Raw genomic sequence first — 57671 nt, 5'->3', positions numbered from 1 at the left:
GGTGTCGGAGCGGTGAGCCGCCGAGCGAGCGCAGCGAGTGAGAAGGCGAACGCGACCGTCCAGTGCGGAGCGGTGAGCCGCCGAGCGAGCGCAGCGAGTGAGAAGGCGAACGCGACCGTCCAGTGCGGAGCGGTGAGCCGCCGAGCGAGCGCAGCGAGTGAGAAGGCGGATGCGACTGTGGGCGGGGAGCGATGAGCAGTACGGCGGTGCCGGTCACGCGGGGGTTCCGGCGGCTCGATTCCGGGCAGCTCCTGCTCATTTCGGTGGCGGGCCTGGTGGCTGTGGCCGGGGTGGCGCACACCGCGGTGGCGGGGCTGGTGCAGCCGGAGGTCGCGATCGGGTTCGGGGCGCTGATCGCCGCCGGGGAGCTGGCCAGGCTCACGATGCCGGGCAACCGGGAGGTGGCGCCCATCGGCGCCGCGGCCGCGCTGGGCTACACGCTCCTGCTCGACGTGGGCGTCACCCCGGCGGGCCATCCGGCGCTGCAGGTGGTGGCGGTGCTGACGGTCGGGATGGCCGCGGGGACCCTGCCCCATCTGGCGGTCGGGCGCCCTCCGCAGCTCGACGCGATGTCCCGGCGGCTGGTGACCGGGTCCCTGCTGGCCTTCGCCTACCGGCCGCTGGCCGGTTCGCTGCACGCGGCGACGGAGGGCTCCGGGGAGGCCGAGGGGAGCTGGACGCCCGCGCTGGTCGTGATGGTCCTGCTGACCCTGGCGACGCTGCTGGTGGACGTGGTGCTGGCGGCGGTGCTCCGGGCCGAGCAGGTGCGCGCCGCGTTCGGCGTGGCCGTCCACGACGAGCTGCGGATGGCCGCTCCGCTGGGCGTGGCCGTGGCGGCCTCCGGTGTCCTGCTCGCGCTGGCCTCGCACAGCATGGACATGGCGGCGCTGCTGGTCTTCGCGGCCCCGCTGCTGGTCACGCAGGTGGCGTTCCGCAAGTACGCCGGGATCCGGGCCACCTACCTGCAGACGGTCCGGGCGCTCTCCCAGGCCACCGAGGTCGCCGGGTACGTCGAGCCCGGTCACTCGCGCCGGGTGAGCCGCCTGTCGGTGGCGGCGGGCCGGGAGCTGGGGATGGCCGAGCCCGAGCTGCTGGAGCTGGAGTACGCCGCGCTCATGCACGACATCGGGCAGCTCTCGCTGCGCGATCCGATCCCCGGCGGCGCGACCGTGCACGTCGGCGGCGAGCAGGCGCGGCGCATCGCCGAGCTGGGCGCCGAGGTGATCCGGCAGACGGGGGTGCTGGAGCGCGTCGCGGAGATCGTCCGCCGCCAGTGCGACCCCTGTGCCGAGATGCCGCCTCTGGCGAGCCGGATCATCAAGGTCGCCAACGCCTATGACGACCTGGTCGGCGGTTCGACCGACCGGGACCGGGCCGGGGCCGCCATGGAGCGGCTCCGGCTCGGCTCGGGCGGGGAGTACGATCCCGCGGTCGTCGACGCGGTGGCTCTGGTCGTCGGCCGGCTGGGGCATCGCTGAGCGCCGGGCCGGGGGCCGCCGGATCGCGTGTCGTTGTGGGTTTCCTACAGATCGCCTCGCCGCGATCGGTGGTTTCGGGCGAAGGGCTCGGCCGAGATCCCGGTCGTAGGGTGGAGCGGTCGAAAGGGGTCCACCAGGTGTTCGAGTCCGTTCTGGTCGCAAACCGCGGCGAAATCGCCCGGCGAATCATCCGCACGGTCCAGCGCATGGGGCTGCGCGCCGTGGCGGTGTACTCCGAGGCCGACGCCGATCTTCCGTTCGTGAAGGAGGCGGACGAGGCGATCCTGTTGGGTCCCGCCAATCCGGCGCAGAGCTATCTCGACGCGGAGAAGGTCCTCGAGGCCGCCCGCGTGTCGGGGGCGCAGGCGGTCCACCCCGGTTACGGCTTCTTCTCGGAGAACGCGGCGTTCGCCCGCGCGGTGATCGAGGCCGGGCTCGTCTGGGTCGGTCCCTCCCCCGAGGCGATCGAGCGGATGGGTGACAAGATCAACGCCCGGAACCTGATGGAGGAGGCGGGCGTGCCGGTCGCGGCGGGCACGCGGGAGCCGGTCACCGATCTGGAGAAGGCGGTGGCCGCCGCGGCCGAGATCGGTTACCCGGTGATGGTGAAGACCGCCGGGGGCGGCGGCGGCATCGGCATGGGGGTCGCCCATGACGAGGCCGGGCTGGTCAAGGCGTTCGAGACGGCCGCGCGGGCCGCGGCGAGGTTCGGCGGCGGAGGGGACGCGGCCGGGCGGGAGGGTCCGGCGATCCTGCTCGAGCGCTACATCGGGCGGGCCCGCCACGTCGAGGTGCAGATCCTCGGCCTGGCGGACGGCACGGTCGTCGCGCTGGGCGAGCGGGACTGCTCGGTGCAGCGCCGCCACCAGAAGGTCGTGGAGGAGTCGCCGTCGCCGGGCATCACTCCGGAGCTGCGCGAGCGCATGCTGGCGGCGGCCGTACGGGCGGGTGAGGCCGTGGGCTATCTCGGGGCCGGGACCGTGGAGTGCCTGGTCGACGCGGACGAGCAGGACTTCGTCTTCCTGGAGATGAACACCAGGCTGCAGGTGGAGCACCCGGTGACCGAGCTGGTCACCGGCGTGGACCTGGTGGAGCAGCAGCTGCGGATCGCGGCGGGGGAGCGGACCGAGGTGCCGTCGGCCGTGCGCGGCCACGCGATCGAGTTCCGGGTCTACGCCGAGGACCCCAAGCGGTTCTTCCCGGGGCCGGGGAGGATCGTCGAGTGGGAGGAGCCGTCGGGGGAGGGTGTCCGGGTCGACTCCGGCTATGCCGGGGGGAACACGGTGACGCCGTTCTACGACCCGCTCATGGCCAAGTTGTGCGTGTACGGCGAGACCCGGGCCGAGGCGCTGGAGCGCGCCCGGGAGGCCGTGGCGGGTTTCCGGGTAGAGGGACCGAAGAACAACCTGCCGTTCTGCGCGGAGCTGCTGGAGCGTGCCGAGTTCGTCGACGGCGACTACGACACGGGACTGGTGGCCCGGATGCGGGCCTGACCGGGCGGCGGGACGGCGAGTGTGACGTGCGGCCGGCGGGAGATCCGCGCGGGCGTGACCAGTGGCAGGCGATGAGTGATGGGAGTTCCCGGTGGCTGAAGTACGCGCGGAGATGGTGGCGAACGTCTGGAAGGTGCTCGTCTCGGAGGGCGACACCGTTGAGGACGGCGACACCCTGGTCATCCTGGAGTCCATGAAGATGGAGATCCCGGTGATCGCCGAGGACGACGGCGTGGTGGCCCAGTTGAAGGTCGCCGAGGGCGACGTCATCCAGGAGGGCGACCTCATCGCCGTCATCGAGTGATCGCGGGTCGTCGCCGCGCCGGCGGAGGCCGGGCCCGTCCCGGTCCTCGCCGGAGGAGGGTCAGCGGGTGAGTCTGGCGAGGAAGCGGTCGCGGTCGACGACGACGCGTTCGATCGTGCCGGTGGCGACGGTGGTGTGCCGGTCGCCGGCGGTGAAGGCGAAGACGAGGCGGCGGCCGTCGACCTCGGTGAGCTCGGTGGAGATCTCGACGTGGGCGCCGATCGGGCTGGCCGCGAGGTGCTCCAGGGCGACCCTGGTTCCCACGGTGGTCTCGCCGGGGCCGAGGGCGCCGGCGATCGCCTGGACGGTGGCCTGCTCGGCGAGGGCCAGCAGACGGGGCGTGCCCAGGACGGGGACGTCCCCGCTGCCGATCTTCATCGCGGTGTCCTCTTTCTCGACCATGACGAGGAGTCGGGCGCGCAGACCGGGAGCGAGCGTCATGCATGTCAGCATAAGGTCTTTCCGTGACCTCCTACTGTGACCACCGGGACCACCCGGAGGCCCATTGCGAGCGCCGGGACCGCCCGGAGGCCCCCGACCACGGTGGCCGCTCCGCGGCCTACTGCGACCACTGCGGCCGTCCGGCGGAGGAGGGCGGGCACGCGGCCTGCCTGGCCGCCAGGGCGATGGAGCCGCCGCGCTACTGCGTCCGCTGCCGCCGCCGGATGGTGGTCCAGGTGACGCCGCTCGGCTGGTCCGCCCGCTGTGTGGAGCACGGCACTCTGGGCGGCTGACGGCGTCGGCGGGAACGGCGGAGCCGGGGAGGCGGAGGAGGATCGCACGGTGGCGTTGAGCGGGGGCGGTTTCCCATCGGAGTGGGCAAGCTATATAAAAGCGTCCAAAGTTTCAGATTTTGTGTCATGCTGCCGCTCGTCCCTGGAGTGCGGATCGGGCGGCATACAGAGTTTCGTTACTCCGCCGTGATGTCGCTGCGACACGGATCCGCTTTGTTGGAGAACCCTGGGGTGGGAGTGGAGAGGGTTACGGGGGAGTAGTCATGGTGGCCCAAGGCACGATGCTGGCTGGGCGGTATCGCTTGGATACCCGCATCGGCGCAGGCGGCATGGGCGAGGTCTGGCGCGGTGAGGACACCGTGCTGGCCCGCACCGTCGCCGTCAAGGTGCTGCTCCCGGGCCGCACCGAGGACCCCGGCTTCCTGGTGCGTTTCCAGGGCGAGGCCAGGGCGATGGCGACGATCAACCACCCGGGGGTCGTGGACGTCTACGACTACGGGGCTCACGAGGTGCCCGGCGCGGGGGCGACCGTCTACCTCGTGATGAAGTTCGTGGACGGCGAGCCGCTGGACCGGCTGCTCGCGCGGCTGGGGAACATCGCCCCCGGCGCCGCGATGGAGCTCATCGCCCAGGCGGCCTCGGCCCTGCAGGCCGTGCACGACCAGGGCATCGTCCACCGGGACGTCAAGCCCGGCAACCTGATGGTCCGGCCCGACGGCACGCTCGTGCTCACCGACTTCGGCATCGCCAGGTCCGACGCGGCCAGCCGGCTGACCGACGCGGGGATGGTGCTCGGCACCGCCGCCTACTGCGCTCCCGAGCAGGCCGAGGGCGCGCCGGTCACCCCGGCGGTGGACGTCTACGCCCTGGGCGTGGTCGCCTACGAGTGCCTGGCGGGCCAGCGGCCCTTCGACGGCGACAGTCCTGTCACGATCGCGCTCAAGCACATCCGCGAGGCCCCGCCGCCGCTTCCCGCGTCGATCCCGCCCGGGGTCCGGGCGCTGGTGGAGCGGGCGCTGTCCAAGGACCCGGCCCGCCGTTTCCCCTCCGCCGCCGCGATGAGCACCGCCGCACGGCAGGCGGTGCTCGCCCCGGAGACGGGCGCGGTCCCGCCGGTCCAGGCCGGGCACGAGACCGGCCGGCCGGGCCCGCAGCAGACCGGGTGGCAGGCGGCCGCGCAGCAGACCGGGTGGCACGACGCCCACGGGCCGCAGAGCGACCCCCGGGCAGCGGCCCAGCCGACCGGCTGGCAGGACGCCTCGCCGGTGACCGGTCTCCAGGCCGCCGCGCAGCCGACGGCCGGGTGGCAGGGCGGCACGCCGACGGAGCCGCCGTCGGCCGCCGAGCCCCAGCCCCGCGGCCGGGGCCGCCGCGCGCAGCGGCAGAAGCGCCGGGGCGGCGTGCTGGTCGCCTCCGTCGGGGCGCTCGCGGTCTGCGTCGGCCTCACCACGGTGGCGCTCAACGCGATGGCGACCTCCAGCGACGATCCCGTCCGCAAGGAGAACATGGGCAAGGCCGTCACCTCGCCCGCCGTGACGGAGCCCGCCGAGCCCTCGACGAGCCCCTCCCCGCGGAAGACCCCCCGGCGGACGGCCACGGCGCGTCCTGCGGAGAGCCGGCCGACGAGCCGGCCCACCCCGACGCCGACGCCGACCCCCACCCCGACGCCCACTCCCACTCCGACCCCCACCCCGACCCCCACCCCGACGCCGTCGGTGGTGAGGAAGAAGGTGCCGGACGTCATGGGGATGATGCCGGAGGCGGCGGTGGAAACGCTGAAGAAGGCGGGTCTGAAGGCGAAGCTCTCCTACGACGCCGCGACCGACCCCGACGCGTGCACGAAGGTGGTCGAGCAGCGGCCCGGCGCGGGGACCATGCGCGACGTCAAGCTGCCGGTGGAGCTCACCCTGGTCAACGTCTCGTGTCCGCCGACCCCCACCCCGTCGGCCACGCCGAAGGCCACGCCCAAGCCCACCTCCTGACGCGGCGCCCGGCCGCACCGGCTCCGGCGGGACCGGAGCCGGTGGCCGAGGGTCAGATGCCGGTGGTGGCGCGGGGGTAGGCGACGGCCGGGTCGGTGGCGACGTTCACCATGTACGGCACGCCGGAGTCGAACGCGCGGCGCAGCGCCGGGCCGATCTCCGACGGGTCGGTGACCAGCTCGCCGCCGCCGCCGAGGGCGGTCACCACCTGGTCGTAGCGGCACTGCGGCTGCAGCTCGGCGGCGACGTCGTAGCCGTAGAGCATCTGCATGGGGTGCTTCTCCAGCCCCCACATGCCGTTGTTGCCGCAGATCATCACCACCGGCAGGCGGTGCCGTACCAGGGTGTCCACGTCCATCAGCGAGAACCCGGCCGCGCCGTCGCCGAGCAGCAGCACCACCTGGGAGGAGGGGCGGGCCAGCCGGGCGGCGATGGCGTAGCCCAGCCCGGTGCCCAGGCAGCCGTAGGGGCCCGGGTCGAGCCAGTTGCCGGGGCGGCGGGGCTCGACGTACTTGCCCGCGTAGGAGACGAAGTCGCCGCCGTCACCGATCACCACGGCGTCGTCGGCGAGGATCCTCCCGAGCTCGCCGTAGATCCGCATCGGGTGGATCGGGTCGGAGCCGGCGGCGAGCAGCTCGGCGTCGCCTGCGATGGCGGCGGCCGCGGCCTCGGCGAGCTTCGCCAGCCACGGCGCGTACGTCTTGGGGGAGACGCCCGCCTCGGCGCAGGCCGCGGTGAGCCCCCAGAAGACCAGCGAGAGGTCGCCGGCGGCGGCCCCGGCGGGCTGGGTGTGCGTGGCGAGCTGCGAGGGCGCGTCGACCAGGTGCACGACCTTCGCCGGCTGCGCCGGCGCGCCGTCCTCACTGCCGCTGCGCCCGCCCGGGGGACGACCCCCGGAACCCCCGAAGAGGCCGTAGCCGAGCCGGAAGTCCAGCGGGGTGCCGGCCACGATCACCAGGTCGGCCTGGGCGAACGCGGCCCCCCTGGCCCGGTTGACCAGCAGTTCGTGCCCGGCGGGCAGGATGCCCCGGCCCTGGCCGTTGGGGATGACCGGCAGGCGGTACTCCTCGGCGAAGCTCCGGGCGACCTCCTCGGCCCGGTCCATCCACACGTCGGAGCCGAGGACCAGCACCGGCCGCTCGGCCTCGGCGAGCAGCCGGGCGATGTGGGCCAGCGCGTCGGCGTCGGGCTCCAGCGGCGAGGGGGTCATCGTCTCGGCCGCGTGCGGGGTCGCCGGGGCGAACAGGTGGTCCATGTGGAAGTCGAGGAAGACCGGGCCGCGGTGCGGGGCGATGGCGGTCCGGAAGGCCATCTCGACGTCCTGGCCGATGGAGTCGGCGCCCGAGCCGGTGAAGGCCAGCTTGGTGATCGGCTCGAACAGCGGCGGGTGGTCCATCTCCTGCAGCGCGCCGGAGCCCCAGCGCGACTGCGGGGCCCGGCCTCCCATGACGACGACGGGGGAGCCGTTGAAGTGCGCCGTGGCCACCCCGCTGACCCCGTTGGTGATGCCGGGACCGGCGGTGAGCACGGCCAGGCCGGGCCTGCGGGTCAACCGGGCGGTCGCCTCGGCGGCGAATACGGCGCTCTGCTCGTGCCGTACGTCGAGGATCCGCACGTCCTCGTGGACGGCTCCGTCGTAGAGGGGGAAGACGTGTCCGCCGGAGAGGGTGAACATCGTGTCGATGCCGTAGGCCTTGGAGACGGCGACGGCGATGTCGCCCGCGTGCTTCGGAGACTCCATGCGCGAAACCTACCAGTCAGTCACTTAGCCGGACAGGGGAGTTGCCGGGGGATCCGTGGGCCTATCCCTCCCCTGATTCCCCCTCGTCACACGCGCGCACGATAACGCCGCCGTACGGTCCGTGACCGCTCTACGGCAGATCCTTGACCGAACCGCCGGAGCCGCCGCCCTTGACGGGAGCGGCGGGAAGGACGTTGATGGACAACGAATCCAATTCGGTTTCCCGGGAGGGACTGCCATGCCGATCCCGCGCTCGATCCTCACCAAGGGGGACCTCCCCGACCTGGACCTCGCCGTCGTGGCCGGGAAGTGGCCCGCCGACATCTCCGGGCACGTCCTGATCAGCACGTCGGACCAGCGCAGCAACCCGGTCCACGCCTTCTTCGGTGACGGCGTACTCGTCCGGCTGGCCCTCGAACCCGGCACCGACGGCGCCCCCGGCGGCCGTTTCGCCTGGCGGCCCCGCGTGATCGACACCCCGTCCGTACGGCTCCGCCGCAGGCGCCCCGACCTGTTCCGGTCCGGCCCGGTCGGCACCTCCTCGCCCTTCGGCTCCGTCAACGCCGCCAACACCGCCCCGCTGCCCTGGGGCGACCGGCTCTTCGCCACCTGGGACGCCGGACGGCCCGTCGAGGTCGACCCGATCACCCTCGCCTTCCTCGGGGAGGTCGGCCACCGCGACGACTGGGCCCCCGTCCTGGACGCCCCGGCCCTTCCCTCGATCCTGACCACCGCCCACCCCGTGGTCGACCCCGATCGCGGCTGCCTGTGGTCGGTGACGCGCGACCCGCTCACCGGCGTGCTCTCGGTCGTCCGCTACGACGGCGACGGCCGGCACGTGCGGCGCTGGCCCGTCGAGGGGGCGGAGTTCCCGCAGGCCACCCACACCATCACGCAGACCCGCCACTGGCTGGTGCTCGCCGACACCGCCTACAAGGTCGACCTCGACGAGGTCCTCGGCGCGGGCGACCGCACGGTGGCCAACAACCCCGGCGGGCCGCTGGTGCTCGTCCGCAAGGACGCCCTGGACGACGCCCCGCCCGGCACGCCGGTGCGCGGCGCCGTCTTCCGGATCGCCCCCGAGGTCAACCACTTCTACGCCGCCTACGACGACTCCGCGGGGATCCGCGTCGTCATGGAGCACACCCCCGGCGTCGACATCGGCATGTACCTGCGCGAGGACGACACCGACGTGTACGGCCACCCGATCGACCCGGCCCTGCGCGGCATGTACTGCCACGCCATGTCCCCGGCCCTCACCACCGTCCTGGAGTTCGACCCCGTCGCCGGGAGCGTCACCGACGTCGCCCGCCTGTACGATCCGGAGCGCTACTGGCAGGCCGAGCTGTCGGCCCTCGACTGGTCCCTGGAGGGGCAGCTCGCCCCGACCCGGCACCACCTGGTCTTCCAGGGCTTCCAGCCCGAGGCGGTCAACGGGCGCGCGCTGCGCAACTACGGCTCGCGGGTGGACCGGTCGCTGCTCCCCGCCGGGCAGACCCCGGCCGTGCTCGCCTCCCTGGAACGCGACTCGCTCAAACCGCTCTCGGAGTGGGCCTGGGCGCTGGACGACTACCCGACCTCGCCCGTGTTCGTGCCCAGGAGCCCCGGCGGGCCCGGCCGCAGCCGCTACGCGGGGGCCGAGCCCGGCGGGCACGACGGTTACGTCGCCGTGGTCGTGCACAACGACGACCGCTTCCGGGTCGAGGTCTTCGACGCCGCCGCCGTCTCGCGCGGCCCGGTGGCCACGCTGGCCCCGGCTCCCGGAACGGTCGTCCCTTTCATGATCCATTCGGCCTGGATGCCGGCGGCCCGGCCCGCCGACCCCTCGATCGAACGGCTCCGCTTCGCCGACGACCTCGACGACCGGCTCGCCCAGCTCGATCCCGGCCTCCAGGCCGTCGCCCGCGAGGTCGCCGCCGAGCAGGGGGCCTGAGCCGGGCGGATCAGAGCGTCTGGGACAGGGCCTTGATCGGCATCTTCAGGTCGGCCAGCAGCTCCAGGTCCTTGTCCGCGGTGCGGCCGAGGGTGGTCAGGTAGTTGCCCACGATGATGGCGTTGATCCCGCCGAGCATGCCGTCACGCGTGCCCAGGTCGCCCAGGGTCAGCTCGCGGCCCCCGGCGTAGCGCAGGATCGTGCGGGGCAGCGCCAGCCGGAACGCGGCGATCGTCTTGAGCGCCTCGGCGCCCTCCAGCAGCGGGAGCGACTCGAACGGCGTGCCGGGGCGCGGATTGAGGAAGTTGAGCGGGACCTCGTCGGGCGCCAGCTCGCCGAGCTGCCCGGCGAACTCCGCCCGCTGCTCCAGGGTCTCGCCCATGCCGACGATGCCTCCGCAGCACAGCTCCATCCCGGCCTCGCGGACCATCAGGCAGGTGTCCCAGCGCTCCTCCCAGGTGTGGGTGGTGACGACCGCGCCGAAGTGGGACCGCGCGGTCTCCAGGTTGTGGTTGTAGCGGTGCACGCCCATCTCGGCCAGCTCGTCCACCTGGGCCTGGGTGAGCATGCCCAGCGAGCAGGCGACGTTGATGTCCACCGCCTCGCGGATCGCCTTGACGCCCTGGCGGACCTGGTCCATGAGCCGCCGGTCGGGACCGCGCACGGCGGCCACGATGCAGAACTCCGTCGCGCCGGTCGCGGCGGTCTCCTCTGCCGCCCGTACGAGAGAGGGGATGTCCAGCCAGGCCGCGCGGACCGGGGAGGTGAACTGGCCGGACTGGGAGCAGAAGTGGCAGTCCTCCGGGCAGCCGCCGGTCTTGAGGGAGACGATCCCCTCGACCTCCACTTCGGGGCCGCACCACTTCATCCGCACTTCGTGGGCGAGGGCCAGCAGGTCGGGCAGGCGCTCGTCGGGCAGGCGCAGGCACTCCAGCGCCTGCGCGGCGTCCAGTCCGCGGCCTTCGGTCAGGACCTGGACCCGGGCGATCTCGAGGATGTCGCTCAACTGATGGCTCCACATCGTAGGGATCGGCTACGGCGCAAGCTTAGATAGCCCGGGTGCGGCCGGGAAGCCGGTGGAGCGGACCCGGGGCGGGGAGGGCGGCCCGGCGGAGGGGCCGGATCAGGGGGAGATCGCGAAACCGGCGCGGAAGGCGGCGGGGTCGAACCGGCCGCCGAGCGCCGCGCCCAGCCCGGCGCGGGCCGTGCGGACGAAGGACTCCCGGTCCAGCGCGCCGGCCCCCTCCGGCAGCGCGCCCGCCAGCGGCCGGGCGGCCAGCATCTCCAGGTCCGCCACGTTGGACCGCTCGGCCAGGCCGGGTTCGGCCGGCCACGAGCCGATCACCACTCCCGCCAGGTCCAGCCCCCGGCCGGCCATCGCCTCCAGCGTCAGCGCGGTGTGGTTGAGCGTGCCCAGCGCGGCCCTGGCGACCACGAGGACCGGTGCCCCGAGCGTCCGGGCGAGGTCGGCGATCGTGGTCCCCTCCTCGTCGAAGCGGACGAGCAGGCCGCCCGCGCCCTCCACGAGCACCAGCCGGTGCGACGCGGCGAGGTCCCTGATCGTCTCGACGGTCTCGGCCGCGGAGACCGGGGGCAGGTCCGCCAAACGCGCGGCGGCTGCCGGGGCCAGCGGGTCGGGGAAGCGGGCGAGCTCGAAGGTGGTGGTGACCCCGGAGAGCCGGATGACGTCGTCCACGTCACCGGGTTCGCCCTCCGCGACCCCGGTCTGCGCGGGTTTGACCACCGCCACCGACGCCCCCCGCTCCCACGCGAGCGCCGCCACCGCGGCCGTGACGATCGTCTTCCCCACTCCGGTGTCGGTCCCGGTCACCACGAGAATGCTCACCCGCCACACCCTACGGTGTACGGCGGGCCGGGGCGGGTCCCGGATTTCCCCGGCGGGAGTGTGTTCCCGGGACGTTGTGCGGCGCGAGGTGCGGGCACCTCGCGCCGCGACCTTGCGGTTGATCGGGTGATCGATGCCGAAAAAAGGCTGTTTAGGGAAGTTGCGAAAAGCCGTGTCGCCGCGGTGGGCAGCCGGGCGAGTGATTTTTTGGAGATGTCGTATTGTTCGCACAGAAAGCATGAAAATGGGATCATCTCCTGCTGTAGTGGACACTGAGGTGTTCGTCGCCCTGAGGGTGCCCCACCGGCCGGTGGCCTCCCGGCTGCGGCGGGCCGCCCTGCCGCTCGTCATCGCCGGAGCGCTGCTGACCGCTCCGGCGGCCGTGACCGTCCCGGCCGCCGCGGCGGCCGTCCCCGCACCCCGGCCGTCCGGCCCGTCGCTGGAGCAGCGGCCGTTCCCGCCCACCGACGTCCGGCTGTTCACTCCTGAGGTGTATCCGGCCTCCGGGCCGATGGTCCCCGCGGCGGGGCCGGCACCCGGCCAGCTCGAACTGTCCCTGCGGCTGTCGTCGACCTTGGGGCGCCGCTGCCCCGCACGCGTCGGGGAGGGATCGTTGCTGTTCTCCGTCGATCCGGGGCTCCGCCGTACGGTCCCGGACCCCAACCTGAGGGCCGCCGCCGTGGCGCTGCTGTGCACCTTCGGTGAGCCCGCCGTCGCGGTCCTGCGCGGCACCGCGTTCACCGGCGTCCGCTACGCCGCCCTCCCGCCCGCGTCGATCGCGCAGGTCGCTCCTCCGGGGCCCGGTGAGACGGCGCCGAACATCGTGGTCAACTCGAGGTACCGGAACGAGGACTTCCGGCTGCTCGCCCCGGTCCTGTTCCACGAGACGCTGCACCAGGACACGAACCCCAGCAACAAGGAAGAGCTGATCGCCGGCGCACTGGACTCGCTGGTGTACGCCCAGCAGCTCCTGACCGCGCCGGAGCAGGCGATCTCGGGCACCGAGCTGGCCAGGCGGCAGAACACCAAGCTGATGGCGCGGGTCAACAGCGGTCCGGGCGCCCGGCTGGGACTGTTCACCGCCAACGGCCCCAACGTCTACCCCGGGGGCACCCCGCTGTCCTCCTTCGCCGCGGCTTTCCCCTCCGGCGGCCCGGCGACCACGCCGGGCAACACCGCCCTGCGCCGGACGCTGCGGCTGATCGCCGCCCCCGGCGCGACACCGCCGCCCGGCGCGAACTTCGACGACGCCACCCTGCAGTTCATCGACGCCAACCAGGGACTGAGCCCGGCGGAGGTGCTGCACACCGCACAGAACCTGCGGCTCGACACCGCTCCCCTCAGGACGCGCTGAGCCGCCGGGCGGCGGTCCCGGCGGCCGGAGCACCCACGCGGGGCGCGGAGACGGTCCGCGCCCCGCCCGTGAATCCCAGGACCTGCCAGGTCACGGGGCCGGAAGCGGTCGGAGCGGACGACGAACCGATGTTTTCCGGCCGCAGACGGATGGTGTCCTGCCCTCAGGACCGGCGGTGCGACAGAGTGCTTGACGACTGAGGGGCAACGAGTGGATACTGACGGTGTCATGTCCTCTGGGGCATGGAAGTGGCGCCGGGAACCCCCCGATGGAATCGGGAGCCCGGCGTTCGCGTTTTCTCCCCTCATTCTTCCGCTGTCTCCAGCAACGTGACCCGCTCTTCGAACAGGGGCCACCATCGGTGATCCCCATCCAGCCATCCGGTCACGATGCCTGCTACAACGTCGGCCGTCCATAGCGCGGCGTCCGCGCTGGCCCGTTCCCAACTGACTGACATATCGGCAGAGATGCATCCACGCCGTCGCAGAACCGTGAGGATCGCTCTGTCGCCTGCGTCCTGCTCGCGACGTGACTCGAGGACCACGGCATCGACATGGCGTGCGGACAGTTCCGGCAACAATCTGATCAGACAGTGCCGCCTGGCGCGTTCTGAACGGCCCGCGCTGCCGTACAGGTTGATGGCGACCACTGACGCGCAGTCCAGAGAGGCCACCGTCTGAGCGATGAGTGACTTGCGCGGGGGCCGTTCCGTTCTCCAGTGGACGGTGGGCGCCTTGCCGTACCGAAGGGTGTCCATCAACGATCTGACGTGATCGAGCTGCTCCATCGGTATGAGAACCGCGGCAAGCGTGTAGACGCAGTCGTCGTCCTGGCGGATGCGACAGCTTTCATCAACGAAAGCGAAGAGCATCCGCTCAACTTACATTACTTAACGCATCCATTTCTTTACTGTCTGATATGGGTGGGAGCGTCAGTGGAGGATGGGGCGGGCATCAGGTGGCTCACCGAAGCGACTTCTCCACGGGCGGGCGGAGGCGGCCCACCTGGCGCAGCCGACCCTTAACGGTGCCGTCGCTTCGGAGAAGCCCGTCCTGCCATCCCGCAGGGCTCCGCCTCGGGTTCTTGGAGGGAGGCGGAGCCCTTGTGTCAGGGGCGGCGCAGGCGGGTGACGAACTTGTAGCGGTCGCCGCGGTAGAGGGACTGGGCCCACTCGACCGGGTTGCCGTCGGCGTCGAAGGCGTGCCGGGTCAGCAGCAGCATGGGCAGGCCGACGTCGACGCTCAGCACCTGGGCGTCGTACGGCGTCGCGAGCACGGTCTCGATGACCTCCTCGGCGTCCGTCAGCCGCACGTTGTAGGCGTTGTGCAGCGTCTCGTACAGCGACGAGTGCACCTCCAGCTCGCGGCGGAGCCGGGGGAAGCGGCGGGCCGACAGATGGGTGGTGTCGATCGACATCGGCTCGCCGTTGGCCAGGCGGAGCCGGTGGATGCGGAGCACGCGGCCGCCGGGGTTGATGGCCAGGCGGCGGGCCAGGGGCTCGTCGGCGGTCACGTAGCTGATGTCGAGGATCTTGGTGTCCGGCTCCAGCCCGACGGTGCGCAGGTCGCCAGTGTAGGAGGTGAGCTGGAGGACCTGGGCGACCTTGGGCTGGGCGACGAACGTGCCCTTGCCCTGGATGCGGACCAGGCGGCCCTCGACCACGAGCTCGGAGAGCGCCTGGCGCACGGTGGTCCGCGACGTCTCGAAGCGGACCGCGAGGGTCCGCTCCGGGGGCAGCGCACTGCCCGGGGAGAGGCTCTTGGTGAGCGCCAGCAGGCTCCGCTTGACGTCGTAGTATTTCGGGATCCGGGGAGAGTCGTCCGTGGTCATGGGAGCTCCTCGCCCGCAGGGGAGACCACCGGGGACACCCCGGAGAACACGGCGGGACACGCCGTGCCGCGTTCGCCCGCCTCGCCGGACCCGTTCACGCACCCGCCCGCATCGCCGCGCTCGCTCACATACTCACCTTCATTTCGGCCACGGCGGTGAGCGCACCCCGGATCACCGCGAGATCATCGGAACTCAGATTGGCCCGTGCGGTCAACCGCAGGCAAGAGCGGCCGACCGGCACCGAAGGCGGCCGGAAGCATCCGGCGCGCACCCCGTGCTCCGTGCAGATGGCGGCGGCCCGGAGTGCGGTCTCGGGACGGCCGAGAACGATGGGGACGACCGCACCTGCCGGCTCGCCGGTCTCCAGGCCGAGTCCGCGGGCCATGGCGGCCAGCTCCTCCGCTCTGGTCCGCACGAGTTCGGGCAGTTCGGGCTGAGTCCGAAGGATATCCAGCGCGGCGAGTGCCGCGGCCACGCTTCCCGGCGCCAGGCCGGTGTCGAAGATGAACGAGCGGCCCGTGTCCACCAGGGTTTCGATCACTTCGGGGGCGCCGAGCACGGCTCCGCCCTGGGCACCGAGGGACTTCGACAGTGTGACCGTTCTCACAATCGCCCGTTCACCGGCCAGACCCGCCCCGTACACCGCGCCCCGCCCCTCGGGGCCGATCACACCGAGCGCGTGCGCCTCGTCGACGACCAGCAGCGCGCCCTGCCGTACGGCCGCCGCGTGCAGCTCCCCGACCGGCGCCAGGTCCCCGTCGACGGAGAAGACCGCGTCGGTGACGACGATCGCGTGCTCCTCCTCCCGGTCGGCGAGGGCCTTCTCGACGGCCGTCACGTCCTTGTGCGGGGTGACCACCACGCGGGAGCGCGAGAGCCGGCAGGCGTCCACGATCGAGGCGTGGTTGCCCGCCTCGGAGACCACGAGCGTGCCGGGGCCGGCCAGGGCCGCGACGGCCGCCAGGTTGGCCAGGTAGCCGGAGGAGAACACCAGGGCGCCCTCGGCCCCGGTGAAGCCGCACAGCGCCGCCTCCAGCCGGGCGTGCAGCGCGGTGGAGCCGGTGACCAGGCGGGAGCCGGTGGAGCCGGTGCCCCAGGCGAGGGTCGCCGCCACCGCGGCCTGGGCCACCCGCGCGTCCCTGGCCAGGCCGAGATAGTCGTTGGAAGCCAGGTCGACCAGGCCGTCGTCGTCGGGTGTGCGGGCGCGCAGCGTGCGCCGCAGCCCCGCGGCCTCCCGGGCGGCCGTCGCCGTGCGGAATCGTGCCAGCGGATCCGGAGTCTGCTCCATGGGGGGCATTTTCGCAGTCAGGCGCGCCCGATTCGCGTTCGGGCCAGCAAAGAACGCATGATGCACGGGTGCCGACTCTAAGCGACCTGGCGGTCCGTCACACCGCGCTCGACGATGCGGATCTCGAATGGATGCACTCGCTGGTCTCCGACTGGCAGCTCCTGGCCGACCTGTCGTTCGCCGACCTCATCCTGTGGATCCCGCTCCGCGAGGGCTCGGGATGGATCGCGATCGCGCAGATGCGGCCCACCACCGGTCCCACGGTCTACCACGACGACGTGGTGGGGACGATCATCGCCAAGGGCGAGCGGGAGCTCATCGACACCGCCTGGAACGAGCGCCGGATCTGCCGGGAGGGCGATCCCGACTGGTCCAGCGGGGTCCCGGTCCGCGAGGAGACCATCCCGGTACGGCGGGCCGACCTCGGCGGGGAGGCCGGAGAGGCCGTGCAGCGCTATCTGGGGGTGATCCAGCGCTCGACGAACCTGTCCTCGGCGCGCACGCCGTCCCGGCTGGAGCTCACCTACCTGCAGAGTGCCTCCGACCTGGCCCAGATGGTGGCCGAGGGGCGCTTCCCGTTCTCGGGCGCCGAGCCGATCCTGGTCCGCTCGCCCCGCGTGGGCGACGGGCTGCTCCGGCTCGACCGGATGGGCCGGGTGACCTACGCCTCGCCGAACGCCCTGTCGGCCTACCGGCGCCTGGGTCTCACCGCCGATCTGGTCGGGGCGGAGCTGGGCCGCACGACGGCCCAGCTCTGCTACTCCGACGAGCCCATCAACGAGAACCTGATGATCGTGGCGAGCGGCAGGGAGCCCCGGGAGACCGAGGTGGAGTCGGGCGGCACGGTGGTGCAGCTGCGGGCGATCCCGCTGGTCGTCGGGGGCGGCCGGATCGGCGCGCTGGTGCTCATCCGGGACGTGACCGAGCTGCGGCGGCGCGAGCGCGAGCTGATGACCAAGGACGCCACCATCCGGGAGATCCACCACCGGGTGAAGAACAACCTGCAGACCGTGGCCGCGCTGCTGCGGCTGCAGGCGAGGCGGTTGCAGGTGCCGGAGGGGCGCGAGGCGCTGGAGGAGGCGGTGCGCAGGGTCGGGTCGATCGCGATCGTGCACGAGACGCTGTCCCACACGCCCGAGGAGCAGGTGGACTTCGACGACATCGCCGACCGCGTGATCGCGATGGCGAGCGAGGTGTCGGCTCCGGAGGCGCAGGTGGTGCCGCGCCGCGTCGGGACGTTCGGGGTGCTCCGGTCGGAGATCGCGACCCCGCTGGCGATGGTCCTCACCGAACTGCTGCAGAACGCGGTCCAGCACGGCCTGGCGCACCGGCCCGGCCGGCTTCAGGTGATCGTCTCGCGGGGGGCCGACCGGCTGGACGTGGTCGTCTCCGACGACGGGACCGGGCTGCCCGAGGGGTTCGACCTGGAGTCGTCCACCAGCCTCGGCCTGCAGATCGTCCGCACGCTGGTGGTGGGCGAGCTCTCCGGGCGCCTGACCATAGAGCCCCGGGAGGGCGGGGGCACGGAGGTCACCCTGGTCATCCCCCTCCCCGCGCTCTGACGGCGGGGAGGGCGGGCGCCGGGGGCGTCAGACGGCGGCGCGGGCGCGGGTGCGGGCCGCGCGGCGCTTGAAGGCGCGGCGCTCGTCCTCGCTGAGGCCGCCCCAGACACCGGCGTCCTGCCCGGACTCCAGGGCCCACTTCAGGCAGGACTCGCTCACGGTGCACGTACGGCAGACCTGCTTGGCCTCTTCGATCTGCATCAGGGCCGGCCCGGTGTTGCCGATCGGGAAGAACAGCTCGGGGTCCACGTCACGGCAGGCAGCTCTGTGGCGCCAGTCCATGCGTCCACTCCTTCGTGTGAGGAGCCCTTGCGGTGGCTCCGTCGGCTCACTTTGTGAAGACTTTCACTAACAAGCGCGAATATCGACCCGGACCGGGTTCGGTCCGGGCGCCTTCGCCGTGATCGCCGGTGGCCTGGGAGCGATGGTGGCCGCTCAAAGGTCCTACGTTCCGACGTCAATGTTGAGATTGTCAGCCCAGTTCAGCGCACGCAAGAGGTTTGGAAGAACGTTTTGCGGGTTAGGCGTGTCGGATGCGTCACACCATGACGGGATGTAACGCCCTAGACCAGAACTTGTAATGCATTGGGGATAGACCGGAACGTCACCCGCTCGACCTCTCCCAGGTAGTCCCCGTCGAGCTGGAAGGCCACCGGCCGCTCGGCGGCGAGCGTGAACTCCTTCTCGTCGTGCAGTTGCACGAGGTGCCGTCCGGTGGGCAGGGTCTCGCGCGTGCCGATGATCTGGGGCATGAGGTGGAGCATCGCCGGCAGGCCGAGCCGCTGCAGGCCCAGCAGGTCGAGGCCGGTCTCGAAGCTCGCCCACGGGGTCGGGCAGACCGGGCGGGGGCCAACGTAGGTCCAGGGCGAGGTGTTGGAGACGACCGCCATGAAGATCCCGCCGGCGGAAGGGATCCCGGGCCCTTCCAGGTTCATCGCGGCGTGGCGCTTGTCGGTCGAGAGGTAGTGGCGCAGCGCGGTGTTCACATAGCGGGCCGGCGTGGCCCTGAGACCGGTGCCGCGCATGCCCTCGACCGCCCGGATGACCTCGGCGTCGTATCCCAGGCCGCTGCAGAAGGTGAAGTAGCGGCTCTCGCCGTCCCACTCCGCCTGGCCGAGCCCCACGGTACGGCGCCGCCCGGCGCCCACCGCCTCCAGCACCATGCCGGTGGCCTCGACCGGGTCGTTCGGCAGGCCGAGCGCCCGGGCGAAGACGTTCGCGCTCCCGCCGGGGATGACCAGCAGCGCCGGCCGCTCGGCCGCGACCTCGCCGTCCTCCGCCTCCAGCAGGCCGTTCGCGGTCTCGTTGATCGTGCCGTCGCCGCCGAGCACCGCGACGACGTCGAAGCCCTGGGCGTGCGCCGTCCGGGAGAGATGGGCCGCGTGCCCCCGGTACCCGGTCTCCTCGACGGTGAGCTCCATGGTCGCGCCCAGTGCCCTGATGAGCACGTCCCGCGTCCGATGGTTGGTCGTCGTCGCCTTCGGATTCACCAGGAGCATCGCACGCATAAGGCCAGCGTATCCGCCGATAACGGTACATAGGCGGCAGAGGGGTGACCGGCTTCCGGCGGCTATAGGGTTGGCCTGTGCCGAACCGCCCGCTGACCCTGACCGCCGCCGCCGCCGTCCTGGCCCTGGAGGGCCTCACCGCCCTGCTGCTCGGTGGTTACGTCGGCCTCGAGACCGTGGTCGGGGAGCCGTCCGACATGATGAGCTCGGTCTTCGTCGCGGGATTCGGGCTGCTCGTGGGCGCGATCCTGCTCCGGGTCGCCTGGGGGCTGCTCCGGACGGAGCGGTGGACCCGGAGTCCGGGAGTGCTGACCCAGATCTTCATGATCCCGGTCTGCGTCACGCTGTTCCAGTCCGGCCAGGCGGTCCTCGGAATCCCGCTGGCCGTCGCGGTCGCGGCCGGACTGGTCACGCTGCTCTCCCCGCCGACGACCCGGACCCTCTACGGGGACGAGCCGTCGGACGGGGTCTGAGCCGGGCCGGACGGGCTAGTCCTCGGCCGTCAGTCCCTCGCGGAGCTGGGTCAGGGTCCTGGCCAGCAGGCGGGAGACGTGCATCTGGGAGATGCCCAGCTCGGTGGCGATCTGCGACTGGGTCATGTTGCCGAAGAACCGCAGCAGCAGGATCCGCTTCTCGCGCGGCGGGAGCCGTTCGAGCAGGGGCTTGAGCGACTCGCGGTACTCGACGCCCTCCAGGGAGTCGTCCACGATGCCGAGGGAGTCGGCCACCGCGGGCGCGTCGTCGTCGCCGGAGTCGGGGGCGTCGAGGGAGACCGTGGAGTAGGCGTTGGCCGACTCCAGACCTTCCAGCACCTCCTCCTCGGTCATCTTCAGGAACGCCGCCAGCTCGGCGACGGTGGGCGCCCGGCCCTCCCGCTGGGAGAGCTCGCTGATCGCCTTGGTGAGCGAGAGCTTCAGCTCCTGCAGGCGGCGCGGCACGCGGACCGCCCAGCCCTTGTCGCGGAAGTGCCGTTTGATCTCGCCGACGATGGTCGGCGTGGCGTAGGTGGAGAACTCCACCCCGCGGGCGAGGTCGAAGCGGTCGATCGACTTGATCAGGCCGATGGTGGCGACCTGGGTGAGGTCGTCGAGCCACTCGCCCCGGTTGCGGAACCGGCGGGCGAGGTACTCGACGAGGGGCAGGTGGAGCTCGACGAGCTCGTCACGGATGCGCTGGCGTCGCGGGTCGTCGGGGGTCAACTCCGCCAGTTCGCCGAAGAGCGTGCGCGCGCGGACCCTGTCGGGAACGGCGTGATCGCTGGTGGCCATGGCACGAGTCCTTTCCGTCACGCCGGCCTCGCCGCGCCTCGACGCTTGCGGAGCACGATCGCCATACGGTCGGGGGAGTCGGTGACCGCGTCCACGTCGTCGGCCAGGGCGGTGAGCACCATCCACGCGAACTCGTCGCGCTTCGGCAGGGCGGTGCCCACCGTGCTGACCTCGACGCGGACCTGCATCTCCTGGCCGGTGAGCTCGAACTCGGCGGTCAGGTCGGTGCCGGGGACGGCCTGGGTCAGCAGCATCGCGCACGCCTCGTCGACCGCGATCCGCAGATCCTCGATCTCGTCCAGCGTGAAATCCAGACGCGCGGCCAGACCGGCGGTGGCCGTGCGTAACACGGACAGGTAGGCACTGACGGCCGGTAGCCGGACGCTCACCACATCACGGATCCCGCCCATCCCGACCGTGGGCGCCTCGGTGTGCTCGGTCACGTTCCTCCTCGGAGTCGCTCTCTGCAACCTACCGCCCCGGAGCGGTCCATGCCCGGGTTGGACGCGCCAGGAGGCGGATTTGCCATCGGAAAAGCCGATGTCCCGCAAGGTCGCACTCCTCGCGGGACATCGGCTGTGACCTGCGGTGCCTGAGGGGCGACCGCGTCGTCGAGCGGCGCCTAGGCGGCCTTGGTCTCCCAGAAGATCTTGGCGATCTCGTCGATCTTGCCCAGCAGCTCGTCGGCCTTGGCGACGTCGACGGTGCCCTTGCCGCCGGCGGCGCCCGCCAGCTTGGTGGCGTCCCAGAAGAGCTGGTGGAGCTGGGGGTAGGTCTCCAGGTGCGGCGGCTTGAAGTAGTCGGTCCAGAGCACCCACAGGTGGTGCTTGACCAGCTCGGCGCGGTCCTCCTTGATCGAGAGGGCGCGGGCCCGGAAGACCGGGTCCTCGTTGGCGGCGTACTTCTCCATGATGGCCTTCACGGACTCGGCCTCGATGCGGGCCTGGGCCGGGTCGTAGACGCCGCAGGGGAGGTCGCAGTGGGCCGAGGCGACGTGCCCGGGGCGCAGAAGTCGTGCGAGCATCGGAAAAATCCTTCCTTGATGCTGAGATCAGCATGGTCCGGATCCGACCTTACTCGCCTGAAGGAAAGCCGTGCTGGAAGGGGGCCGACGCTCTGTGAGAGTCCGCGTGGAGGGCGAGTCGATGCTGCCCGTCCTGATCCCGGGCGACTGGCTCTGGGTACGGCGCGGCGCCCGGATCCGCCCCGGCGACCTGGTCGTCGCCCGGCTCCCGGCGGACCCGTCCCTGCTGATCGTCAAGCGCGCGGCGTGGGAGGAGGACGGGGGCTGGTGGCTGGAGAGCGAGAACCAGCGCGCCCCGGGCCGCCGGGACAGCTGGGACTTCGGCCCGGTCCCGGTGCTCGGCCGGGTGCTCCTGCGCTACCGGCCGCTCTCGGCCCGGCCGTTCTTCTTCCGCGCGCGGTAGGCGGCGACGTTCGCCCGGCTCGCGCACCGCTCCGAGCAGTAGCGGCGGGACCGGTTGGAGGAGGTGTCGAGATAGGCCCTGCGGCAGGGCCGCGCCCGGCAGAGGCCGAGCCGGTCCGCGCCGAGCCCGGTGACGATGGCGGCCAGGCCCATCACGGCGCCCACGATGTACTGGTCGGAGAAGCGGCCGCCCTCGGTGAGGTGCATGTGCCAGGCCTCGCCGTCGTGGTCGGAGATCTGCGGATGCACCGGGTGCCGGCGGAGCAGGGCGTTGAGCCGGTCGACCACCTGGCGCTCGTCGCCGTCGGACGCGGCCTCGAAGACCGCCACGAGCTCCTCGCGCAGCTCGCGCAGGGCGGCGAGGTCGCCGCGGCCGAGCCGGGCGGCCTGTCCGGCCCGGCCGCTCTCCTCCAGCAGCGCGCGCAGGCCCCCCAGGCCGGCGAGGCGGTCGGGGCTGTTGACGAGCATGACGGCCAGCTCGGCGTAGGAGATCAGGTCCACCGGGGATTCCGCAGGGTGTGGGGGTAAGGGGCTTGCAGGGGTTCGAGCATTACGTGTGAGCAGTTTAACGCCGTGTTCGACAAAAGCGTGCTCCTCCTGTCATCTGCCGGAGTCTCAACATGTGGCACAATCAAAAAACGGGTGACCCCCGTACCGCCTCCAGACGACCGTTCTCAGCGCGTAAGACCCGAGCGGCTACCGAAGCCGGGCACGCTTCCCACGGCGTCACGAAGGAACCAATCCGTCTGTCTGACTGAACTACAGGGGTCGCTGTGGCCGTCACGCCATCCTCCATTTCCCTCGAATCCCTCGATCTCGATCCGGCCTTCGCCCTGCACCGCGGCGGCAAGCTGGAAGTCCGCTCGACCGTCCCGGTCCGCAACGCCGACGACCTGTCCCTCGCCTACACCCCCGGTGTGGCCAAGGTCTGCACCGCGATCGCCGAGGAGCCCGGGCTCGTCAACGACTACACCTGGGTCTCCAACGTCGTCGCCGTCGTCTCCGACGGCACCGCGGTGCTCGGCCTCGGCGACATCGGGCCCGCCGCCGCCATGCCGGTCATGGAGGGCAAGGCCCTGCTGTTCAAGCAGTTCGCGAACGTCGACGCCGTGCCGATCTGCCTCGACTGCACCGACGTGGACGCCCTCGTCGAGACCGTGGCCCGGCTCGCGCCCTCCTTCGGCGGCATCAACCTGGAGGACATCAGCGCGCCCCGCTGCTTCGAGGTCGAGGACCGGCTGCGCGAGCTGCTGGACATCCCGGTCTTCCACGACGACCAGCACGGCACCGCGATCGTCGCGCTGGCCGCGCTGAAGAACGCCGCCCGGCTGACCGGCCGCCCGATGGGCGAGCTGCGCGCCGTGGTCGCGGGCGCCGGCGCCTCCGGCGTCGCGGTCAGTCGCATCCTGCTCAACGCGGGCATCGGCGACATCGCGGTCTCCGACTCCAAGGGGATCATCTACGAGGGCCGCGACGGCCTCAACCCGGTGAAGGAGGCCCTGGCCCGCGACACCAACAGGGCCGGGCTCCGCGGCTCCACCGAGCAGGCGCTGTCCGGGGCCGACGTGTTCATCGGCCTGTCGGGCTCGACGGTCTCGGAGGAGGCCATCGCCTCCATGGCGCCCGGCGCGTTCGTCTTCGCGCTGTCCAACCCGACGCCGGAGGTCCACCCGGAGATCGCCCGCAGGCACGCCGCGGTGGTCGCCACCGGCCGCTCCGACTTCCCCAACCAGATCAACAACGTGCTCGCCTTCCCGGGCGTCTTCCGGGGCGCGCTCGACGTCCGCGCCACCACCATCACCGAGAACATGAAGGTGGCGGCGGCCGAGGCCCTGGCGGCGGTGATCGGCGACGACGACCTCTCGGCCGACTACGTGATCCCCAGCCCGTTCGACGAGCGGGTCGCCCCCGCGGTCACCGCCGCGGTCGCGGCCCAGGCCCGCGCCGACGGGGTCGCCCGCCACTGACCGCCGTCGGCCGCCGGGACCACCCGGCCGCCGGCCGCCGCAGGGATCGCCCGCCGCGGACCCGGGCCGGTGAACCCCGCTCCACCCGCGAAGACGCTCTCCGCCCGACCGGCGGGGGGCGTCTTCGCCTTTCCTTCCGCTACCGGCCAAAAATCATTACTGAGTGTGATATAAAAAGAGCCCTCCGTTATCTTCTCGGGCAGGGCGCGCACGAGAAACGGAAGTGCGCGCGGAGGGCGCCGGATGCGTCCTCATGCGCTCCCCCGCATTTCCCACCTTCGAGGAGAGCGATGGAACGCGAGCCCAACCGGTTGCTCAAGAGGCTCATCGACGAGGCCGGCTTCACCTACAAGGAGCTGGCCCGCAGAGTCAACGATCTCGGCGTGGTCCGGGGCCTGTCCGGGCTGCGGCACGACCACGGCTCGGTCCTGCGCTGGCTCGGTGGCCAGCGGCCGAAGGATCCGGTCCCCGGCATGCTCGCCGAGATCTTCACTCTCCGGCTCGGCCGGAAGGTCGGCTCGGAAGATTTGGGGATGCCCGATGTGTCCATACCCCTCGACCTCGGGCAGGAGATCACCCGTACCTGGCATGAGGGGGTTGCAACCGTGACAGCACTCTGGCGAGCCGACGTGGAACGACGGAAGTTCCTGCTCGACTCGACCTTCGTGATCGGAGCCGGTTCCGTCGGGGCCGTCCGCTGGCTGGCCCCGCCTCTGGAGGCGCGCCCCGTTGCGGGCGGCTCCCGGATGGTGGGGATGGCCGACATCGCCGCGATCCGGGAGGTGACCCGGTCCTTCGGCGAGCTGGACAACAGGTTCGGCGGCGGCAGGATCCGCTCGGCGGTCGTGAAGTACCTCGACACGGCCGTCGCACCGCTGCTCAACGACGGCTCGTACGCCGAGGCCACCGGGAAGGAGCTCGCCTCCGCCGCGGCCGAGCTGACCCGGCTGGCCGGCTGGATGGCCTACGACCTGGAGCACCACGGCGTGGCCCAGCGCTACCTGATCCAGGCCCTGCGCCTGGCGCGGGGGGCGGACGATCACGGCCTGGCGGGGGAGATCCTCGCCGGGATGAGCCACCAGGCCGTCTACATCGGCCAGCCCGCGCACGCCCTCGACCTGGCCAGGGCCGCCCAGGTCTCGGCCAGGCGCGCGGGGATCGCCTCCCTGCTCGCCGAGGCGTACGTGCTGGAGGCCCACGCCCACGCCCTGCTGCAGGACCGTACGGCCTGCGCCGGGGCGCTGCACCGGGCGGAGCGGGCCTTCGACGGGCGGAAACCGGGCGCGGAGCCCGGCTGGATCGCCTACTTCGACGAGGCCTACCTGTCGGCCAAGTTCGCCCACTGCTTCCGCGACCTGGGCGACGGGGCGCAGGCCGTACGGCACGCGCGGCGGTCGCTGGAGATGGACGGGCGGTTCGTGCGCGGGCGCATGTTCAACCTGTCGCTGCTCGCCGCGGGGCTGCTGCGGACGGGGGAGGTGGAGGAGGCCTGCACGGCGGCGGGCGAGGCGCTGGACCTGGCCGGCGGGCTGCAGTCGGTCAGGACCCGGTCCTACGTGACCGACCTGCGGGAGCGGCTGGAGCCCTATGCCGCCGAGCCCCGGGTCCGGGAGCTGACCGAGCGGATCGGGGAGCTCGTCCCCGCCTGACCGCCCGGGAACGCGTGAGGGGCCCGGCACGAGGCCGGGCCCCCGGAGGCGCCCGGGGAGGCGGCGGTCCCTCCCCGGGGGCGGCGGGTCCTACTTGAGGAGCTCGCCCCTGTCGCTGACGATCTTCGTGTTCCGGACGGCGTTGGCCTGGTGGTAGACCCCGGCCGCGTCACCGTCGAAGTACGGCGAGCTGACGTAGTCGACCCGGTCGTTGCCGTCCTGGTCGTGGAAGAGGCTGGTCACGCCGTTGACGTAGCCCACGCGCTTGGCGTTGCTGTACTTCAGCAGCCAGGGGCCGCCGTCGGCGCCGCCGGTCATCGAGCACTTCAGCGCGATCTGGTTCTCGGCCTTGTACTCGTTGACCGCGTAGGTGGCGGCGTTCGTCTTGCCGTAGCAGTACTTCGGGGTGAGGCCGGTGTAGGGCTTGTCGCCGTCGGGGTGGGCGTCGGCCGGGTAGCCGAAGGCGAAGACCGGCTGGCCGATCTTCTGGTTCCAGGCGAAGCCCTGGCCGCCGACCACGTCGCCGATCCGGCCGGTGCTCTTGGCGAGGCCGATGACGTACTGCTCCAGCCAGTAGGCGGTGGTCGTCGTCGTCGTGGACTTGACCCACTTCTTGATGAAGTACTGGGTCTTGTACCACTCGATCTCGACGTCGTTCTTGTCCTTGACGGCGGTCAGCGCGCCGAGGAAGTTGCCGGCGGCCTTCTCCTTGACGAGCTTGTCGTACTCCTCCTTGGAGATCGGGGTCCTGCCCTTCTCGTCCCCGCTCTTGGAGATGTACTTCTCGCCGTTCTTGTAGCCGTTGGTGGCGTCGGGGGCCTTGCCGTAGTCGTAGGAGGTGACCTCGACGGCCAGCAGCTTGACGCCGCCCTTGCCCTCGTCGGTGAGGTACGCGGGGTCGGACGGGTTCGCCGGGGGGTTGACGGTCTCGACGTTCGTCGCGACCTTGTCCTCCTTGCGGTACCCGCCCAGGGGGCCGTACTTGGAGACGCCCGCGGCGTACTCGTCAGCGGTGATCGTCTTGGGCTCGATCCACTTGCCGCCCTTCCAGTCGGCGAACTCGGCGGCGGTCACCTTCTTCTCCCCGTCGAGCACGAAGCCGTCGTAGACCGCGACGAAGGCGTAGTCGTGGTCGAAGTCCTCGTAGGCGGAGAAGTTGTAGTGGGTGAAGGCGGCCTGGCCGACGTAGAGGCCCCACGGGGCCTTGCCCTGGTAGTAGCCGGGGACGAAGACCCAGTTGCTCACGACCTCCTGGTTGCCCTCGACGTCGTAGGCGCAGTGGCCCGCGGTGGCGACCAGGTTGCGGTAGCGGGACTGGATCGAGGTGCCGGAGCACCAGCGGGGCACGCCCTTGTGGTCGAGGAAGAAGACCTTGCCGATGGTCTTGGGCAGGTTGACGTTCTTGATCTTGGCGGAGGTGCCCTTCTCGCCGCCGACGGGGGCGACGAGGCCGGGCTTGCCGTCGCTGGTGTCGCCCTGGCCGCGGACGAGCTTGGTGACGTCCTTGCTGTCCCAGTTGTACTGGGTGGCCTTCTTCAGCGCGGCGCCGTTGGCGTCCAGCCAGAACTTGGCGATCGCGTAGGCGCTGGGCTTGCCGGCGGTGAGGTAGTCGCGGTCGTACTCCGGCGCGGCCTGGGCGGGGGAGGCCAGTGCGGCGGTGGCGAGGCCGGCGACGGCGAGGGGGGCGAGGAGGTGCTTCACACGGGGGTTCACGATGACTCCATGGGGGTGACGGCTCACGCGTCTCAGACGTCACAGGTGAGGGGTTCCACAAGACCGTATCGGGACCGCATCGCCACTGGTAGGGACGCTGCCTGGGAATTCGGTCACGAAACTTGACAGGTTCCGGCCAAGCGGCGGAGGGCCCGGTCCGAAGACCGGGCCCTCCGCTTGGAACTGGGTGGACTAGAGGTTCGGGCCCCCTAGGCCGGGATCGTCAGATCCGTACGGCTTACTTGTACAGCTCGCCGTTCGGGCCAACGATCTTGCCGGACCACACGTTGGCGGCCTTCTTGTAGATGTCGGCGGTCTCACCGTCGAAGTACGGCGAGGTGCTCAGGTCGTAGCGACCGTTGCCGTCCTGGTCACCGAAGAGGCTGGTGACACCGTTGACGTAGCCGACGCGCTTGGCGCTGCTGTACTTGATGAGCCACGGAGCGCCGTCGGCACCCGGGGTCATCGAGCACTTCAGGCCGACGTGCTCCTCGACCTTCTTCGGAGCGGAGACGTAGGTCTTCGCCGTGGTCTTGCCGTAGCACCACTTGGGGGTGACACCGGTGAAGGTCTTGTCACCGTCGCCGTGGGCAGCCGCCGGGTAGCCGAAGACGTACACGGGCTGGCCGGTCTTCTGGTTCCACGCGAAGCCCTGGCCGCCGACGTTGTCACCCAGACGGCCGGCGTCCTTGGACAGCTCGATGACGTACTGCTCGACCCAGTAGGTGCTGGTGACCGCGGTGCTGGTCTTGACCCACTTCTTGATGAAGTACTGGGTCTTGTACCACTCGATGTCGACGCCGTTCTGCTTGACGGTCGTCAGCTCACCGAGGAAGTTTCCGGCGGCCTTCTCCTTGAGGAGCTTCTCGTACTCCTCCTTGGAGATGGCGGTCTTGCCCTTGGCGTCGCTCTTGCTCTCGTAACGCTCGTTGTTGGCGTAGGCCGAGCTGGCGACCGGGGCCTTGCCGTACTCGTACGAGGTGACCTCGACGGCGAGGAGGCGGATGCCGCCCTTGCCCTCCTCGGTCAGGTACTTCTTGTCGGCGCGGTCCGCCGGGGGGTTGACGGTCTCGACGGTCTTGGAGACCTTGTCTTCCTTCTTGTACGGGCCGGCGGGGCCGTACTTGGAGACGCCCGCGGCGTACTCGTCAGCGGTGATCGTCTTGGGCTCGATGTACTTCGGCCCGACGAACTTCGCGTACTCGTCAGCGGTGACGTTCTTGGCACCGTTGTAGTGGATGCCGTTGTAGACCGTGACGAACGCGTAGTCCTTGTCGAAGTCCTCGTAGACGTCGAAGTCGTAGTGCGTCCACGCCTGCTTGCCGACGTAGATGCCCCACGGGGTCTTGCCCTGGTAGTAACCGGGGACGAAGACCCACTTGTCCATGACGTGACCGTTGTTGTCGGCGTCGTAGACGCAGTGACCCGCGGTCGCGACCAGGTTGCGGTACTTCGACTGGATCGAGGTGGCCGAGCACCACTGGTACTCGCCCTTGCCGTCGACGAAGAACACCTTGCCGATGGACTTGGGCAGGTTGATGTTCTTCACCTTGGCGGTGGAGGGGGCCTCGCCGCCGATCGGCGGGGCGATCCCGGGCTTGCCGTCAGCGGAGGGGGCACCCTTGCTGTTCAGCTTGGGAAGCTCCTTGGCGTCCCACTGGTACTCGGTGGCCTTCTTCAGAGCGGCGTTGTTGGACGCGGCCCAGAAGCTGGCGACCGACTGCGCGGCAGCGGTGTTCTTGGCCATCGGGTCGGTCGCCGAGGTCGGGTCGGCCTGGGCGGTGCCGGCCAGACCGGCGGCCAGCAGACCGGTGGCGAGTACGGCGCCGCCGGCGGGGAGAAGGATGCGCTTCAAGGGGAACTCCTTGGTCTGCCGTGGAACGCATCTTGCGTCCCATGCGTCAGTAAAGGGATAGCCAGGAACATACAGTGCCGATCTTGAGGAACGAAAGCCGCTTCGGGAGACAAGGCGGCACCCGTGAGGGGCGAGACCATCTCGTTACCTTTGGGGAAGTTTGAGGTCACTGTTCGTAAAGTGGCTGACAGGCCGTGTTTTCGCAGATCGACGTAAGCTTGTTATAAGTGGTGTCAATGTGACGCGAGTGTCCCGATACGCTCGGTCACCACCGTTGTGTGACGCAGATCACATAGAACCGATGGCACCGATTCGGGCCGAGCCACGTCTAAAACGCCCTAACAGAATGAGCTTGGCCGCGTCCATGGGCGTGATCAGTCGTTGAACCGTGTGTGGGAAAGGGCGAACGGCAGCCGTGGATCGTGTCCGACGGGCTCTGGCAACGGATCGAGCCGTTGCTGCCGACGGTCGAGCGCCGCTACCGCAATCCCGGACGCAAGCGGATCGATGACCGCAAAGCGCTATGCGGGATCTTGTTCGTGCTCTACACCGCGATCCCATGGGAGTTCCTGCCCCAGGAACTGGGTTTCGGTTCGGGAATGACGTGCTGGCGGCGGCTGCGCGACTGGCGCCACGCCGGCGTGTGGACCCGGCTCCATGAGCTGCTGGTGGCCGAACTGCCGGGCGCCGACCGGTTGGACTGGTCCAAGACGGTGATCGACGGCTCACGGGTGCGGGCGACCGAGGGGGGGGCCGCGACCGGCCCGAGACCGGTCGGCCGAGGCGAGACCGGCGCCGAGCGCCAGGTGATCACCGGAGGGGGCGGCCTCCCGCGGTCTCGACGGTGGCGACCGCGACGACCTCCACGGAGCCTTCGCGGGCCGGCCGCTGGGATCACCTGCCGGCGGCGTCTCGGCTGCCGGTCGCGTTCTGCCGGGAGTCCGGGTCCCACGCCCGCTCCGCCGCCGCGCCCCGGGAAGAAGGGGACTGCCGTGGGGAGAAGGGGACTGCCGTGGGAAGAAGGCGGATGCCGCGAAACGACAGAGGGCCCGGTCCGAAGACCGGGCCCTCTGCTTGGAGCGGGGTGGCCTAGAGGTTTGGACCCTCTAGGCCGGGATCGTCAGATCCGTGCGGCTTACTTGTACAGCTCGCCGTTCGGGCCAACGATCTTGCCGGACCACACGTTGGCGGCCTTCTTGTAGATGTCGGCGGTCTCACCGTCGAAGTACGGCGAGGTGCTCAGGTCGTAGCGGCCGTTGCCGTCCTGGTCACCGAAGAGGCTGGTGACACCGTTGACGTAGCCGACGCGCTTGGCGCTGCTGTACTTGATGAGCCACGGAGCGCCGTCGGCACCCGGGGTCATCGAGCACTTCAGGCCGACGTGCTCCTCGACCTTCTTCGCCGCGGAGACGTAGGTCTTCGCGGTGGTCTTGCCGTAGCACCACTTGGGGGTGACACCGGTGAAGGGCTTGTCCCCGTCGCCGTGGGCAGCCGCGGCGTAGCCGAAGACGTACACGGGCTGGCCGGTCTTCTGGTTCCACGCGAAGCCCTGGCCACCGACGTTGTCGCCCAGACGGCCAGCGTCCTTGGACAGCTCGATGTGGTAGGTCTTCAGGTACCACTTGGTGGTGCTGGTCTCGGAGGACTTGATCCACTTCTTGATGAAGTACTGGACCGAGTACCACTCGATGTCGACGCCGTTCTTGTCCTTGACGGTCTTCAGGTCGCCGAGGAACTTGCCGGCAGCCTTCTCAGCAACCAGCTTGTCGTAGGTCTCCTTGGAGATGGAGGCCCACTGGCCGTCGCTCCACCACTGGGCGGGGAAGCGCTCGCCGTTGTTCCACTTGCTGCTGTGCTCGGGAGCCTTGCCGTACTCGTACGAGGTGACCTCGAAGCGAGAGAGCTTGACGCCGTTGTGGCCGTCCGCGTCGAGGTACTTCTGCACCTCGTTCCAGGTGAAGGAGAACTGCGGCGGGTTCACGGTCTCAACGTTCTTGGCGACCGTGGTCTCGAAGGAGTACGGGCCCTGGGGGCCGTACTTCGCGAGGCCGGCGGCGCCTTCCTCCGCGGAGATCTCCTTGACGTCGAGGTACTTCGGCCCGACGAACTTCGCGTACTCGTCAGCGGTGACGGTCTTGTCACCGTTGTAGTGGACACCGTTGTAAACGGTGACGAACGCGTAGTCCTTGTCGAAGTCCTCGTAGACGTCGAAGTCGTAGTGCGTCCACGCCTGCTTGCCGACGTAGATGCCCCACGGGGTCTTGCCCTGGTAGTAACCGGGGACGAAGACCCACTTGTCCATGACGTGACCGTTGTTGTCGGCGTCGTAGACGCAGTGACCGGCGGTCGCGACCAGGTTGCGGTACTTCGACTGGATCGAGGTGGCCGAGCACCACTGGTACTCGCCCTTGCCGTCGACGAAGAACACCTTGCCGATGGACTTCGGCAGGTTGATGTTCTTCACCTTGGCGGTGGAGGGGGCCTCGCCGCCGATCGGCGGGGCGATCCCGGGCTTGCCGTCAGCGGAGGGGGCACCCTTGCTGTTCAGCTTGGGAAGCTCCTTGGCGTCCCACTGGTACTCGGTGGCCTTCTTCAGAGCGGCGTTGTTGGACGCGCTCCAGAACTGGGCCACGGAGACAGCGGCGGCGTTGTTCGCGGCCATCGGGTCGGTCGCCGAGGTCGGGTCGGCCTGGGCGGTGCCGGCCAGACCGGCGGCCAGCAGACCGGTGGCGAGCACGGCGCCACCGGCGGGGATGAGGATGCGCTTCAAGGGAAACTCCTTGGTCTGTCGTGGAACGCATCTTGCGTCCCATGCGTCAGTAAAGGGATAGCCAGGAACATACAGTGCTGATCTTGAGAAGCGGAAGTCGCTTTGGGGGGTGAAGCGGCACCTGTGGGGGTCGAGACTGTCTCGTTACCTTCGAAGAGGTTTGGACCCAGAGTTCGCGAAGTGACCAGTGGGTCATGTTTTCGCAGATCAGCGTAAGCTTGATGTAAATGGTGCCAATGTGACGTGAGTGCCCTGATACGTTCGGTCACCATCTCTGTGTGACGCAGATCACATGGAACCGATGGCACCGATTCGGGCCGAGTCACGTCTAACGCGCACGATCCACCCCGTGCCCGCCGCTCCGTTTCCGGGGAACGGCTCTGAAAACTCCCGGAAAACGGCGCGGGACCCGGCGCACGCCGGGTCCCGCGTTCGAGGTGGAAGGGACGGGCCCCTCCGGTCTACCGGTAGAGCTCGCCGTTCGGGCCCACGATCCGGCCGGACCAGACGTTGGCGGCCTTCTTGTAGATGTCGGCGGTCTCACCGTCGAAGTACGGCGAGGTGATCAGGTCGTAGCGGCTGTTGCCGTCCTGGTCGCCGAAGAGGCTGGTGACACCGTTGACGTAGCCCAGCCGGCTCCCGCTGCTGTACTGCTTCAGCCACGGGCCGCCGTCGGCACCGGGGGTGAAGGCGCCCTTGAGCCCGACGTGCTCCTCGACCTTCTCGGCCGCGGAGACGTAGACCTTGCCGGACGGCTTGCCGTACAGGTACTTGGGGGTCACGCCGGTGTAGGGCTTGTCGCCGTCGGGGTGCGGGGCCTGCGGGTAGCCGAAGACGTAGACCGGCTTGCCGGTCGGCTGGTTCCAGGTGAAGCCCTGGCCGCCGACGTTGTCGCCGAGGCGGCCGGCGTCCTTGGACAGGGCGATGTAGTAGTGGCCCTTGGAGGTCCACTTGGGACCGGTGAAGCCCTTGTACTCCGACGCGGTGACCTGCTTGACCCCGTTGAACAGCACGCCGTTGAAGACGGTGACGAAGGCGTAGTCCTTGTCGTAGTCCTCGTAGACGTCGAAGTCGTAGTGCGTCCACGCCTGCTTGCCGACGTAGATGCCCCACGGGGCCTTGCCCTGGTAGTAGCCGGGGACGAAGACCCACTTGTCCATGACGTGGCCGTTGGAACCGGGGTCGTAGACGCAGTGGCCGGCGGTCGCGACCAGGTTGCGGTACTTCGACTGCACCGAGGTGGCCGAGCACCAGCGCTTCTGGCCGTTGACGGTGAAGAACACCTTGCCGATGGTCTTGGGCAGGTTGACGTTCTTGGCGAGGGCCGGGGTCGGCTTCTCCGAGCCGATCGGGCCGACCGAGCCCGCCCTGCCGTCGGCGGAGGGAGCGCCGCCGGAGGTCAGCTTCGGCCCGTTGACGTCGGGGTAGAAGGCGGTGGCCTGCTTCAGGGCGGCGAAGTTGGACTCGGCCCAGAAGTCGGCGACCGAGACGGCGGCGGCGTTGTTCGTGGCCATCGGGTCGGTCGCCCACTCGGGGGCCGCCTGGGCGGTGCCGACCAGACCGGCGGCCAGCAGACCGGTGGCGAGTACGGCGCCACCGAGGGGGAGAAGGGAGTGCTTCAAGAGAGGTGCTCCTTGCGCTGCAACGTTTCCCGATCCTCGGGAGACTGCGGGACGACAAGGAACGAACCTACGCAGGCAGCCGCTGAGTCAAAGATTGCCTAAGGCTGCCTTAAGGTTCATTTAAGGTCCCTTTAAGGCTTCGGCGCCCGCTGGTTCTCCGCCCACCGGTAGACGACGTGGGTCGAGGCGGTGAAGTAGGGCGAGGAGATGAGGTCGTAGCGACCGTTGACGTCGGTGTCCCAGGCGAAGCTGTTGACGCCGTTGAGGTAGCCGAGCGCCCGCTGGGGATCGTAGTCGACCAGCCACGGGCCGCCGCTCGCCCCCGCGGTGAACGTGCACGTCAGGGCGATGCCGTACTCCACCAGGCGGGCGGGGGCGGTCCGCTTGCCGGTACGGCCGTCGCACCGCTTCATGACCCGGCCGTCGTAGGGCCGGGAGCCGTCGTTGTGCGGGGCGGCGGGGTAGCCGAAGGTGAAGGTCAGCAGGCCGATCCCGCGCTTGACCGTCAGCCCCTGCCCGCCGACGTTGTCCTCCAGGCTGCCGACGTTCTCCATCGTGTAGGAGCCCGCGGTCTTGCCCGGCGCCCACCGGAAACCGTCGTGCACGGCGACGAAGGCGTAGTCGTAGTCGTAGTCGCCCCAGCCGGGGAAGCGGTCGTGCAGGTTGATCGAGTGGCCGACGTAGATGCCGTACGGCGTCGCACCCTTGTCGTAACCCGGGATGAAGATCCAGTACTCGGCCTGCTTGCCCTGCTTGGCGTCGTAGGCGCAGTGCGCGGCCGTCGCGACCAGGTTGCGGTTGGCGGAGGCCACCGACGTGGCGGAGCACCAGTAGTCCTTGTCCCCGTGCCGGAAGAACACCTTCCCGACGGTGATCGGGTTGCCGCCGGAGGCCCCGGCCTTCTTCACCGGGGGCGCCGGCTTGACGGGCTGCAGCGTGTCGTTCTTCGCGGCGGAGGTCTTCGAGGCGCCGGTCGCGGCGGTGCCCTCCGCGCCGGAGGAGGCGGGGGAGGCGGTGCCCGTGCCGCCGGGCGTGGGAGAGGCCGGGGCCGCGGTGGCACCGCCGGTGGGCTTGACCTCGGGGGTGGCGGGGGTGTTGTCCTGGGCCTCCTTGAGCCGGGCCGGGCTCCAGTACTCCGCGATCCGCTTCATGTCCGCGCCGCTCTTGGTCAGCTTGATGGAGGTGACACCGCTCGGGGTCAGCTCGTAAGGGACGGTCGCGGCACCCGCGGCACCGCCCGCGAACGCGGAGGTCGCCGTCACGCAGGCGGCCAGCAGGGCGCCGAGCGTGGTAGCGATCCGCCGTGCGCGGGGGGACATGGGAGGCATTCCCTTCGTGGTCAGAAAACCCTGGATAGTTGCAAGGGGTGATTTTTCCAGATCAACTGAGTTTTGGGCAGCATGCCGCATGGAACTGCTCTGACGTCGTTATCGGGTCATCATGCCGCCGGAGGCGTAAGCGCCCTGTCAAGACGGGAAAGGCCCGGAGGGTTGACTCCGGGCCTTTCACCGCGTGTCCATGGTCATGGACGGGCGCCGGAACCTAGGAGGTGGGGAACTTCCCGGTCCAGAGGTTGGCGGCGTACTTGTAGATGCCGGCCGTCTCGCCGTCGAAGTACGGGGTGGTGACCCGGTCGTAGCGGTCGTTGTTGTTGCTGTCGATCGTGAGGCTCACCACGCCGTTGAGGTAGCCGGTCCGCTTGCTGCTCCGGTAGTGCAGCAGGAACGGGCCGCCGCTGGCGCCGGGGGTGAAGGCGCAGGTGATCGCCTGGTGCTCCTGGGCCTTGTACGCCGGGACGTCGGGGGCGTTGGTGGTGGTGCCGTAGCACCACTTCATGGTGTGCCCGCTGTAGACCTTGTCGCCGTCCAGGTGCGCGGCAGCGGGGTAGCCGAACGCGAAGACCTTCTTGCCGGTCTTCTGGTTCCACGCGACGCCCTGGCCGCCGACGTTGTCGCCGAGGCGGCCGGCGTCGGCGAGCAGGATCACGTGGTAGCGGGTGTGGAAGTACAGCTCCTTCACCGTGGTCTTGACCCACTTCTTCACGAAGTACTGGGTCTTGTACCAGGCGATCTCGGTGCCGTTGACGTCCTTGACGGCCTCGAGCTTGCCGAGGAAGTTGCCGGCGGCCTTGTCCTTGAGGAGCTTGTCGTACTGCTCCTTGCTGATGCCGACCTTGCCCTGGTCGTCGCTGAAGCGCTCGAACCGGGAGTTATTGTCCCAGCTGCCGGCGGGGGCCTTCTTGTAGTCGTACTCGGTGACCTCGACGGCGGTCAGCTTGACGCCGCCCTTGCCGTCCTTGATGTAGTCCTCGATGTTGGCGTTGCTCACGTCGGCGGGCTTGCCGACCGTCTGCACGTCCGGGTCGGAGAGCTTCTTCCAGTACGGGCCGAGCTGGCCGTACTTGGCGAAGCCCTGCTCGAACTCGTCCTGGGTGATCGCCCGGTCCTCGGTGTACTTGAAGCCCTTGGCCTTGTCGTACTCCGCGCCGGTGACCTCCTTGACGCCCGTCTGCTTGATGCCGTTGTAGACGTTGACGAAGGCGTAGTCCTTGTCGTAGTCCTCGTAGACGTCGAAGTCGTAGTGCACGTTGACCTTGGCGCCGACGTAGACGCCCCAGGGGGCCTTGCCCTGGTAGTAGCCGGGGATGAACACGAAGTTGCTGAAGGGCTTGTTCGTGTCGGTGTCGTAGACGCAGTGGCCGGCGGTGGCGACCAGGTTGCGGTACTTCGACTGCACGGAGCTGCCGGAGCACCAGCGCTCGCGGCCCTTGTCGTCGAGGAAGAAGACCTTGCCGACGGTGGTCGGCAGGTTGACGTTGCGCGACCTGCCGGCCGAGGCGCCCTCTCCGCCGATCGGGGCGACGAGACCGGCCTTGCCGTCGGCGGAGGCGCGGGAGGCGCCCGAGCGCAGCGAGCCGGAGGCGGTGGACTCGGCGACGTAGGTCGTCGCGGACTTCAGCTTGCCGGGGGTCCAGTAGCCCGCGATGGCCTTCGCGTTACCGGAGCTGGCGAGCGTCACCGTCTTGCGGTCGGGCGCTGCGGAGGTGGCCTCGGCGGTGCCCGCGAGGGAGACGCCGATCATGGACGAGGCGACGAGTGCGCCGCCGAGGGGGAGGGTGAGGCGCTTGGCTCGGGAGTTCAATGGAGCTCCTTCTTTGTCATGAGTCGCTCGGGACGCAACTCACGCATGCGTAAAGAGACAAGACGAGACCGTAGCCGGTAAAGAAGCCCTAAAGAGACATAAATCGGACATTCATGAAGACCGTTACGTTTTCGTTACTTAGTGAGTGGAACCAAAACCCTCAGGATCTCGTCTGATCTACCTTCCCTTGACCAAGCGCCGGGCGGCTCGCCATACCCCCTCGTTGACCTGGGGAAACGCCGGGACCGGTGATTGCCCGCGCCGAGCCGTGCGGACAGGATTGGAACGATCGATGTCACGCGGGATCGGGGGGTCTCATGCGTCGTCTTCTCTGCCTGGCCGCGGCCGGGTCGCTCCTGTTCGCCCTCTCCGGTACGGCCGCCGCCGCCGTGCTCCACTCCGGCGAGCCGTACCCGGACGGCCGGGCCGCCGGGGAACCGGCAGCCGATTCGAGGGTGTTCACGCTGAGCATCGTGAAGGGGGAGTCGTCTCTGATGATGGTGTCGCCGCTCTCCAGGGCGCGGCACGTCATGCTCCGGTGCGACCCCGTCTCCGGCACCCACCCCAGGGGGGGTGAGGCGTGCCGGGAACTGGCCGCGGCGGGCGGCGACCCGGCCGCGCTCACGCCCGCCGGGGGCCGGGCGTGCACCGCCGAGTACGACCCGGTCACCGTGCTGGCGGTCGGCACCTGGGACGACAAGACCCACCGCTACGAGCGGACCTTCACCAACCCCTGCGCCACGCACGCCGCCACCGGCTCGGTCTTCGCCTTCTGAGGCCGCGCCTTCTGAGGCCGCGCCTTCTGAGGCCGCGCCTTCCGGGGCCGCGCCTTCCGGCGTTCCGCCGTACGGCCCCGTCCGGGCGGGGCGCGGGTTCCCGCGGACGGCGAAGGGGCCCGGTCCGGGTGGACCGGGCCCCTGAAGGGCGCCCTGCCGACCGAATGGCCTGACGGTCGGCGTGCGTCGGTCATTCCTACTTGGTCCAGCGGTTGGCCGCCACCTTGTACACCTGGTAGGTGTCGCCGTTGAAGTACGGCGAGGAGATCCTGTCGTAGCGGTCGTTCTTGTCGGTGTCCCAGGCGACGCTGTTGACGCCGACGAGGTAGCCGGTCCGGCTGGAGTTCTTGTACTTCAGCAGCCACGGTCCACCGCTGGCGCCCGCGGTGAAGGCGCACTTGAAGCCGATGTGCTCCTGGATGTTGTAGCGCGGGGCCGCCGGCATGGCGCCGGTCGTGCCGTAGCACCACTTCATGGTGCGGCCGGTGTAGGGCTTGTCGCCGTCGGGGTGGGGGCCGGCCGGGTAGCCGAAGGAGAAGACGTTGCTCTTCACCTTCTGGTTCCAGGCGAAGCCCTGGCCGCCGACGTTGTCGCCGAGCCGGCCGACGTTCGTGAAGACCGGCTTCCACTTGCCGTCCTTCTTCTCCCACTTCACCTTGAAGCCGGAGTGGACGTTGACGAAGGCGTAGTCGAAGTCGTAGTCCTCCTTCACGACGAAGTCGTCATGGGCGTTGAACGTCTTGGCCGCGTAGATGCCGTACGGGTTCTTGCCGTTCCAGGCCTGGTCCCCGTCCCAGTAGGACGGGATGAAGATCCAGTTGTCGTAGAACCGGTTGGTCTTCACGTCGTACACGCAGTGCGCCGAGGTGGCGACGAGGTTGCGGTACTTGCTCTGGACCGAACTGCCGGAGCAGTACTTCCAGCTCTTCGGGTCCAGCGGGTTGGCGCCGGGCAGGGTGAAGAAGACCCGGCCGACGGTGTTGGGCAGGTTGACCTGCTTGCTCTTGGGCGACTTGGCGCCCTCCTGGCCGATCGGCGGGACCGATCCGGGCTTGCCGTCGGGACCCGCGGACGGGGAGGCCTTGCCGCCGCTGACGCTCAGGTCGACGTCGCCGGTCGCGTCGGTGGCCTTGCGCATGCGGTCGGGCGACCAGAAGGAGGTGGCCTGGGAGGCCGACTCCGAGGCGGACGAGGCGACCACGTCGCCGGGTCCGGCGGCGGCGCTCGCGCCGGTGCTGGTGGCGCCCATCGCTCCGGCGATCATGAGAAGGCCGGTGAGGGGGATCGTGAGGCGCCGTGCTCGGGAATTCAATGGAGCTCCTCTCGTTCTCGGCGGCGGGCGGGACTTCCCGTCGCCAGGAAAACGATCGGAACGCTACTGAATGGATCGACCGCTCGGCCAGGAATTGACGCGAAAAAGTCTGGGACGGTTCCAGCCGATGCGATCCTGTTATTGAGATAACCGCTGGTTATCATTTAACGAATAGGCATCCTCGCAGGTGGAGCGGGTCTGGCGGCATATTTTCGAGCATCTTTCGCACCACCCGCAACAATCGTCGGCAATGGTTTCTCGGATAACTCCGGGAACTCTGCCCTAGCAAACCGAATGACGTTCTGGTTCGATGTCCGCATGAGCCCGGACCCCCGTACCCCATGTCTCGTCGGCGTCGCCCAGCACACCGTCCGCGACCTCCCCGCCCCGGAACCGCTGGACCTGTGGGAGCTGGCCGCCCGCGAGGCGGCCGCCGACGCCGGAGCCCCCGGCCTGCTGGAGCGCCTCGACTCGATCCAGGTCGTCTACACCGAGTCCTGGCAGTACGACGACCCGGTGGCCCGCCTCGCCGAACGCCTCAAGGCCGACCCCCGCCACCGCGTCTACTCCACGGTGAGCGGCACGGCCCCGCAGACCCTCCTCGGTACGGCCGCCGCCGCGATCGCCGCGGGGGAGATGGACGCCGCGCTGGTCGCCGGGGCCGAGGCGTTCGCCACCCGCAGGGCGCTGCGCAGGGCCGGAGAGCGCCCCGCCTGGAGCCACCCGGCCCACCCCAGGCCGCCCTACGGCTGGGAGCGCCCGCCGCACCCGGCGGAACTGGCCCACGAGCTCTTCCTGCCCGTGCACACTTATCCGATCATGGAGACCGCGCGGCGCGCCGCCGCGGGGGAGTCCATCGAGGAGGAGTTCCGCGGCAGGGGCCGGATGATGGCCCCGATGACCCGGGTCGCCGCCGCCAACCCCCACGCCTGGGAGCGGGTCGTCCGCACGCCCGAGGAGCTCGTCACCCCCTCGGCGCAGAACCGGTTCGTCGGCTGGCCGTACACGAAGCGGACCGTCGCGCTCGCCGAGGTCGACCAGGCCGCCGCGGTGATCATGGTCAGCACCGGGCTCGCCGACCGGCTGGGGATCCCCCGGGACCGGCGGGTCCACCTGCGCGGCTGGGCCTACGCCGAGGACACCTGGGAGGTCGCCGCCCGGCCGGTCATGGGCGCCTCCCCGGCCATGGCGGCCGCGGCGCGGCACGCCTTCGCCCGGGCCGGGGTGGGAGCGGACGACCTCGGCGCGCTGGACCTCTACAGCTGCTTCGCGGTCGCGCTCCGCGCCGCCTGCGCCGCGACCGGCATCGACCCGCTGGACCCGCGGGGCCTGACGGTCACCGGCGGCCTGCCGTACGCCGGGGCGCCGGTCAGCGTCTACGTGCTGCACTCCACCGCGGCGATGGCGCGGCGCCTGCGGGCCGAGCCGGGTCCCGGACCGGTCCACGGCCTGGTCACCGGGGTCGGCATGCACCTGACCAAGCACACCTACGCGGTCTGGTCCACCGAGCCGGGTGAGGCCTTCGGCGGCGGGAGGGGCGGCGATCCCGGGAGCGGGGCGGGCGCCGGGCTCGCCGGGCTGCGGGGCGCCGCCGTACCGGTGCACACCGCCGAGCCCGTGCCGATCGCCGACACCTGGGAGGGGACGGCGACCGTCGCCGGGTACACCGTCGCCCACGGGAGGGACGGCGCGGCGGAGCGCGGGATCCTCGTCGTGGACCTGCCCGGCGGAGCCCGCGCGCACGCCTGCGTCCGCGACCCCGGCCTGATGGCCGAGGCCGAGGCGGCCGAGCTCGTCGGCCGCGAGGTCCGCCTCGTCCCCGACGGCGCGGTGAACGCCGCGACCTGGTGAGCGGTCTTCCGGGAACGCCGCGGCACGGTGAGCCGTCCCGGGAACGCCGCGGCGCGGTGAGCCGTGCTCGGCGGATGTCACGATCCGGTGGCGGACCGATCCGAATTCGTGACCGGCAGGTCATGGATCCGCGGCGGCCCCGAGCCGAAGATGGGCCAAAGCCCAACTCCCCCGGGAGGCGCCGGAACCGTGGTCGCCGGTCCGCACGACATCATCGAGGCCGAGGAGCCCAGGGGGCCCCGGCGCTGGATCGGGGGCGCGGTCCTGGCCGTGCTCGTGGTCGTCCCGGTGGCCGCCCTGCTCGCCGGCCGGGAGCCCGCCACGGTCGCCGAGCCGCCCCCGCCCCCCGTCCCCGCGGCCACCGCGACCTTCGCCGACCAGGGGCCCAACGCCCTGGAACCCGAGGTGCGGCGCCGCGGCGGCAGGGAGTCCATCGACGTCGTGTTCCCCGACGGGACCCGGGCCGAGGTGAGCTACCCCGGCGAGCTGGGCCTGGCCGGGATGGGGGTGCGCCCCGCCCAGGGCGCCTGGCTGGACGGATACATCGGCGTCTTCCGCCAGCTGGTCGCACCGCCCGGCGGGGTGGCCGCGATCTCCCGGGGACGGCCCATGATCCGGGAGCTGGGGGACCGGGCCACGCTCTGGCCGGCCGAGAGCCCGGTCGGCGGCCAGGTCATCGTCTTCGACTTCGGCCGCTGGTCGGTCGCCCTGCGCGACACCCCGCAGGGCATGACCTTCGAGCAGCGCATGCTCTGGGCGGAGAACCTGCGGGGCAGGACGACCAAGGACGGCTACCTGGTGCTCTCCGCCGAGCACCCCGTCCGGCTGGCCGGCCCCGGCCAGTTGCTCCGGGGAGAGCAGGCCGGGCCGCAGCTCTGGTTCGGCGGCGCTCGGGAGACGCTGACCGTGATCGCGCCGGTTCCGGACTGCGACACCGGGGCGATCGACCTGTCCGTGATCGAGCAGCGCCGCCGTTCCTCCGCGGAGACCTGCCAGAACGGGTTCTACGTCGCCGCCTCGGGGGACCGCGGCTCCGTGGAGCGCATCGTCTCCGAGATCCGGATAAAACCGGAGAAATAGGGGATCCCGGCGTCCGGGCCGGTCACGCGGGCGGAGCATGGGCTCGCGGGCCGGGACCGGCCGCAACGCAGAGTCCGCGGCGCGCCGGAGGCGGGGGCGGTGCGGGGGCGATCGCGGCCTCCGCCGGGCGGAGGCGTAGGGTGCGGCCATGTTCGCCGTAACCGCAACGCAGACGGACCCCGACAACCCCCTCGCCGGGCTGACGCTCGGCGAGCATCCCGAGCCCGAGGTGCCGGAGGGCTGGACCACCGTCACGGTGAGGGCCGCCGCGCTCAACCACCACGACCTGTGGACCCTCAAGGGCGTCGGCATCCGCCAGGACCGGCTCCCCATCGTGCTCGGCTGCGACGCCGCCGGGCTCGACGAGGACGGCAACGAGGTCATCGTGCACTCGGTGATCGGCACCGGGGCCGACGAGACGCTCGACCCGAAGAGGTCCCTGCTCTCGGAGACGCACGACGGCACCTTCGCCGAGCGGGTGGCCGTGCCCCGGCGCAACCTCGTGCCCAAGCCCGCCGCGCTCGGCTTCGAGGAGGCGGCCTGCCTGCCCACGGCGTGGCTGACCGCCTACCGGATGTTGTTCGAGAAGGCCGGGCTGGAGCCCGGGGCGACCGTGCTGGTGCAGGGGGCGGGCGGCGGGGTGGCCACCGCGCTGATCGCGCTGGGCCGGGCCGGCGGCTACCGGGTCTGGGCCACCAGCCGGTCGGAGGAGAAGCGGGCGCGGGCACGGGAACTCGGCGCCGACCAGGTCTTCGAGCCCGGCGCCCGGCTGCCCGAGCGGGTGGACGCGGTCATGGAGACCGTCGGCCAGGCCACCTGGGACCACTCGCTCAAGTCGCTGCGGCCCGGCGGCCGGATCGTGGTCTCCGGGGCGACCAGCGGCGCGGTCCCCCCGGCCGATCTGAACCGGGTCTTCTTCCTGCAGCTCTCGGTGGTCGGCTCCACCATGGGCACCCGGGACCAGCTGGCCAGGCTCGCCCGGTTCCTGGAGCAGACCGGCGTCCGCCCGCCGATCGACCGCGCGATCCCGCTGGCCGAGGCCCGCGAGGGGTTCGCGGCGATGCACGGGGGCGACGTCTTCGGGAAGATCGTCTTCACCGTGTGACCCCGGCTCGGGCGCGGTCGTCGGCGGGGTCCTCGGTGCTGTGCTCCGGACTCTCCCGGGGTACGGCCGGCCCGGGCGTGCGGGGCGCGGGCCCCGGCCGGAGGAGGGGCGGGCGCGGGCCGTACAGCAGGATCATCTCAGAGCGTCCCTGATCCGGCGGGCGGCGTCGTACAGGGCGTCCTGCGCGGTGGCGAGGGTCTCCTCGGTCACCTGCCCGCGCGCGGCGTCCCCGCGGACCTCCTCGGCGAACTCGGCCAGCATCTGCCCGAGCCGGGCGTCGGAGTCGGGCGAACCCTGGCCGGGGAAGCCCTCGGCCCAGATGCGCTTCCACTCGTGCTTCCAGCGGTCGGTCTCGTGCTTCCACTCGTGCCGGTGCCGGTCCCACTCGGTCTTGTACTCCCGCCAGGCCTCGCGCTGCTCCTGCCGGGCCCGCCGGAAGTCGTCCTTGGCCCTGCGCTCGTCCTCCTTGGTCCCCCGCCGCACGTCGCGGGCCATCTGGGTGAGCTCCTCGCGCAGCGACCTGACCGTGTCGCGGACGTCCTCCTTGACCTCGCGGGCGATGTCCCGGACGGAGTCGGAGATCTCCTGCTCCAGCTCGGCCAGCTCGTCCAGGCGGTCGTTCAGCTCCGCGCGGCCCCGGTCGGTGAGGGAGAAGACCTTCTTGCCCTCCGACACCTCGTGGGTGACCAGTCCCTCCTCCTCCAGCCGGGCCAGGCGCGGGTAGACCGTGCCGGGCGAGGGGGAGTAGACGCCGAGGAAGCGGTCCTGGAGCAGCCGGATCACCTCGTAGCCGTGGCGGGGGCTCTCGTCCAGGAGCTTGAGCAGGTACAGGCGGAGCCGTCCGTGGCCGAAGACGGGGCTCATGACGCCTCCCCGTCCGCCGGCGCCGTGCCGCGCGGCTCCTCACCGGTCCGCTGGTCCATCCCCGGTTCTCCTTTCAGCAGTGTGACGTCGGCGGAGACGGTGGTGGCCGTCAACGAGGCCATGCCTCCGCCGATCCGTCCGGACACGGTCTTCAGCCCGGGCTGGCTCGCGTGGTCGAGCTCGGAGAAGCCCGTGCCGATCCTGCCCGAGGTGGAACGGATCGCCACGTCCGCCGCGACCTCGTGCGGGAGCCGTACCACGATCTCGCCCGAGACGCTGTTCAGCGTGACGTGCCCGGTCGGGGGGAGCTCCAGGTCGGCGGTGATCCGGCCGGAGACGGTGGTGGCCTTCAGCCGGCGGGGTGTGCCGCGGGCCACGGTCAGCTCACCGGAGACGCTCTTGAACGACAGGTCGCCGACCAGGCCGCGGCTCTCCACGGCGCCGGAGACGGTGTCGGCCTGCACCTCGCCGCTCACCCCGTCGAGCACGATCCCGCCGGAGACGCTCCTGACCGAGGTGCGGGTCTCGAACCCGGCGACCACGGCCGAGGCGGAGACCACCCCGGCGCTGACCGGGCAGTCCTTCGGCACGGTCAGCGTGAGCGTGGCCCTCCGGCGCCCGGGGCGGAGCCAGCCGAGCAGGCCCTCCCAGGTCAGGTCCTTGTAGGTGACCGTGAGCGTGCCGTCCTCCTCGTGGGTCACCAGGAGGGGCGGGTCGCCGACCTCGGTGACCTCCAGGCCGGGCGGTCCCTCACTGGCCAGCACGGCGAGCCTGCCCGCCACGATCCGGACGTTCAGCCTGCGCACCGCGCCGAAGGTGAGCTGCTCGGGTTTGTCGATGGTCCATTGACGCATGTCTGCGACCTCCCTCTGGTAACACGATATGTCGCGTTGAGGGGATGGTCAAGATATGTCGTGTTATGCGGGTCCCGGGTCACTCGTCCTCGTCGTCGAGCCGGGCCAGCCAGGTGGCCAGCCGCTCCACGGGGGTCTCGAACTCGGGGTTCAGGTCCACGAACTCGCGCAGCCGCTCGGCCAGCCAGGCGATGCCGACCTCCTCCTCGCCGCGGCGGGTGACCAGTTCCTCGATACCCCGGTCGGTGAAGTACATCGTTCTCCCTGCCGTGAAATTCTCTGGTGCTCGTGTTCTGTAACGCGGAGGTCCCCCACAGGCGTTCCTGCGGGGGACCTCCGACGACGGTGATCAGACGGTGATCAGGAGTAGACCTCGTCGAGGATCTGGTTCAGCTCGGCCTCGTGCGTGGCGTGCGAGCCGGTCGCCGGGGACGAGTTGGCCTTGCGGGAGACCCGCCTGACCGGCCGGCCGCCGAACGTGTCTGGCTTCTCGGCCATCTTGAGGGTCAGGAACGGCCACGGGCCCATGTTGGCCGGCTCGTCCTGCGCCCAGACCAGCTCGACGCCCTCGCCGTACCGGGCCAGCTCCGCGGCGAGCGGGTTGGCCGGGAACGGGTAGAGCCGCTCCAGCCGGACGATCGCCACGTCGGTACGGCCCAGCTTCTCGCGGGCCGCGGCGAGGTCGTAGTAGACCTTGCCGGAGCAGAGCACGACCCTGCGGACCTCGGCCGGGTTCACCGTGGTGTCGCCGAGCACCGGGCGGAACGAGCCCGAGGTGAACTCGGAGACCGCCGAGACCGCCGCCTTGTGCCGCAGCAGCGACTTGGGCGTGAAGACCACCAGCGGGCGGTGCCGGTTCGACTTCGTCTGCCAGCGCAGCAGGTGGAAGTAGTTGGCCGGCAGGGTCGGCTGGGCCACGGTCATGTTGTCCTGGGCGCACATCTGCAGGAAGCGCTCGATGCGGGCCGAGGAGTGGTCGGGGCCCTGGCCCTCGTAGCCGTGCGGCAGCAGCAGGGTGACGCCGGAGCGCTGGCCCCACTTCTGCTCGCCCGCGGTGATGTACTCGTCGATGACGGACTGGGCGCCGTTGACGAAGTCGCCGAACTGCGCCTCCCAGCAGACCAGGGCCTCGGGGCGCTCCACGCTGTAGCCGTACTCGAAGCCGAGCGCGGCGTACTCGCTCAGCAGCGAGTCGTAGACGTAGAACTTCGTGGTGCCCTCGTTGAAGGTCTTGAGCGGGGTGTGCTCGGCGCCGGTGACCCGGTCCACCAGCACGGCGTGCCGCTGGACGAAGGTGCCGCGCCGGGAGTCCTGGCCGACCAGGCGGACCGGGTGGCCGTCGATCAGCAGCGAGCCGAAGGCCAGGGTCTCGCCCATGCCCCAGTCGACGCGGTCCTCGGCGACCATCTGGCCGCGGCGCTGGATCACCGGGAGCAGGCGCGGGTGGACGGTGAAGCCCTCCGGCAGGTTGAGCTGGGTGTCGACGATCCGCTTGACGGTCTCCTCGGAGATCCCGGTCGGCGTGTCCGCGTGCGACCACGGGATGGCCTCCAGGTCGACCGGGCGGGCGAACTCGCCGGTCGGCTCCCTGAGCGCCTCGCGGGTCTCGGCGAAGGCGTTCTCCAGCTTGGCCTGGTAGTCGCGGAGCGCGCTCTCGGCCTCCTCCACCGTGATGTCGCCCCGGCCGATCAGCGCCTCGGTGTAGAGCTTGCGGGTGGAGCGCTTGGCGTCGATCAGGTCGTACATCAGCGGCTGGGTGAAGCTCGGGTTGTCGGCCTCGTTGTGGCCGCGGCGCCGGTAGCAGATCAGGTCGATCACGACGTCCTTGCGGAACGCCTGGCGGTACTCGAACGCCAGCCGGCCCACCCGGACCACGGCCTCGGGGTCGTCCCCGTTGACGTGGAAGATCGGGGCCTGGATCATCCGGGCCACGTCGGTGGCGTAGACCGAGCTGCGCGAGGAGGCCGGCGAGGTGGTGAAGCCGACCTGGTTGTTGACCACGATGTGCACGGTGCCGCCGGTGCGGTAGCCGCGCAGCTGGGAGAGGTTCAGCGTCTCGGCCACCACGCCCTGGCCGGCGAAGGCCGCGTCGCCGTGCACGAGCACGGGCAGGACGGAGAAGCCCTCCTCGCCGCGCTCCAGCAGGTCCTGCTTGGCGCGGACCACGCCCTCCAGGACCGGGTCGACCGTCTCCAGGTGGGAGGGGTTGGCCACGATCGAGGCCTTGATCTTGGCGCCGTTCGGCGAGGCGAAGTCGCCGGTGGCGCCCAGGTGGTACTTGACGTCGCCGGACCCGTGCGAGCTGCGCGGGTCGATGTTGCCCTCGAACTCGCCGAAGATCTGGCCGTAGGACTTGCCCACGATGTTGGCCAGCGCGTTGAGCCGGCCGCGGTGGGCCATGCCGATGACGGCCTCGTCGAGCTGGTCCTGCGCGGCGGCGCAGAGCACCGAGTCGAGCAGCGGGATCAGCGACTCGCCGCCCTCCAGCGAGAAGCGCTTCTGGCCGACGAACTTCGTCTGCAGGAACGTCTCGAACGCCTCGGCGGTGTTGAGCCGCTCCAGGACGCGCAGCTGCTCCTCGCGGGCGGGCTTGTCGTACGGGCGCTCCACCCGCGCCTGGATCCAGGCGCGCTCCTCGGGGTTCTGCATGTGCATGTACTCGACGCCGATGGTGCGGCAGTAGGAGTCGCGCAGCACGCCGAGGATCTCGCGCAGCTTCATGAGCGGCTTGCCGCCGAAGCCGCCGGTGGCGAACTCGCGCTCCAGGTCCCACAGGGTCAGCCCGTGCGACTTGATGTCGAGGTCGGGGTGCTTGCGCTGCTTGTACTCGAGCGGGTCGGTGTCGGCCATCAGGTGGCCGCGGACCCGGTAGGCGTGGATCAGCTCGATGACCCGGGCGGACTTGGCCACGTCGTCGTCGTGCGTGGTCGAGATGTCCTGGACCCAGCGGACCGGCTCGTAGGGGATCCGGAGCGCCTCGAAGATCTCGTCGTAGAAGCCGTCCTCACCCAGCAGCAGCCGGTGGATCTGGCGCAGGAAGTCGCCCGACTGGGCGCCCTGGATGATCCGGTGGTCGTAGGTGCTGGTGAGCGTCATGACCTTGCTCACCGCCAGGCGGGAGAGCGTGTCGGGGGAGGCGCCCTGGTACTCGGCGGGGTACTCCATCGCGCCGACGCCGATGATCGCGCCCTGGCCCTGCATCAGGCGCGGGACCGAGTGCACGGTGCCGATCGTGCCCGGGTTGGTCAGCGAGATCGAGGTGCCGGCGAAGTCGTCGACGCCGAGCTTGCCCGCCCGCGCCTTGCGCACGACGTCCTCGTAGGCGACCCAGAACTGGCGGAAGTCCATCTCCTCGCAGGCCTTGATCGACGGGACCAGGAGCTGGCGGGTGTCGCCCTTCTGGATGTCGATGGCCAGGCCGAGGTTGACGTGCTCGGGCTTGACCAGCACCGGCTTGCCGTCGACCTCGGCGTAGGAGTGGTTCATGTCGGGCAGGGCCTTGACGGCCTTGACGACCGCGAACCCGATGAGGTGCGTGAACGACACCTTGCCGCCGCGGCCGCGGGACAGGTGGTTGTTGATCACGATGCGGTTGTCGATGAGCAGCTTCGCCGGGACGGCGCGCACGCTGGTCGCCGTCGGGACCACGAGGCTGGCCTCCATGTTGGCCGCCGTCCTGGCGGCCGCGCCACGGAGTCGTACTTCCTCGGCACCGGCGGGCAACTGCGTCTCCTGCTTGGGCTTGGCCGCCGGGGCCGGCTCGGCCTTCGGCGCTGTGGGGGTGGTCGTCGCGGCGGCCGGAGTTGCCGGGGCCGTGGCGGGTGTCGGGGGCGCGGCGGTGGCCGCTCCCTGGGCCGCGGCTCTGCCGGACCCGGAATCGGGGGTGTAGTCAGCGAAGAAGTTCCACCAGGCACGGTCCACGGACTCGGGATCCTGGAGGTACTTCTGGTACAGCTCGTCGACAAGCCATTCGTTTTGACCAAAGGCTGCCAGCGGGTTTGTCCGCGACGACTCAGACGACACGGCGGAAATCGCCCTCTTCCGCAGATCGGCGTTGATGATGGAGAACCGGTCCAAGGCTACTCTCCTGGACCTGGGCCTGCGCCCATCTAGCCGCAGGCCCGTAGACGATCCTCCCAGAAGGCGGTAAAACGGTCACCCCCCGGGGGTTCGCCCCGAGGTGGCGGCCATTCCCCCTCCGGTCGAAGGTGAGCAATCACACGCTCATCACACATTAAGTCTGCGGATTGTGAGGACCGGGAGAGGCCTCTCCGGCCCGTCCCGGCGGTGACGGGCCGGCGTCCCGCGGGGCGCAGACGCCGTATCCGTGCACGTCCGGGCGGTTCGTGTCCGCCCGGGCCGGCGGCCGCTCAGCCGGCGGTGACGAGTCGGGACCCGACCCGGACGCCCGGCGTGATCTCCTCCAGCAGCGCGGCCAGCTCGTCCCCGGCCGCCGTCAGCTCCTCCAGGGACATGGGCTCCAGCCGCTCCAGCAGGAACAGCGCGTCCACGGTCTCCTCGGTGATCCGGGTCCGCACGCACTGCCGCCAGTTCCACCGGCGGCAGGTGACGCCCCGGTCGTCGCGCCAGACCACCTCGCCGCGCTCCGGGTGGTCGATCGCGGGCTCGCCCCTCTCGACGACCTCGAACGGCTCGTCCCCGGCCGCCCGGACCAGCCTGGCCGCGCCCGCGTAGTGGGCCAGGTCCTCGCCCCCGATCGGCAGCCCGTGCCGGACGCTGATCGTGTTGTAGGCGTCGACCACCAGGTTGATCTCCGGCAGCGGCATCCGCCGCACCAGCGCGTCCACCGACGGCCGGGTCCGCTGCGGCTTGGCGCCGAACGCCCGGTAGGCCTCCCGCCACGCCTCGACCTTCGGGTCCTCGGCCGTCACCGCCTTCTCCGCCGCCTCGGCCAGCCAGGCCCGGGACCTGTCGTCCGTCGGCCCGTTGCGCAGGCCGTACACGCCCATGGCCAGCACCGCGAAGTCCGGCCTCAGCTCGGCGACGGCGGCGTCCACCCAGATGTCCTCGATCACGGGCGCCAGTTTATGGCTCCCCCGGCGCCGCACCGGCGCGCCTCTCCGCCCGGGGGGTACGACGGACCCGGCGGCCTCAGGACGCCGGGGCGGTCGCGGCGAGCGGAGCCGCGTCCCCTCCGGTCGCGTCCCCTCCGGCAGGATCCCCGGCGGTCGCGGGCGGGCCTGCGAGGCGGCGTGCCGCGTACTGCGCGAGCCGCCCGTGGGCCGCCACCGCCACCGCGAAGGCCGCGATCACCCCTGCGACGACCGCCAGCCGGCTCTCGTCCGCCAGCAGCAGCACCTTGGCGTCGCTGAGTCCGGTCCGTGCGGAACCCCACCCGGTCACGGCCGCCGTCGCCCACCGTCCCGCGCGCCTGATCGCGGGGCGTGCGGTCGCGGTCGCGGCGGCCGGTACGGCGAGCACGGCGAAGGCGACGAGAACCGCCGCCGTTCCGCCCGCCGAGAAGGAGACCGGCAGGTCGGCGGCGAGTAGGACGCCGCTCATCAGCAGCCGGGCCACGGCTCCGACGACCGCTCCCGCGACCAGGGCTCCGGCGAGCGCGGCCGTGACCGCACGCACGGTCCCGCGCCGCTTCTCTTGTCCCCGCATCACGTCCCCCTGTTTGTTGCTGAAAAGAGGGTTATAGAGGCGAATGTCCGAACAAGGCAACAGCGGGTACGTCCCGGAACACACTTGTTACCGGCACCGGCACCGGCACCGGCACCGGCACCGGCACCGGCACCGGCACCGGGCGGGCGTGACGTGCCGCACGAGGCAAGGGCGCGCCGGGCCGCGCTCTCCCGCTCATGAAGATCGTTTGATGAGAAGTTCGCGTCTCCGAGGCCGGTTCGACGTGCATTTCTCACCAAACGATCTTCATTTGGTGTGGACGGAGGGGCGTGTGTCAGTGCGCTCCGCGGCCGCCGCCGAGCAGGCCCGCCTTATGGGCCTTGAGTACGGCGTCGGCCTCGGCCTGGGTGAGCGTGCCGGCGGTGACGGCCGTCTTGAGCCGCTCGCTCAGCGCGGCCTCGGCCTTGGCGGCGCGCTGCTGCTGCAGGGCGTTCAGGGCCGAGGTGATCTTGTCGGCGGTGACGCCGAGCTTGGCGGCCAGAGCCTCGGCCATCTTCTGCCGGGCGGCCTCGCGCTCCGCCTCGGTGGGCGGCTGGCCGTCCTTGGCGGGCCGGTCGGTGCCGCCGCTCTCGCGGAGCTCCCGCAGGGCCGCGGTGACCTTGGCCTCGTCGATGCCGAGGGCCTTGGCGAGTTCGGTGGCGTGCAGGCCCCGGCCGCCGTGGCCGCCGCGCGGGCCCCGCTCTCCGGTGTCGGCCGTGGTCCCGGAGGTGGCCGAGGAGGACGCGGAGGGGGTCGGGTCGGCGGCCCAGGCGGCCGCGGGGACGACCAGCCCGCCCGCGACGGCGGCGCCGAGACCGGCGATGACAGCGAGACGCTTGGTGCGGTTCATGGTGCTCCTTCATCAGTGTGGTCTGTTGACCTGCACTGATGTTCGGCGCACCGGATGAGACCTCCCTGTTGCCCGTGTGAGAATCCGATGAGACGTCTGCGGGAGTCGTGAAGTCATGAAGATCCAAGGTCGAACTGCGCCCACACGGCGTGGCCGACGGCCCGGGTGCCCCGGTAGCCGACTTTGGTGGCCAGCGCGGCCACGGTCAGGAGGCCCCGGCCACTCTCGTCGAGGCTTCCAGAGTTGCGTTTGAATGTAGGTATGCCGCCCCAGCCGCAGTCGTAGACGGTGACGCGGATGGTGGCCGCCTTGCGGACGACCTCGACGATGAACGAGCCGTGGGGCTGTCCGCTGCTGGTGTGCCGCAGGGCGTTGCAGGCGAGTTCGGAGACGACCGACTCCGCATCGTCCCGCCAGGGGGAGTCCGCGAGGAGGAAACGGACGAAGTGGCGGGCCGGTGGGACCTGGTCCAGCCGTCCGAGGAAGGTCCGCCGCCAGACCATGCCTCCCGGCCGGAGGGTCACAGTGGCCTCGACCAGTTCCCGGGGAGGGATGTCGCCGGCTGTACTGCCGGGAGGTTCGATCGAGCAGGCGATTGCAGGCGGTCGGCGATCGGTGTCGGCCATGGGGATGCCCCTTCGGCTCTGTGAGTTCCGGCGTTTCCTCCACGACAGCTCATGTCGCGACGGAAAGGCGGCGGCCGTACGAGCTGTGAAAGATCCTTTGCGGACCCTGCAAATCCGGCTGGTCGATATGCATGTCATCCCGTTGACTTGAGCGCAGCGTGACGATTCATTTACATGAAGACCCTCTCCGGATCAGGTGGCCCATGACGGAGACGCGAGAACCGGGTATGTACCGATCCCGGATGCGTGAGGCGACAGCCGTACACGACTACGGGCAAGTGGTGCGGCTCGCCCGCCGGGAGCGGGGATGGACGCAGCAGCAGCTTGGCGCCCGTGCGGGTTATTCGGCTGCGACGATCTCCCGTTTGGAGACCGGGCATCAAGCGCTGGACGACATCACCACACTCCGTGTCCTCGCTCGGGCACTCGACATCCCACCGTCGTGGCTGGGTCTTTCCTCCCTGCCTTCCGGTGGGAATCCGCCGAAGGATCGGAGCGTTCATTCCCCCTCCGCGACGCCGCCCGTTAGTGTTGAGGCTCACCTGGCAGGGGAGGATGACGCCGTGGAGCGACGCCGGTTTCTCGCCGGGCTCACCGGTCTGACCGGAGCAGCCCTCCTCACAGGTTCGCAGGAGGCGGCCGATGCTGCGACGATGACCCGCCGCCTCGAAGGGGTCCTCACCGGCGGCACCCTTGACGCCCGGGTGGCCGTCACCGACCTGCGTAAGGCGGTCGGCGCGGCGCGCGGCGCATTCGACGCCTGCCGGTACGACGACCTGTCGGCGATGTTGCCCAGAGTGGCCGCCATGGCCCAGGCCGCCGTTCCGCGGGCGGTCGGACGAGAACGCGATCAGGCTCGTGCCTACCTGGCCGACGCCTACATGCTCACCAGTGAGCTTGCCGTCAAGCTCAACCAGGACGGCATGGCGTGGGTCGCCGCAGATCGGGCCCACAGTACGGCGACCGCCTCGGGTGACCCGTTCGCGATCGCCGGATCGTCCCGGGCGGTGGCGATCGCCATGCGCCGTCAGGGGCGACATGAGGGCGCGGTCGACGTGCTCACCCGTGCCGCGCTCGGCCTGGAGGCCGACGAGGGCTCCCCCGAGCCCGAGACCCTTCAGATCTACGCCGCGCTGCTGTGCACCGCTGCCTACGCCTGCGCCCAGAACGGCCGGCGCGCCCAGGCCCTCGATCTGATCGGCGAGGCGGAACAGGCCGCGGCCCGCCTGCCGGAACACACCCTGCGCGGCAGGCTCCCCACGCCCGCCAACGTCGCCGTCTACCGCATCGGCATCCACACCGCGCTCGGTGAGCCGGGAGTCGCCCTCGACCACGCCCGCAAGGTGGACGCCGGGCTGCTGCCCACCCCCGAGCGGCATGCCCGCTGGTGCATCGACACGGCGCGGGCCTGGGAGCAGTTCGGCCGCCGAGACCGCGCCGTCGCCGCGCTCCTCGCTGCGGAGCGGACCGTGCCACAGGAGGTCCGCCGTCCTTCGGTCTCCGCGCTGATCTCAAGAATGCGGTACGGCACCGGCCCGGTCCCGCCCGAGCTCCATGCTCTGGCCAGGCGGAACGGTCTGGCCTGATCGGGCGGGATGGTGCCTACGGGATCCGGGGCCGCACGTCATGCCTGGGAACGTCCGACGGAATGAGGCGGTCTTCTTCCGGCATCCGCTGAGTGGATGAGGTTGCCGGCACGCGCAGGGTTGACGCGCCCGGCCTGGCACGTATCTTTCGCTTAGGAAAGTTTCCTAAGAATTATCTCTTCTGCACACCCCCGGATCTGGGGCGCCAACCGGGGCGAACGGAACGTGGAACGGCCATCCGTCACCAGTACGAGGAGAGGGTATGAGAAGAACCCTGCGCGTCCTCGCCGCGACCGTGCTCGCGGCGGGAGCCGTCACCGTCGGGTCGAGTGCGCTGAGCCCGGCGTCGGCGGGAGTCGGCGACTGCGAGTACGCCTTCGGTCAGAACTCGTTCTCCGCCCGATGCGCGACGAACGGTCCCGCCTACGAGTTCCGCGCGTGGGTCCAGTGCGTCAACGGCCGCAGGGACGGCGGCTGGGTGGCGACCGGCAGCGGCCAGTGGAGCGCGGCGAGCTGCGGACCATGGTGGATCGACCGCCTGGGCTACGGCTTGGACGTGCGCCCGCTCTCCTGACGCGGGGACGGCGGCACCGCCCGCGAGGGGCGGTACCGCCGGGGCGCGGCCGGCCTCCGCCGAGCCGCGGGAAGCGCGGCAGGGCGGCCGCCGGAGGAGTGCGGCCGCCCTGGTCGAGGGGGTGGCGGCGGGGTTCGCCGTCGCCGGGTCAGCGGCCGAGGGTGCCGTTGAGGATGAAGCGCTCCGGCTTGGGGTTGGGGCCGGGGGCGTCGGCGCCGATGAAGCCGAAGGTGACCGAGCGGCCGGGCTTGATGACCCGGTTGTAGCCCAGGTTCTTCGCCGTCACGGTCGCGCCGTCCTGGGACAGCTCGGCGTTCCAGTGCCGGCGCACCTTCTGGCCGCCGAGGAAGGACCACGTCAGCGTCCAGCCCTCGATCGCCTTCTCGCCGGTGTTGGTGATGGTGACCTGGGTGTTGAACCCGTCCGGCCACTGGCCGTGGTTGGTGTAGGTGACCTTGAAGTCGCCCGCCGGGACGGGATCGGCCAGGAAGGACGCGATCCAGGACAGCGGGGAGTTCCAGTTGATGGTCAGCTCGTTGGTGGACCACGACTCGATGTCGTCGAGGTAGCAGAACTGCGGCTTGCAGCCCTGGAGCTTGGCCTGGGCGACCGGGTCCTGGATGGCGGAGTTGGGGCCGCCGGACAGGGTGCCCCTCGGCGGGTTGGGCAGGCCGGGGTCGAGCTGGCGGGCGTACCAGCGGCTGTGCTGGTTCTTGGACGCCACCTCGCCGTAGCCGGTCACGTAGGACTGGTTGAGCGCGTTGCGGCCGAGGATGTAGTCCATGCCCTCCAGCACGCCGTCGCGGTACTTCGCGGCGCCGCTGATGTCGTGGGCGACGGCCATCACGACCATGTTGTTCAGGATCAGGTTGTTGGAGCCCCAGTCGAAGTCCGGCGGGTTGTACGGCAGGCCGTACGGGTGGGCCTTCTGCACGGCGAGGTACTTGTCCGCGCCCTCCAGGACCGACGCGCGCACCCGGGCCCGGTCGGGCAGGGCGTTGGGCACGGCGGCGAGCTGGAGCCTGCCGAGCTGGGCGGTGTGGCCCCAGTCGAAGCCCCGGTCGAGCCAGATGTCGGCGGTGTGGTGCGGGGAGGCCAGGACGAAGTCCTTGAACTCCTTCTCACCGGTGGTGATGTAGAGCTCGGCGGCGGCCCAGTAGAACTCGTCGGTCACGTCGTTGTCGGGGTAGGCGCCGCCGCCGGTGCCGTCGGCCGGGTCGGCGTAGCGGACCGGGTCGGCCTTGGCCGCGGCCCACGCCCTGCGCGCGGCAGCCAGGTTCCGCTTGGCGAAGTCGGCGTCGTACGGGGCGAAGAGCCGGGCCGCCTGCGCGGCGGTGGCGGCCAGGTTGAGGGTGGCGGCGGTGGTCGGCGGGTGCAGCTCGCGCTTCTGCGGGTCGAGGTGGGGCATCATCGGCAGGCCGGTCCACGCGGCGTCGTGGATCTTGTGGTGGGCCATGCCGGCGTGCGGCTTGCCGTCGGGGACCTGCATGCTCAGCAGGAACTCCTGCTCCCAGCGGGCCTCGTCGAGGATGTCGGGGACGCCGTTGCCGCTCTCGGGGATGTCCAGGTCCCCGTCGGAGTGCGTGCCGTCGGTCTTGGCCCGTTCGAAGGTGGACATGATCTGGTGGACGGAGATGCCGCCGTTGACGACGTACTTGCCGTGGTCGCCCGCGTCGTACCAGCCGCCGCTGACGTCGAGCGTGTAGTCGCAGACGCCCGGCTGGCAGGGCACCTCGACGTCGCCCCGGTTCGGGGCGGTCCCGGCGTGGCCGGCGGGCCTGCCGTACCCCGGGCGGAGGGAGTCGAGGATCTCGGTGGCGCTGCGCTGGGTGTAGTAGAACTTCAGCGCGTCGGTCTTCAGCTCGCCGTACAGGTCGTCGGCGATGTCGAACGGGCGGCTGGTCTCGCCGTCGGCGGTGAGCGTGTAGCCGGTGCCCGGCTCGGTGACCGAGCCGAAGTCGATCGAGTGCACGTTCTGGCCGGAGCTGGCGTCCACGCCGCGCGGGACGGTCTCGCCCTCGGCGACGGTCCGCCCGCCGCGCTCCAGCCTCCAGGCCACGGCCTCGGTCCTCCCGGTGACCACGGTGGCGTTCTTCGGGCCGGTGGGCAGGTAGCCGACCATGTTCACCCGGACGCGGGGACCGGTGTCGGGGACGTAGACGTCGGGTTCGGCGCCGCCCTTGAGGGAGACGTTGTCCACGCAGAACCTCCAGGGGGTCGCGCTGCCGCCGACCTGGAAGGCCACCTGCGCGTTCGGCAGGTCCACGGGCGCGGTGAACGTGTAGGAGTAGTCGTTGCCGGAGACGCTCAGCTCGGGGTTGACGGCCAGGAACTGGGTCCAGGGGTCCACCGGGAGCTGGATCAGGGCCTTGGCGACCCGGCCCGGCGCGGCGGTGCCGAAGAAGGAGTACTCGTAGGTCTCGTCCTTGACCAGGGCGACGTCGTTCTGGCCGACGATGACGTCCCAGGGGTTGGCGGTGCCGCCGGGGACGTCGGCGCAGAGCCGGCCGCCGTCGACCTCCAGGGTGGTGTTGGCCGTGCTCCACCAGGAGGCGGTGCCGTTGTCGAAGGTGCCGTTGACGATCTGCTCGGGGCCTTCGGCGGCGGCGGGGAGGGGGGCCAGGACGACCATGGCCACGGAGACGGCGGTGGCGGCGGTGAGGGTGAGCCAGGTGGGGGGTCTGATCACGGGGGTTCCTTCAGGAAGTGACACGACCGCGTGGGAGCGCTCCCACTTTCACAGTGCGTCGATTGTTTCCAGGGGTTCGTCCAGCCGTCAACAACCGGACCGGCGGCCGCTCCGGCCGACCGGCATGATGTCGGATTTGCCCGATGAAACTTTCACGCTCCCGTCCGCCCGGGCCTCCCGGCGGACGCGGCCCGGCCCGCTGCGCTCCGGGAGCCGTACGCGATGTCCCGCCGTTGCGTAATTTGCTCGCCACCTATGGTGATCTACGGGTCCGCCGGGCAGGGAGAGCGTGGAGGAAAGGGACGGTGGTGGCAGAAGAGAGGCGCAGGGCCGCGCCGGCGGCACTGCTCGACGACGTCATCGAGATGTCGGTGGAGGCGTTCGTGGCCGTCGGCGAGGACGGCCGCATCATCAGGTGGAACGCCGCGGCCGAGCGGATGTTCGGCCTCCCGCGCGAGCAGGCGCTCGGGCGGCCGATGTCCGAGACGATCGTGCCGGAGCGCTACCGGGACGCCGACCAGGCCGGCCGGGCCCGGTTCGTGGCGACCGGGCGGTCGAGGGTGCTGGGACGGCGGCTGGAGATGGCCGCGCTGCGCGCCGACGGCAGCGAGTTCCCCGCCGAGCTGGTGATCTGGGCCGTGCGGGAAGGCGGCGCCTGGACGTTCAACGCCTTCATCCACGACGTCACCGACCGGCAGCGCGCCGAGCGCGCCCTGCGGGAGAGCTACGAGAAGGAGCAGGCGACCCTGGCCCGGCTCGCGGAGCTGGACCGCGCCAAGGACGACTTCGTCGCCATGGTCAGCCACGAGCTGCGCACCCCGCTGACCGTCATCATCGGCTACCTGGAGATGTTCGGCGACGGCGACATCGGCGAGCTGCCCGTCGGTCAGCGCAGCCGGATGCTGAGCACCATGACCCACAACGCGATGCGGCTGCGGAAGCTGATCGAGGACCTCCTGGCGGTCAACACCGTCACCGGCGGCCGCCTGGAGCCCGATCCCGCTCCGGTGGCGGTGGCCGAGATCGTGGACGAGGCGGTGCGGGAGACGGCCGCCGAGACCAGGTGCGGGGACCACGAGGTCCGGGTGCGCGTCGACTCCGGCCTCCCGCGCGTCCACGCCGACCGCGGCATGCTGGTGGGGGCGGTGGGCGCGCTGCTGTCGAACGCCGCGAAGTTCTCCGCGAGCGGCACCCCGGTCACCGTGCGCGCCTCCGCCGCCGGAGAGGACGTGTCGATCACTGTGATCGACCGCGGCGTCGGCATCATCCCGGACGAACTGCCGCAGGTGTTCGAGAGGTTCGCCCGCGCCCGCTTCGCCCGGGACGAGGCCATCCAGGGGGTCGGGCTGGGGCTGACCATCGCCAGGGCCGTCGCCGAGGCGCACGGCGGCACGATCTCCGCCTCCAGCACC

General features: G+C 70.7%; 50 protein-coding genes and 1 pseudogene (2 of these 51 running past the window's edge). 22 read left to right on the top strand and 29 right to left on the bottom strand.

Annotation, left to right across the window (positions count from 1 at the left end):
* The 4 genes from FHS22_RS27665 to FHS22_RS27650 form a co-directional block, all read left to right on the top strand.
* Positions 1-16 carry the 3' end of an HD-GYP domain-containing protein gene (locus tag FHS22_RS27665; RefSeq protein WP_338047981.1) on the top strand. The gene continues 1292 nt to the left of window position 1, outside the view, so 16 of the gene's 1308 nt are visible here — the last part of the coding sequence; its start codon lies beyond the left edge, outside the window; the stop codon is at positions 14-16.
* 175 nt (positions 17-191) lie between these two features.
* Positions 192-1478 carry an HD-GYP domain-containing protein gene (locus FHS22_RS27660; protein ID WP_184946327.1) on the top strand — a complete coding sequence of 429 codons (1287 nt, stop codon included), beginning with the start codon at positions 192-194 and terminating at the stop codon, positions 1476-1478.
* 110 nt (positions 1479-1588) lie between these two features.
* On the top strand, positions 1589-2971 hold the full coding sequence (locus tag FHS22_RS27655) for an acetyl-CoA carboxylase biotin carboxylase subunit (protein ID WP_338047980.1): 1383 nt from the start codon (positions 1589-1591) through the stop codon (positions 2969-2971).
* A 91-nt stretch (positions 2972-3062) separates the two neighbouring features.
* Positions 3063-3275: a biotin/lipoyl-binding carrier protein gene (locus FHS22_RS27650; protein ID WP_184946324.1), complete on the top strand. Its 213-nt coding sequence runs from the start codon at positions 3063-3065 to the stop codon at positions 3273-3275.
* A gap of 60 nt (positions 3276-3335) precedes the next feature.
* On the opposite strand, the gene FHS22_RS27645 is transcribed toward FHS22_RS27650, so the two are convergent.
* Positions 3336-3716 carry a thioesterase family protein gene (locus FHS22_RS27645; protein WP_184946322.1) on the bottom strand — a complete coding sequence of 127 codons (381 nt, stop codon included), beginning with the start codon at positions 3714-3716 and terminating at the stop codon, positions 3336-3338.
* 23 nt (positions 3717-3739) lie between these two features.
* Between FHS22_RS27645 and bsaP the strand changes: the two genes are divergently transcribed.
* Both bsaP and FHS22_RS27635 read left to right on the top strand, forming a co-directional pair.
* Positions 3740-4009 carry a biotin synthase auxiliary protein BsaP gene (gene bsaP / locus FHS22_RS27640; protein WP_184946387.1) on the top strand — a complete coding sequence of 90 codons (270 nt, stop codon included), beginning with the start codon at positions 3740-3742 and terminating at the stop codon, positions 4007-4009.
* A 302-nt stretch (positions 4010-4311) separates the two neighbouring features.
* Positions 4312-5991, top strand: coding sequence for a protein kinase domain-containing protein (locus FHS22_RS27635; protein ID WP_260408344.1), 1680 nt, complete (start codon positions 4312-4314; stop codon positions 5989-5991).
* Positions 5992-6043: 52 nt separating this feature from the next.
* Here the strand turns inward: FHS22_RS27635 and FHS22_RS27630 are convergent, their stop codons facing one another.
* On the bottom strand, positions 6044-7732 hold the full coding sequence (locus tag FHS22_RS27630; protein ID WP_184946319.1) for an acetolactate synthase: 1689 nt from the start codon (positions 7730-7732) through the stop codon (positions 6044-6046).
* 238 nt (positions 7733-7970) lie between these two features.
* Here FHS22_RS27630 and FHS22_RS27625 point away from each other — a divergent pair, with 238 nt between their 5' ends.
* Complete coding sequence (locus tag FHS22_RS27625) at positions 7971-9665, top strand: carotenoid oxygenase family protein (protein ID WP_184946317.1); 1695 nt, start codon at positions 7971-7973, stop codon at positions 9663-9665.
* A gap of 10 nt (positions 9666-9675) precedes the next feature.
* Here the strand turns inward: FHS22_RS27625 and bioB are convergent, their stop codons facing one another.
* Positions 9676-10671 carry a biotin synthase BioB gene (gene bioB / locus FHS22_RS27620; protein WP_221474175.1) on the bottom strand — a complete coding sequence of 332 codons (996 nt, stop codon included), beginning with the start codon at positions 10669-10671 and terminating at the stop codon, positions 9676-9678.
* 117 nt (positions 10672-10788) lie between these two features.
* Positions 10789-11511, bottom strand: coding sequence for a dethiobiotin synthase (gene bioD / locus FHS22_RS27615; RefSeq protein WP_184946313.1), 723 nt, complete (start codon positions 11509-11511; stop codon positions 10789-10791).
* Positions 11512-11776: 265 nt separating this feature from the next.
* Here bioD and FHS22_RS27610 point away from each other — a divergent pair, with 265 nt between their 5' ends.
* Positions 11777-12865, top strand: a complete 1089-nt coding sequence (locus FHS22_RS27610; protein WP_184946311.1) for a hypothetical protein — start codon at positions 11777-11779, stop codon at positions 12863-12865.
* Between the two features lie 304 nt (positions 12866-13169).
* Here FHS22_RS27610 and FHS22_RS27605 read toward each other — a convergent pair whose 3' ends face one another.
* The 3 genes from FHS22_RS27605 to FHS22_RS27595 all read right to left on the bottom strand — a co-directional run bounded on the left by FHS22_RS27605 (position 13170) and on the right by FHS22_RS27595 (position 15983).
* A complete protein-coding gene (locus FHS22_RS27605; RefSeq protein ID WP_184946309.1) occupies positions 13170-13736 on the bottom strand; it encodes a hypothetical protein in 567 nt (188 codons plus the stop codon).
* Between the two features lie 236 nt (positions 13737-13972).
* The gene (locus FHS22_RS27600) at positions 13973-14695 is read right to left on the bottom strand and encodes a GntR family transcriptional regulator (RefSeq protein ID WP_184946307.1); all 723 of its coding nucleotides are present in this window, start codon (positions 14693-14695) and stop codon (positions 13973-13975) included.
* Between the two features lie 124 nt (positions 14696-14819).
* Positions 14820-15983, bottom strand: a complete 1164-nt coding sequence (locus FHS22_RS27595; RefSeq protein WP_260408343.1) for an 8-amino-7-oxononanoate synthase — start codon at positions 15981-15983, stop codon at positions 14820-14822.
* 68 nt (positions 15984-16051) lie between these two features.
* Here FHS22_RS27595 and FHS22_RS27590 point away from each other — a divergent pair, with 68 nt between their 5' ends.
* Positions 16052-17545 carry a sensor histidine kinase gene (locus tag FHS22_RS27590; RefSeq protein ID WP_184946303.1) on the top strand — a complete coding sequence of 498 codons (1494 nt, stop codon included), beginning with the start codon at positions 16052-16054 and terminating at the stop codon, positions 17543-17545.
* Positions 17546-17572: 27 nt separating this feature from the next.
* On the opposite strand, the gene FHS22_RS27585 is transcribed toward FHS22_RS27590, so the two are convergent.
* Both FHS22_RS27585 and FHS22_RS27580 read right to left on the bottom strand, forming a co-directional pair.
* A complete protein-coding gene (locus tag FHS22_RS27585) occupies positions 17573-17827 on the bottom strand; it encodes a WhiB family transcriptional regulator (RefSeq protein WP_184946301.1) in 255 nt (84 codons plus the stop codon).
* Positions 17828-18108: 281 nt separating this feature from the next.
* A complete protein-coding gene (locus tag FHS22_RS27580; protein ID WP_184946299.1) occupies positions 18109-19053 on the bottom strand; it encodes a diacylglycerol/lipid kinase family protein in 945 nt (314 codons plus the stop codon).
* Positions 19054-19130: 77 nt separating this feature from the next.
* Here FHS22_RS27580 and FHS22_RS27575 point away from each other — a divergent pair, with 77 nt between their 5' ends.
* Positions 19131-19526: a hypothetical protein gene (locus FHS22_RS27575; protein ID WP_338047979.1), complete on the top strand. Its 396-nt coding sequence runs from the start codon at positions 19131-19133 to the stop codon at positions 19524-19526.
* Between the two features lie 15 nt (positions 19527-19541).
* Here FHS22_RS27575 and FHS22_RS27570 read toward each other — a convergent pair whose 3' ends face one another.
* The 3 genes from FHS22_RS27570 to sodN form a co-directional block, all read right to left on the bottom strand.
* Positions 19542-20321, bottom strand: coding sequence for an RNA polymerase sigma factor SigF (locus tag FHS22_RS27570; protein ID WP_184946297.1), 780 nt, complete (start codon positions 20319-20321; stop codon positions 19542-19544).
* A gap of 17 nt (positions 20322-20338) precedes the next feature.
* Positions 20339-20764 (bottom strand): ATP-binding protein, encoded by a 426-nt coding sequence (locus tag FHS22_RS27565; RefSeq protein ID WP_374058899.1) that lies wholly within the window; start codon positions 20762-20764, stop codon positions 20339-20341.
* Positions 20765-20943: 179 nt separating this feature from the next.
* A complete protein-coding gene (gene sodN / locus FHS22_RS27560; protein WP_184946295.1) occupies positions 20944-21345 on the bottom strand; it encodes a superoxide dismutase, Ni in 402 nt (133 codons plus the stop codon).
* 70 nt (positions 21346-21415) lie between these two features.
* Between sodN and FHS22_RS27555 the strand changes: the two genes are divergently transcribed.
* Positions 21416-21748, top strand: coding sequence for a S24 family peptidase (locus FHS22_RS27555; RefSeq protein ID WP_338047978.1), 333 nt, complete (start codon positions 21416-21418; stop codon positions 21746-21748).
* On the opposite strand, the gene FHS22_RS27550 is transcribed toward FHS22_RS27555, so the two are convergent.
* Entirely contained in the window at positions 21703-22248 is a 546-nt protein-coding gene (locus tag FHS22_RS27550) for a CGNR zinc finger domain-containing protein (protein WP_184946291.1), read from the bottom strand. The two genes, FHS22_RS27555 and FHS22_RS27550, sit on opposite strands and share 46 nt — an antisense overlap.
* Before the next feature lie 272 nt (positions 22249-22520).
* Here FHS22_RS27550 and FHS22_RS27545 point away from each other — a divergent pair, with 272 nt between their 5' ends.
* Positions 22521-23714, top strand: coding sequence for an NAD(P)-dependent malic enzyme (locus FHS22_RS27545; protein ID WP_184946289.1), 1194 nt, complete (start codon positions 22521-22523; stop codon positions 23712-23714).
* 290 nt (positions 23715-24004) lie between these two features.
* Complete coding sequence (locus FHS22_RS27540; protein WP_184946287.1) at positions 24005-25363, top strand: NsdA family TPR-like regulatory protein; 1359 nt, start codon at positions 24005-24007, stop codon at positions 25361-25363.
* 90 nt (positions 25364-25453) lie between these two features.
* Here the strand turns inward: FHS22_RS27540 and FHS22_RS27535 are convergent, their stop codons facing one another.
* Together FHS22_RS27535 and FHS22_RS27530 are read right to left on the bottom strand one after the other, a co-directional pair.
* Positions 25454-27076 carry a trypsin-like serine peptidase gene (locus FHS22_RS27535; RefSeq protein WP_338047977.1) on the bottom strand — a complete coding sequence of 541 codons (1623 nt, stop codon included), beginning with the start codon at positions 27074-27076 and terminating at the stop codon, positions 25454-25456.
* A gap of 238 nt (positions 27077-27314) precedes the next feature.
* A complete protein-coding gene (locus tag FHS22_RS27530) occupies positions 27315-28931 on the bottom strand; it encodes a trypsin-like serine peptidase (RefSeq protein ID WP_184946285.1) in 1617 nt (538 codons plus the stop codon).
* Between the two features lie 392 nt (positions 28932-29323).
* Between FHS22_RS27530 and FHS22_RS39665 the strand changes: the two genes are divergently transcribed.
* The gene (locus FHS22_RS39665) at positions 29324-30133 is read left to right on the top strand and encodes a transposase (protein ID WP_184946283.1); all 810 of its coding nucleotides are present in this window, start codon (positions 29324-29326) and stop codon (positions 30131-30133) included.
* Here the strand turns inward: FHS22_RS39665 and FHS22_RS27520 are convergent.
* From FHS22_RS27520 to FHS22_RS27505, 4 genes are all read right to left on the bottom strand, one after another.
* Positions 30067-31701, bottom strand: coding sequence for a trypsin-like serine peptidase (locus tag FHS22_RS27520; RefSeq protein ID WP_184946281.1), 1635 nt, complete (start codon positions 31699-31701; stop codon positions 30067-30069). The genes FHS22_RS39665 and FHS22_RS27520 overlap by 67 nt on opposite strands.
* A 461-nt stretch (positions 31702-32162) precedes the next feature.
* Positions 32163-33323, bottom strand: a complete 1161-nt coding sequence (locus tag FHS22_RS27515) for a trypsin-like serine peptidase (protein ID WP_184946279.1) — start codon at positions 33321-33323, stop codon at positions 32163-32165.
* A 131-nt stretch (positions 33324-33454) separates the two neighbouring features.
* Positions 33455-34642, bottom strand: coding sequence for a trypsin-like serine peptidase (locus FHS22_RS27510; protein ID WP_184946277.1), 1188 nt, complete (start codon positions 34640-34642; stop codon positions 33455-33457).
* Positions 34643-34865: 223 nt separating this feature from the next.
* A complete protein-coding gene (locus FHS22_RS27505) occupies positions 34866-36464 on the bottom strand; it encodes a trypsin-like serine peptidase (protein ID WP_184946275.1) in 1599 nt (532 codons plus the stop codon).
* A 317-nt stretch (positions 36465-36781) separates the two neighbouring features.
* On the opposite strand from FHS22_RS27505, the gene FHS22_RS27500 reads away from it, so the two are divergent.
* On the top strand, positions 36782-37240 hold the full coding sequence (locus tag FHS22_RS27500) for an SSI family serine proteinase inhibitor (protein ID WP_184946273.1): 459 nt from the start codon (positions 36782-36784) through the stop codon (positions 37238-37240).
* Between the two features lie 196 nt (positions 37241-37436).
* On the opposite strand, the gene FHS22_RS27495 is transcribed toward FHS22_RS27500, so the two are convergent.
* Positions 37437-38552: a trypsin-like serine peptidase gene (locus FHS22_RS27495; protein ID WP_184946271.1), complete on the bottom strand. Its 1116-nt coding sequence runs from the start codon at positions 38550-38552 to the stop codon at positions 37437-37439.
* Between the two features lie 318 nt (positions 38553-38870).
* On the opposite strand from FHS22_RS27495, the gene FHS22_RS27490 reads away from it, so the two are divergent.
* From FHS22_RS27490 to FHS22_RS27480, 3 genes are all read left to right on the top strand, one after another.
* Positions 38871-40403: an acetyl-CoA synthetase gene (locus FHS22_RS27490; protein WP_184946269.1), complete on the top strand. Its 1533-nt coding sequence runs from the start codon at positions 38871-38873 to the stop codon at positions 40401-40403.
* A gap of 189 nt (positions 40404-40592) precedes the next feature.
* Positions 40593-41483 carry a hypothetical protein gene (locus FHS22_RS27485; RefSeq protein WP_184946268.1) on the top strand — a complete coding sequence of 297 codons (891 nt, stop codon included), beginning with the start codon at positions 40593-40595 and terminating at the stop codon, positions 41481-41483.
* 148 nt (positions 41484-41631) lie between these two features.
* Complete coding sequence (locus tag FHS22_RS27480; RefSeq protein ID WP_184946266.1) at positions 41632-42588, top strand: zinc-binding dehydrogenase; 957 nt, start codon at positions 41632-41634, stop codon at positions 42586-42588.
* Between the two features lie 132 nt (positions 42589-42720).
* Here the strand turns inward: FHS22_RS27480 and FHS22_RS27475 are convergent, their stop codons facing one another.
* The 8 genes from FHS22_RS27475 to FHS22_RS27440 form a co-directional block, all read right to left on the bottom strand.
* Positions 42721-43452 (bottom strand): PadR family transcriptional regulator, encoded by a 732-nt coding sequence (locus tag FHS22_RS27475; RefSeq protein ID WP_184946264.1) that lies wholly within the window; start codon positions 43450-43452, stop codon positions 42721-42723.
* Positions 43449-44306 carry a DUF4097 family beta strand repeat-containing protein gene (locus tag FHS22_RS27470; protein WP_184946262.1) on the bottom strand — a complete coding sequence of 286 codons (858 nt, stop codon included), beginning with the start codon at positions 44304-44306 and terminating at the stop codon, positions 43449-43451. The genes FHS22_RS27475 and FHS22_RS27470 overlap by 4 nt, the downstream gene beginning before the upstream one ends.
* A 79-nt stretch (positions 44307-44385) precedes the next feature.
* Positions 44386-44562 (bottom strand): DUF6104 family protein, encoded by a 177-nt coding sequence (locus tag FHS22_RS27465; RefSeq protein ID WP_184946260.1) that lies wholly within the window; start codon positions 44560-44562, stop codon positions 44386-44388.
* Between the two features lie 104 nt (positions 44563-44666).
* Positions 44667-48329: a multifunctional oxoglutarate decarboxylase/oxoglutarate dehydrogenase thiamine pyrophosphate-binding subunit/dihydrolipoyllysine-residue succinyltransferase subunit gene (locus tag FHS22_RS27460; protein ID WP_184946259.1), complete on the bottom strand. Its 3663-nt coding sequence runs from the start codon at positions 48327-48329 to the stop codon at positions 44667-44669.
* Between the two features lie 347 nt (positions 48330-48676).
* Positions 48677-49342, bottom strand: coding sequence for a phenylalanine--tRNA ligase beta subunit-related protein (locus tag FHS22_RS27455; protein WP_184946257.1), 666 nt, complete (start codon positions 49340-49342; stop codon positions 48677-48679).
* Between the two features lie 76 nt (positions 49343-49418).
* Complete coding sequence (locus tag FHS22_RS27450; RefSeq protein ID WP_184946255.1) at positions 49419-49904, bottom strand: hypothetical protein; 486 nt, start codon at positions 49902-49904, stop codon at positions 49419-49421.
* Between the two features lie 325 nt (positions 49905-50229).
* On the bottom strand, positions 50230-50784 hold the full coding sequence (locus tag FHS22_RS27445) for a hypothetical protein (RefSeq protein ID WP_184946253.1): 555 nt from the start codon (positions 50782-50784) through the stop codon (positions 50230-50232).
* A gap of 113 nt (positions 50785-50897) precedes the next feature.
* Positions 50898-51410, bottom strand: coding sequence for an ATP-binding protein (locus FHS22_RS27440; protein WP_260408342.1), 513 nt, complete (start codon positions 51408-51410; stop codon positions 50898-50900).
* Positions 51411-51613: 203 nt separating this feature from the next.
* On the opposite strand from FHS22_RS27440, the pseudogene FHS22_RS39660 reads away from it, so the two are divergent.
* From FHS22_RS39660 to FHS22_RS27430, 3 genes and pseudogenes are all read left to right on the top strand, one after another.
* Positions 51614-51847: pseudogene (locus tag FHS22_RS39660) on the top strand (helix-turn-helix domain-containing protein); the annotation flags it as partial.
* A gap of 126 nt (positions 51848-51973) precedes the next feature.
* A complete protein-coding gene (locus tag FHS22_RS27435) occupies positions 51974-52996 on the top strand; it encodes a hypothetical protein (RefSeq protein ID WP_260408341.1) in 1023 nt (340 codons plus the stop codon).
* 262 nt (positions 52997-53258) lie between these two features.
* Positions 53259-53570, top strand: a complete 312-nt coding sequence (locus FHS22_RS27430) for a hypothetical protein (protein WP_184946249.1) — start codon at positions 53259-53261, stop codon at positions 53568-53570.
* Positions 53571-53718: 148 nt separating this feature from the next.
* On the opposite strand, the gene FHS22_RS27425 is transcribed toward FHS22_RS27430, so the two are convergent.
* Positions 53719-56202, bottom strand: coding sequence for a glycoside hydrolase family 9 protein (locus FHS22_RS27425; RefSeq protein ID WP_184946373.1), 2484 nt, complete (start codon positions 56200-56202; stop codon positions 53719-53721).
* Positions 56203-56564: 362 nt separating this feature from the next.
* Here FHS22_RS27425 and FHS22_RS27420 point away from each other — a divergent pair, with 362 nt between their 5' ends.
* Positions 56565-57671, top strand: partial view of a PAS domain-containing sensor histidine kinase gene (locus FHS22_RS27420; RefSeq protein WP_184946247.1) — the 5' portion only. Its footprint extends 78 nt past the window's final position; 1107 of the gene's 1185 nt are visible here — the first part of the coding sequence; its start codon is at positions 56565-56567; its stop codon lies beyond the right edge, outside the window.

This window comes from Thiemannella venezuelensis (assembly GCF_014203605.1).
Classification (GTDB): domain Bacteria; phylum Actinomycetota; class Actinomycetes; order Streptosporangiales; family Streptosporangiaceae; genus Planomonospora_A; species Planomonospora_A venezuelensis.
The sequence above is the reverse complement of the archived record's forward strand: the minus strand, read 5'-3'. Positions and strand labels throughout refer to the sequence as shown.

Excerpts from the sequence above, each read along its gene's own strand:
- FHS22_RS27660 (WP_184946327.1), top strand. The coding sequence starts at position 192 with ATGAGCAGTACGGCGGTGCCGGTCACGCGGGGGTTCCGGCGGCTCGAT.
- FHS22_RS27645 (WP_184946322.1), bottom strand. The coding sequence starts at position 3,716 with ATGACGCTCGCTCCCGGTCTGCGCGCCCGACTCCTCGTCATGGTCGAG.
- FHS22_RS27630 (WP_184946319.1), bottom strand. The coding sequence starts at position 7,732 with ATGGAGTCTCCGAAGCACGCGGGCGACATCGCCGTCGCCGTCTCCAAG.
- FHS22_RS27625 (WP_184946317.1), top strand. The coding sequence starts at position 7,971 with ATGCCGATCCCGCGCTCGATCCTCACCAAGGGGGACCTCCCCGACCTG.
- FHS22_RS27605 (WP_184946309.1), bottom strand. The coding sequence starts at position 13,736 with ATGCTCTTCGCTTTCGTTGATGAAAGCTGTCGCATCCGCCAGGACGAC.
- FHS22_RS27600 (WP_184946307.1), bottom strand. The coding sequence starts at position 14,695 with ATGACCACGGACGACTCTCCCCGGATCCCGAAATACTACGACGTCAAG.
- FHS22_RS27595 (WP_260408343.1), bottom strand. The coding sequence starts at position 15,983 with ATGGAGCAGACTCCGGATCCGCTGGCACGATTCCGCACGGCGACGGCC.
- FHS22_RS27585 (WP_184946301.1), bottom strand. The coding sequence starts at position 17,827 with ATGGACTGGCGCCACAGAGCTGCCTGCCGTGACGTGGACCCCGAGCTG.
- FHS22_RS27580 (WP_184946299.1), bottom strand. The coding sequence starts at position 19,053 with ATGCGTGCGATGCTCCTGGTGAATCCGAAGGCGACGACGACCAACCAT.
- FHS22_RS27570 (WP_184946297.1), bottom strand. The coding sequence starts at position 20,321 with ATGGCCACCAGCGATCACGCCGTTCCCGACAGGGTCCGCGCGCGCACG.
- sodN (WP_184946295.1), bottom strand. The coding sequence starts at position 21,345 with ATGCTCGCACGACTTCTGCGCCCCGGGCACGTCGCCTCGGCCCACTGC.
- FHS22_RS27540 (WP_184946287.1), top strand. The coding sequence starts at position 24,005 with ATGGAACGCGAGCCCAACCGGTTGCTCAAGAGGCTCATCGACGAGGCC.
- FHS22_RS27510 (WP_184946277.1), bottom strand. The coding sequence starts at position 34,642 with ATGTCCCCCCGCGCACGGCGGATCGCTACCACGCTCGGCGCCCTGCTG.
- FHS22_RS27500 (WP_184946273.1), top strand. The coding sequence starts at position 36,782 with ATGCGTCGTCTTCTCTGCCTGGCCGCGGCCGGGTCGCTCCTGTTCGCC.
- FHS22_RS27490 (WP_184946269.1), top strand. The coding sequence starts at position 38,871 with ATGAGCCCGGACCCCCGTACCCCATGTCTCGTCGGCGTCGCCCAGCAC.
- FHS22_RS27480 (WP_184946266.1), top strand. The coding sequence starts at position 41,632 with ATGTTCGCCGTAACCGCAACGCAGACGGACCCCGACAACCCCCTCGCC.
- FHS22_RS27475 (WP_184946264.1), bottom strand. The coding sequence starts at position 43,452 with ATGAGCCCCGTCTTCGGCCACGGACGGCTCCGCCTGTACCTGCTCAAG.
- FHS22_RS27470 (WP_184946262.1), bottom strand. The coding sequence starts at position 44,306 with ATGCGTCAATGGACCATCGACAAACCCGAGCAGCTCACCTTCGGCGCG.
- FHS22_RS27465 (WP_184946260.1), bottom strand. The coding sequence starts at position 44,562 with ATGTACTTCACCGACCGGGGTATCGAGGAACTGGTCACCCGCCGCGGC.
- FHS22_RS27445 (WP_184946253.1), bottom strand. The coding sequence starts at position 50,784 with ATGAACCGCACCAAGCGTCTCGCTGTCATCGCCGGTCTCGGCGCCGCC.
- FHS22_RS27440 (WP_260408342.1), bottom strand. The coding sequence starts at position 51,410 with ATGGCCGACACCGATCGCCGACCGCCTGCAATCGCCTGCTCGATCGAA.
- FHS22_RS27430 (WP_184946249.1), top strand. The coding sequence starts at position 53,259 with ATGAGAAGAACCCTGCGCGTCCTCGCCGCGACCGTGCTCGCGGCGGGA.
- FHS22_RS27425 (WP_184946373.1), bottom strand. The coding sequence starts at position 56,202 with ATGGTCGTCCTGGCCCCCCTCCCCGCCGCCGCCGAAGGCCCCGAGCAG.